The 49,591-nt window shown below is 33.5% G+C and carries 49 protein-coding genes, 1 rRNA gene and 2 other annotated features; of the genes, 45 read left to right on the forward strand and 5 right to left on the reverse strand.

The annotated features are described in order from the left end of the window. Nucleotides 1–277: 277 nt before the first annotated feature. Together BMX09_RS04395 and BMX09_RS04400 are read right to left on the reverse strand one after the other, a co-directional pair. Complete coding sequence (locus BMX09_RS04395; protein ID WP_089746490.1) at nucleotides 278–607, reverse strand: YtxH domain-containing protein; 330 nt, start codon at nucleotides 605–607, stop codon at nucleotides 278–280. Nucleotides 608–613: 6 nt separating this feature from the next. Continuing rightward, nucleotides 614–1,036 (reverse strand): HIT family protein, encoded by a 423-nt coding sequence (locus BMX09_RS04400; protein ID WP_089746491.1) that lies wholly within the window; start codon nucleotides 1,034–1,036, stop codon nucleotides 614–616. 135 nt (nucleotides 1,037–1,171) lie between these two features. On the opposite strand from BMX09_RS04400, the gene BMX09_RS04405 reads away from it, so the two are divergent. The 25 genes from BMX09_RS04405 to cdd all read left to right on the forward strand — a co-directional run bounded on the left by BMX09_RS04405 (nucleotide 1,172) and on the right by cdd (nucleotide 22,155). Next, the gene (locus BMX09_RS04405) at nucleotides 1,172–1,912 is read left to right on the forward strand and encodes an ABC transporter ATP-binding protein (protein WP_089746492.1); all 741 of its coding nucleotides are present in this window, start codon (nucleotides 1,172–1,174) and stop codon (nucleotides 1,910–1,912) included. Next, a complete protein-coding gene (locus BMX09_RS04410; protein WP_177159534.1) occupies nucleotides 1,902–3,122 on the forward strand; it encodes an ABC transporter permease in 1,221 nt (406 codons plus the stop codon). The genes BMX09_RS04405 and BMX09_RS04410 overlap by 11 nt, the downstream gene beginning before the upstream one ends. 93 nt (nucleotides 3,123–3,215) lie before the next feature. Continuing rightward, nucleotides 3,216–3,851, forward strand: a complete 636-nt coding sequence (gene upp, locus BMX09_RS04415) for a uracil phosphoribosyltransferase (RefSeq protein ID WP_089746494.1) — start codon at nucleotides 3,216–3,218, stop codon at nucleotides 3,849–3,851. Between the two features lie 135 nt (nucleotides 3,852–3,986). Beyond that, on the forward strand, nucleotides 3,987–4,703 hold the full coding sequence (gene atpB / locus BMX09_RS04420; protein WP_089746495.1) for a F0F1 ATP synthase subunit A: 717 nt from the start codon (nucleotides 3,987–3,989) through the stop codon (nucleotides 4,701–4,703). 34 nt (nucleotides 4,704–4,737) lie between these two features. Continuing rightward, on the forward strand, nucleotides 4,738–4,953 hold the full coding sequence (gene atpE / locus BMX09_RS04425) for a F0F1 ATP synthase subunit C (RefSeq protein ID WP_089746496.1): 216 nt from the start codon (nucleotides 4,738–4,740) through the stop codon (nucleotides 4,951–4,953). Between the two features lie 46 nt (nucleotides 4,954–4,999). Next, nucleotides 5,000–5,506, forward strand: coding sequence for a F0F1 ATP synthase subunit B (gene atpF / locus BMX09_RS04430; protein WP_089746497.1), 507 nt, complete (start codon nucleotides 5,000–5,002; stop codon nucleotides 5,504–5,506). Continuing rightward, nucleotides 5,506–6,048, forward strand: a complete 543-nt coding sequence (locus tag BMX09_RS04435; protein ID WP_089746498.1) for a F0F1 ATP synthase subunit delta — start codon at nucleotides 5,506–5,508, stop codon at nucleotides 6,046–6,048. Before atpF ends, BMX09_RS04435 begins: the two co-directional genes overlap by 1 nt. Nucleotides 6,049–6,052: 4 nt before the next feature. Further along, on the forward strand, nucleotides 6,053–7,567 hold the full coding sequence (gene atpA, locus BMX09_RS04440; protein ID WP_089746499.1) for a F0F1 ATP synthase subunit alpha: 1,515 nt from the start codon (nucleotides 6,053–6,055) through the stop codon (nucleotides 7,565–7,567). A gap of 31 nt (nucleotides 7,568–7,598) precedes the next feature. Beyond that, nucleotides 7,599–8,540: a F0F1 ATP synthase subunit gamma gene (locus tag BMX09_RS04445; RefSeq protein ID WP_089746500.1), complete on the forward strand. Its 942-nt coding sequence runs from the start codon at nucleotides 7,599–7,601 to the stop codon at nucleotides 8,538–8,540. Nucleotides 8,541–8,561: 21 nt separating this feature from the next. Next, on the forward strand, nucleotides 8,562–9,986 hold the full coding sequence (gene atpD, locus BMX09_RS04450; RefSeq protein WP_089746501.1) for a F0F1 ATP synthase subunit beta: 1,425 nt from the start codon (nucleotides 8,562–8,564) through the stop codon (nucleotides 9,984–9,986). Between the two features lie 3 nt (nucleotides 9,987–9,989). Next, nucleotides 9,990–10,421: a F0F1 ATP synthase subunit epsilon gene (locus BMX09_RS04455; protein WP_089746502.1), complete on the forward strand. Its 432-nt coding sequence runs from the start codon at nucleotides 9,990–9,992 to the stop codon at nucleotides 10,419–10,421. A gap of 89 nt (nucleotides 10,422–10,510) precedes the next feature. After that, entirely contained in the window at nucleotides 10,511–10,741 is a 231-nt protein-coding gene (locus BMX09_RS04460) for a DUF1146 family protein (RefSeq protein ID WP_089746503.1), read from the forward strand. Between the two features lie 32 nt (nucleotides 10,742–10,773). After that, nucleotides 10,774–12,093 (forward strand): UDP-N-acetylglucosamine 1-carboxyvinyltransferase, encoded by a 1,320-nt coding sequence (murA, locus tag BMX09_RS04465; protein WP_089746504.1) that lies wholly within the window; start codon nucleotides 10,774–10,776, stop codon nucleotides 12,091–12,093. Between the two features lie 61 nt (nucleotides 12,094–12,154). Next, nucleotides 12,155–12,282: a sequence feature (ribosomal protein L20 leader region), on the forward strand. Nucleotides 12,283–12,323: 41 nt separating this feature from the next. Further along, complete coding sequence (gene infC / locus BMX09_RS04470) at nucleotides 12,324–12,827, forward strand: translation initiation factor IF-3 (protein ID WP_089746505.1); 504 nt, start codon at nucleotides 12,324–12,326, stop codon at nucleotides 12,825–12,827. Between the two features lie 23 nt (nucleotides 12,828–12,850). Further along, the gene (gene rpmI, locus BMX09_RS04475; protein WP_089746506.1) at nucleotides 12,851–13,051 is read left to right on the forward strand and encodes a 50S ribosomal protein L35; all 201 of its coding nucleotides are present in this window, start codon (nucleotides 12,851–12,853) and stop codon (nucleotides 13,049–13,051) included. Between the two features lie 64 nt (nucleotides 13,052–13,115). After that, nucleotides 13,116–13,475: a 50S ribosomal protein L20 gene (gene rplT / locus BMX09_RS04480; RefSeq protein WP_089746507.1), complete on the forward strand. Its 360-nt coding sequence runs from the start codon at nucleotides 13,116–13,118 to the stop codon at nucleotides 13,473–13,475. A 73-nt stretch (nucleotides 13,476–13,548) separates the two neighbouring features. Continuing rightward, nucleotides 13,549–13,737 (forward strand): 50S ribosomal protein L28, encoded by a 189-nt coding sequence (gene rpmB / locus BMX09_RS04485; protein ID WP_089746508.1) that lies wholly within the window; start codon nucleotides 13,549–13,551, stop codon nucleotides 13,735–13,737. A gap of 428 nt (nucleotides 13,738–14,165) precedes the next feature. After that, complete coding sequence (locus BMX09_RS04490; RefSeq protein ID WP_089746509.1) at nucleotides 14,166–14,528, forward strand: Asp23/Gls24 family envelope stress response protein; 363 nt, start codon at nucleotides 14,166–14,168, stop codon at nucleotides 14,526–14,528. A 30-nt stretch (nucleotides 14,529–14,558) separates the two neighbouring features. Continuing rightward, nucleotides 14,559–16,235, forward strand: a complete 1,677-nt coding sequence (locus BMX09_RS04495; protein ID WP_089746510.1) for a DAK2 domain-containing protein — start codon at nucleotides 14,559–14,561, stop codon at nucleotides 16,233–16,235. A gap of 115 nt (nucleotides 16,236–16,350) precedes the next feature. After that, complete coding sequence (gene recG, locus BMX09_RS04500; RefSeq protein WP_245711127.1) at nucleotides 16,351–18,408, forward strand: ATP-dependent DNA helicase RecG; 2,058 nt, start codon at nucleotides 16,351–16,353, stop codon at nucleotides 18,406–18,408. 6 nt (nucleotides 18,409–18,414) lie between these two features. Continuing rightward, complete coding sequence (gene plsX / locus BMX09_RS04505; protein ID WP_089746511.1) at nucleotides 18,415–19,416, forward strand: phosphate acyltransferase PlsX; 1,002 nt, start codon at nucleotides 18,415–18,417, stop codon at nucleotides 19,414–19,416. Between the two features lie 120 nt (nucleotides 19,417–19,536). Next, nucleotides 19,537–20,418: a ribosome small subunit-dependent GTPase A gene (gene rsgA, locus BMX09_RS04510; RefSeq protein WP_089746512.1), complete on the forward strand. Its 882-nt coding sequence runs from the start codon at nucleotides 19,537–19,539 to the stop codon at nucleotides 20,416–20,418. Nucleotides 20,419–20,431: 13 nt separating this feature from the next. Continuing rightward, on the forward strand, nucleotides 20,432–21,076 hold the full coding sequence (gene rpe / locus BMX09_RS04515; protein WP_089746513.1) for a ribulose-phosphate 3-epimerase: 645 nt from the start codon (nucleotides 20,432–20,434) through the stop codon (nucleotides 21,074–21,076). A gap of 2 nt (nucleotides 21,077–21,078) precedes the next feature. Next, nucleotides 21,079–21,747, forward strand: coding sequence for a thiamine diphosphokinase (locus BMX09_RS04520; protein ID WP_089746514.1), 669 nt, complete (start codon nucleotides 21,079–21,081; stop codon nucleotides 21,745–21,747). Between the two features lie 15 nt (nucleotides 21,748–21,762). Further along, complete coding sequence (gene cdd, locus BMX09_RS04525) at nucleotides 21,763–22,155, forward strand: cytidine deaminase (protein ID WP_089746515.1); 393 nt, start codon at nucleotides 21,763–21,765, stop codon at nucleotides 22,153–22,155. Between the two features lie 38 nt (nucleotides 22,156–22,193). Here cdd and BMX09_RS04530 read toward each other — a convergent pair whose 3' ends face one another. From BMX09_RS04530 to BMX09_RS04540, 3 genes are all read right to left on the reverse strand, one after another. Then, the gene (locus BMX09_RS04530; protein ID WP_089746516.1) at nucleotides 22,194–23,018 is read right to left on the reverse strand and encodes a hypothetical protein; all 825 of its coding nucleotides are present in this window, start codon (nucleotides 23,016–23,018) and stop codon (nucleotides 22,194–22,196) included. A 170-nt stretch (nucleotides 23,019–23,188) separates the two neighbouring features. Then, entirely contained in the window at nucleotides 23,189–24,397 is a 1,209-nt protein-coding gene (gene coaBC, locus BMX09_RS04535; RefSeq protein ID WP_089746517.1) for a bifunctional phosphopantothenoylcysteine decarboxylase/phosphopantothenate--cysteine ligase CoaBC, read from the reverse strand. A 21-nt stretch (nucleotides 24,398–24,418) separates the two neighbouring features. Next, complete coding sequence (locus tag BMX09_RS04540; RefSeq protein ID WP_089746518.1) at nucleotides 24,419–25,012, reverse strand: ECF transporter S component; 594 nt, start codon at nucleotides 25,010–25,012, stop codon at nucleotides 24,419–24,421. Nucleotides 25,013–25,327: 315 nt separating this feature from the next. Here BMX09_RS04540 and nrdD point away from each other — a divergent pair, with 315 nt between their 5' ends. The 20 genes from nrdD to BMX09_RS04640 all read left to right on the forward strand — a co-directional run. Next, entirely contained in the window at nucleotides 25,328–27,508 is a 2,181-nt protein-coding gene (nrdD, locus tag BMX09_RS04545; RefSeq protein ID WP_089746519.1) for an anaerobic ribonucleoside-triphosphate reductase, read from the forward strand. Between the two features lie 109 nt (nucleotides 27,509–27,617). Then, entirely contained in the window at nucleotides 27,618–28,178 is a 561-nt protein-coding gene (gene nrdG / locus BMX09_RS04550) for an anaerobic ribonucleoside-triphosphate reductase activating protein (protein ID WP_089746520.1), read from the forward strand. Between the two features lie 57 nt (nucleotides 28,179–28,235). After that, nucleotides 28,236–29,321, forward strand: coding sequence for a M42 family metallopeptidase (locus tag BMX09_RS04555; protein WP_089746521.1), 1,086 nt, complete (start codon nucleotides 28,236–28,238; stop codon nucleotides 29,319–29,321). A gap of 115 nt (nucleotides 29,322–29,436) precedes the next feature. Continuing rightward, nucleotides 29,437–30,900, forward strand: a complete 1,464-nt coding sequence (locus BMX09_RS04560) for a protoporphyrinogen/coproporphyrinogen oxidase (RefSeq protein ID WP_089746522.1) — start codon at nucleotides 29,437–29,439, stop codon at nucleotides 30,898–30,900. Between the two features lie 95 nt (nucleotides 30,901–30,995). Continuing rightward, nucleotides 30,996–32,018, forward strand: coding sequence for a lipoate--protein ligase (locus BMX09_RS04565; RefSeq protein ID WP_089746523.1), 1,023 nt, complete (start codon nucleotides 30,996–30,998; stop codon nucleotides 32,016–32,018). Nucleotides 32,019–32,085: 67 nt separating this feature from the next. Then, a complete protein-coding gene (locus BMX09_RS04570) occupies nucleotides 32,086–32,727 on the forward strand; it encodes a helix-hairpin-helix domain-containing protein (protein ID WP_089746524.1) in 642 nt (213 codons plus the stop codon). Then, on the forward strand, nucleotides 32,727–34,082 hold the full coding sequence (locus BMX09_RS04575; protein WP_177159535.1) for a ComEC/Rec2 family competence protein: 1,356 nt from the start codon (nucleotides 32,727–32,729) through the stop codon (nucleotides 34,080–34,082). The genes BMX09_RS04570 and BMX09_RS04575 overlap by 1 nt, the downstream gene beginning before the upstream one ends. Beyond that, nucleotides 34,039–35,088 (forward strand): ComEC/Rec2 family competence protein, encoded by a 1,050-nt coding sequence (locus BMX09_RS04580; protein ID WP_089746526.1) that lies wholly within the window; start codon nucleotides 34,039–34,041, stop codon nucleotides 35,086–35,088. Before BMX09_RS04575 ends, BMX09_RS04580 begins: the two co-directional genes overlap by 44 nt. A gap of 56 nt (nucleotides 35,089–35,144) precedes the next feature. Then, a complete protein-coding gene (locus BMX09_RS04585) occupies nucleotides 35,145–36,173 on the forward strand; it encodes a threonine aldolase family protein (protein ID WP_089746527.1) in 1,029 nt (342 codons plus the stop codon). Nucleotides 36,174–36,333: 160 nt separating this feature from the next. Continuing rightward, on the forward strand, nucleotides 36,334–37,563 hold the full coding sequence (locus BMX09_RS04590) for an efflux RND transporter periplasmic adaptor subunit (RefSeq protein WP_089746528.1): 1,230 nt from the start codon (nucleotides 36,334–36,336) through the stop codon (nucleotides 37,561–37,563). Between the two features lies 1 nt (nucleotide 37,564). After that, complete coding sequence (locus BMX09_RS04595; RefSeq protein ID WP_089746529.1) at nucleotides 37,565–38,257, forward strand: ABC transporter ATP-binding protein; 693 nt, start codon at nucleotides 37,565–37,567, stop codon at nucleotides 38,255–38,257. Next, nucleotides 38,247–39,461 (forward strand): ABC transporter permease, encoded by a 1,215-nt coding sequence (locus tag BMX09_RS04600; RefSeq protein WP_089746530.1) that lies wholly within the window; start codon nucleotides 38,247–38,249, stop codon nucleotides 39,459–39,461. The genes BMX09_RS04595 and BMX09_RS04600 overlap by 11 nt, the downstream gene beginning before the upstream one ends. An 18-nt stretch (nucleotides 39,462–39,479) precedes the next feature. Then, complete coding sequence (locus BMX09_RS04605) at nucleotides 39,480–40,397, forward strand: DUF975 family protein (RefSeq protein ID WP_089746531.1); 918 nt, start codon at nucleotides 39,480–39,482, stop codon at nucleotides 40,395–40,397. Between the two features lie 162 nt (nucleotides 40,398–40,559). Beyond that, nucleotides 40,560–40,771, forward strand: a binding site (T-box leader). 140 nt (nucleotides 40,772–40,911) lie between these two features. Further along, entirely contained in the window at nucleotides 40,912–43,557 is a 2,646-nt protein-coding gene (locus BMX09_RS04610; protein ID WP_089746532.1) for a valine--tRNA ligase, read from the forward strand. Between the two features lie 10 nt (nucleotides 43,558–43,567). Further along, the gene (locus BMX09_RS04615) at nucleotides 43,568–44,845 is read left to right on the forward strand and encodes a bifunctional folylpolyglutamate synthase/dihydrofolate synthase (protein WP_177159536.1); all 1,278 of its coding nucleotides are present in this window, start codon (nucleotides 43,568–43,570) and stop codon (nucleotides 44,843–44,845) included. A gap of 66 nt (nucleotides 44,846–44,911) precedes the next feature. Further along, nucleotides 44,912–45,598, forward strand: a complete 687-nt coding sequence (gene radC / locus BMX09_RS04620) for a RadC family protein (RefSeq protein ID WP_089746534.1) — start codon at nucleotides 44,912–44,914, stop codon at nucleotides 45,596–45,598. Between the two features lie 672 nt (nucleotides 45,599–46,270). Further along, nucleotides 46,271–46,471, forward strand: coding sequence for a cold-shock protein (locus tag BMX09_RS04625; protein WP_089746535.1), 201 nt, complete (start codon nucleotides 46,271–46,273; stop codon nucleotides 46,469–46,471). Nucleotides 46,472–46,895: 424 nt separating this feature from the next. Beyond that, on the forward strand, nucleotides 46,896–47,162 hold the full coding sequence (locus BMX09_RS04630; RefSeq protein WP_089746536.1) for a phosphocarrier protein HPr: 267 nt from the start codon (nucleotides 46,896–46,898) through the stop codon (nucleotides 47,160–47,162). A gap of 2 nt (nucleotides 47,163–47,164) precedes the next feature. Continuing rightward, nucleotides 47,165–48,892, forward strand: a complete 1,728-nt coding sequence (gene ptsP, locus BMX09_RS04635; RefSeq protein ID WP_089746538.1) for a phosphoenolpyruvate--protein phosphotransferase — start codon at nucleotides 47,165–47,167, stop codon at nucleotides 48,890–48,892. A gap of 613 nt (nucleotides 48,893–49,505) precedes the next feature. Continuing rightward, nucleotides 49,506–49,591: ribosomal RNA gene (locus BMX09_RS04640) — 16S ribosomal RNA — on the forward strand; the annotation flags it as partial.

A 49,591-nucleotide genomic window follows, 5' to 3' on the forward strand; every position in this document is an offset into this window, starting at 1 on the left:
ATATCGTAACATAATAACTATTTATGCAATTAAAACAACAAAAAACATGCATTACTACACTCAGCTGATAATTATAGGAACTGTACTCACTTGAGCACTAAATTTTTTTAATGATGGATATATACAATAAAAAAGTAAAAAAAGAAATCATACAGATAATACTGTATGATCTCTATTTCCACTCCATCAACCCTATTTGACAAAGAGCCAAAAATACTACGCACATTAATTTGTGCGTAGTATTTTTTTGCTTTTGTAATGTTATCAATGGAAAGTTCTATTGATGATCTAAATCGTTTTGTAAAGTAGTAATTAAGCCCTTTATCTTTTCTAATTGCGGAGACACTTCTTTTTGGAAATGAGCCAAACGATTTGTTACATCTTCAGTAACATCAACAGCTGATTGGAGCCCATCAGTTTTTAAATGAGTAATAGACTGTTGTAAATGAGCGATATCATGCTGTACTTGTTTTTGATTAACTTTTAAATCGATAAAGTATTGTTTTATTCTTAAACGTGTATTTTTACCGGAATCAGGCGCTTTTAATAAGCCGTAACTAGAGCCAATTAAGCTCCCGATAATAACACCTTTTGTATATCTATCCATTTATGTCTAAGCCTCCATTTGTTTTGCAATTGAATTAGTGATTGCAAGAAGTTCATCGTTAGTATGTTCATGTGTTTGCCATTTTAAGCCAAAGCTATCTTGTTCTGAATATCTTGGAATAATATGGATATGCGAATGGAATACTGATTGGAAGGCAACTTCACCATTATTATTTAAAATATTGATTCCTTTAATATCAGGATTGCTGTTTTTAATCGCATTTGCAATTTTTGGGATGCGTTTAAATACATCGCTAGCTAATTCTTCATCATATTCCATAATATTTGGAACATGTTTTTTGGGTAAGACTAGTGTGTGTCCTGGTGTTACTTGGGAAATATCTAAAAATGCCACGACTACCTCATCTTCATAAATCACATATGAAGGGATTTCTTTATTAATAATCTTACAAAAAATACAATCTGTCATATCAAATACCTCTTTTCAATAATTGTTTACAATTAAACTTTACCAAAAAAATGATAAAATTCCAATAAACTAGCAAAAAAATATAAGTGGTAGTATAGTAATAGGTAGATTGATGCGATGGAAAGGAGAGATGCAATGACATTATCAGTAGAACAGATTACAGGAGGATATACAAAAGTACCTGTTATTAAGGAGATTAGTTTTACCGTAAAGCCTGGAGAGATTTGTGGCTTAATTGGTTTGAATGGAGCAGGAAAGAGTACAACAATAAAGCATATAGTTGGTTTATTACATGCATTTGAAGGACGGATTGCGATTAATCATATTTCACTAGCTACGAATCAAGAAGAATATCGACGCTCATTAGCTTTTATTCCCGATTCTCCCATCTTATATGAAGAATTAACCTTTAGAGAACATATTGAACTAACGGCCAAAGCATATGGACAAGATACTGAGGAAACCTATCAAAGAGCATATCATTTAGTAGAACAATTTCATTTAACGAGTAAATTGGATTTTTATCCAGCATATTTTTCAAAAGGAATGAAGCAAAAAGTATTAATAGTGTGTGCTTTAATGTTGGATGTGCCAGTTTATATTATTGATGAACCATTTTTAGGATTAGATCCTTTAGGTATTAGGACACTACTAAGCTGTATTCGTGAAAAAAAAGAATGTGGTGCATCAATTGTTATGTCAACTCATGTATTAGATACTGCTGAACGATTTTGTGATAAATTTGTGATTCTACATGAAGGGAAGATGCTACTTTCAACTACATTAGAAGAACTATTATCTAAAACAGGAGAAGATCGCTTAGAAGAAGCTTATTTTACCCTATTAGAAAATAATGGTGATGGCGATGAATGCTAAAGAATATTGGTTTCGTCGTTCGCAACAGTATCATAAAGAGATGCTAAAGTATAGTCGTTATATCTTTAATGATCATTTGATGATGGTGGGGATTATCTTTTTAGGTTTTTGCGCTGTTCAATATGCTAGCTTTATCAATCAGTTAATAGTTATTAGTCCGTTAATGATTTATGGCTTAGCTGGATGTATGAGTGGGTTACCATTTATTGGCGCATTAGTAACTTTAATAGAAGAAGCGGATGGTTATTTTTTAGGGATGCAAGTTAGAGAGTGGAAGAAATATTTTATCTATTCTTTTGTATATAGTTTATGGCTACCATTCGTTTTAAATATTGTTATTTTATTTATATTATCTCCTTTATTATTGAAATTTTCATTCATAACTAGTGACAAACTAATCCTTTTACTTATCTTAGTAACTATACTAAAATGCTTAGATTTAGAAAAAGAATTGTTTTCTCTTGAAACTGCCAAAATTAAGCATATAATAATGAATATAGTCCAAGCTATTGTTACTTATATCATTATTATAGCAAGCCTTTTGAGTGATGTAAGAGTTTGTTTAGTGCTAGTTGTTTTGCTTAGTGGTTTGATGATAGCTGTTTTCTATCATTGGTATCATAAAGAATCGTTATTTAATTGGCAAAGAATTGCAGTTAGTGAAAAAGTACGCCAAGATAAGTGGTATCGTTTTATTGAATTATTTGTTGATACGAATAATTGTAAAAAGACAAAGATTCATAGTTCCGTTATCACTAAAGTATTTCAACGCTATTTATCTCTTGAAAATGATTCTCCATCAAATTATCTTTTTAGTCGCACACTAACTAGAGTTGATGCCTATAATCGTTTTTTTGGTAAATTTACAGCAATGATTATAATATGTTCGTTTGGTATATCATCTGTATCGCTATATCTACTATTTTTAGCAATCTGTTTAACGATAGAAGCTATTTATATTAGTAGTTTAGCCAATTATCATGAAAACCATCTTTTGATGAAGATATTAAATTTATCAACGACTAAGACAAGCAATACAATTATCAGAATCATTATTCGTTGTTTACTCATTCAAGAAATAATCTGCTTAATAGTAATCGTCAAATATATATTTTCGTGGATTTATCTACTTTATATAGTAGCTTTGAACATATATTTGCTTATTTTTGTTAAGTTTTTTATATTTAAGAGAATGAATAAAAAAAGATAAAAAAACGTTTACAAAAATAAAAAAATGCTAGCTTTATGATGATAGATTTTGTACAATAGATAAAGGTAATAATTTTTGGAAGGAGAGAAAAAAATGAGCAATTTTCATGTTATGGATCATCCGTTAATTCAACATAAATTAACAATGATTAGACAAAAAGACTGTGGGACAAAAGTTTTTCGTGAAGTGGTAAATGAAATTTCAATGTTGATGGCCTATGAAGTGTCACGTGACCTTCCGCTAGAAGATGTTGAGGTAGAAACACCATTAGTAAAAACTACACTAAAAACATTGGCGGGAAAAAAAGTTGCGATAGTTCCAATTTTACGTGCTGGATTAGGCATGGTTGATGGGATTTTACAATTAATTCCAGCAGCCAAAGTAGGGCACGTAGGAATGTACCGTGACCACGATACGCTACAACCTGTAGAATATTTCGTGAAACTACCATCTGATATTTCAGAACGTCAATTGTTTGTTGTTGACCCGATGTTAGCAACAGGTGGATCAGCAGTTGCCGCAATTGATTCTTTAATTAAACGCGGAGCACAACCAAGTTCAATTAAATTCTGTTGCTTAGTAGCAGCCCCAGAGGGAGTTAAAGTTTTACAAGAAGCTCATCCAGATATTCATATTTATACAGCTTCATTAGATGAATGCTTAAATCAAGATGGATATATCCTTCCAGGACTAGGAGACGCCGGAGATCGTCTTTTTGGAACTAAATAATAGAACTATAGTCACACCAAGAGCGGTTGGACTATTGCCATATATTTGACAATAATCATAAACCACTTTTGTGTTTACACACAAAGGTGGTTTTTGTATTTAGTTCTATAAATATTATAGAAGAGGAGGGAGAAAATGGAAGCAGAATCTAAAATTATTGAAATACTTGGGTTGCAGTTTTCAGCACCAATTGTATATTCAACCTTGTTAACATGTACTCTGATTATTATATTTTGTATTGCAGCAACGCGAAGGGCTAATATTCGCCCGGGTAAACTACAAAATATATTAGAGTCCATTATAGATTTTACGCAAGGGATTATTGAAAGTTCACTTGATTGGAAAGAAGGCAAGGCTTATCATTTGTATATTTTTTCATTATTTAGCTTTATTCTAGTTGCGAATATTATCGGCTTAGCGATTTTTATTCATTATGATGAATTTAGTTATTTTAGTAGCCCGACAGCTAGTGTTGTAGTTTGTTTAGCGTTCTCGTTAGTCACTACATTAATTTGTCACTATTCTGGCGTTAGAAAATTTGGCACGAAAAAATATATTCAAAATTCATTTTTAAGTCCAATGTCATTTATGCTACCAATTAAGATTATTGAAGAATTTACAAATACGATTACATTAGCCTTCCGTTTATATGGTAATATTTTTGCAGGCGAAGTGTTACTTGGATTAGTAGTCATGTTTGCATCAAGCTTTGGCTTAATAACAACCGTTTTTGCTTTACCATTAGAAATGATTTGGCAAGCATTCTCCGTTGTAATTGGTGCTATCCAAGCATATGTATTTTGTACATTAACAATGGTATATATTTCACACAAACTTGAATCTGAACATTAAAAAAAATAAAAACAACAGGAAAGAGGAAATTATTATGACAGAATTAGCAGCAGCAATCGCAGTAGTAGGGGCAGCATTAGCAGCAGCCTTTGGTAACCAAGCAGTAATTACAAAAACAATTGAGTCAATGACTCGTCAACCAGAATTATCAAAAGATTTAAAAGCAACAATGTTCGTAGGTATCGCCTTAATCGAAGCTATGCCAATCTTCGCAGTATTAGTAGCGTTAATCTTAGTATTCGTTAAATAATCTAGTTCGAATTATACAAAAATATCGAAATTGAGGAGGGATGATGATGGTTGAAAATATCTTTGCCAATATTGGTGTAACAGCATTAATGGACTCGCTTTTCGTTATTGTGTCATTTATTTTAATGATTGCGATTATTAAACATTTTGCTTGGGATAAGATCGTTCAAACAATGGAAGCTCGTCGTACTAAAATTAGTACAGATTTAGACGTTGCTGAATCGAAACGCAAAGAAGCAGAACAAATTCAAGCACAAGCAAAAGATATTATCCAAAGTGCAGAAAATAAAGCAAGTTCAATTTTAACTGAAAGTCGTTCAGCTAGTGAAAAATTACAAAAAGAAATGTTAAATGAAGCTAAAAATAGTGTTGCCAAAATGAAACAAGATGGTCAACATGAAGTTGAATTGATGAAACAACACAGTTTAGTTCAAATGGAAAATAAAATTGTTGAATTATCAGTCGGCGTTGCTGAACAAATTTTGAAAAAAGAATTGACACCGGAAATACATCAACAAATCATTGAAGAATTTATCGAAGGGTTGGATTGCTAATGGCTAGAATTAATAAAACAATTTTAAGAGAAGCAAGCCTATTCTATACAAAAGTAAAATTTGAAAATAAATTAGATGTAGTGACTAAAGATCTTCAAGAATTATTGGATGGTATTCAAAATAAAGGTGTATTTTGTCAATTATTACATTTAGAACAAATTACATTAGAAGAAAAAGTTAAAATTATGGCGGATATTTTAGTTGATATGTCTGAAGATACCAAAGAATATTTAGCACCATATCTTAACGAAGAGATGATTTTTCATTTAGTGGAAGCTATTGAAGCATTTTTAAATATTTATGAATCTAATAAATTAGAAATTGTGACAGCTGTTCCTTTAACAGATGAACAAATCGAAACAATTGCAATGGCTTTCCAAAAGAAAACTAATAAAGAATATGATGCTTGGCTTAATATTATTGATGACAATATTATTGCCGGTGTCCTAGTAAAATCAAAAGAATATTTATATGATGGTACAGTTATGAATAAATTAAATCAATTTAAAAATAACTTACATCACACGGATTTGAAGGGGTGAAATGATGGAAACAGAAATGAATACGATAACAGATAAAATCCGTAAAAAAATTCAATCATTCGAAACTGAACAAATGATCGAAGAAGTCGGTGAAGTATCATTTATCGGTGACGGTATTGCGCGCGTTATTGGCTTAACAAATGTTATGGCTGGTGAATTAGTACAATTTGAAAACGGCGCATATGGTATGGCTCAAAACTTAGAGCGTAATGATGTTGGTGTTATTATCTTTGGTACATACGAAAACATTCATGAAGGTGAAACTGTAAAAAGAACAGGACGTATTCTGGATGTTCCAGTAGGAGAAGCATTAATTGGACGTGTTGTAGATGCCTTAGGTCGACCAATTGATGGGTTAGGACCAATCGAAACAACTAAACGTCGCCCAGTAGAAAATGAAGCTCCTGGTGTTATGGATCGTAAATCAGTTCACCAATCATTAGCAACAGGATTAAAAGTAGTAGATGCTTTAGTTCCTATTGGTAAAGGTCAACGTGAGTTAATCATTGGAGACAGAAAGACAGGTAAAACAAGTATTGCAATTGATGCAATTATTAACCAAAAAGGTAAAGATACTTTATGTATTTATGTAGCAATTGGTCAAAAAGAATCAACTGTTAAAACATTAGTAGAAACATTAAAGCGTTATGGTGCAATGGATTATACAACGGTTGTATCCGCAAGTGCATCACAACCAGCACCAATGCCATACATTGCTCCTTATTCAGGAACAGCGATGGCTGAAGAGTTTATGTATGCTGGAAGAGACGTATTAATTGTATATGATGATTTATCAAAACAAGCAGCAGCTTATCGTGAAATCTCATTATTATTACGTCGTCCACCAGGTCGTGAAGCTTACCCAGGGGATGTTTTCTATTTACATTCTCGTTTACTAGAACGTTCTGCTAAATTAAATGATGCATTAGGTGGCGGTTCATTAACAGCCCTTCCAATTATTGAAACACAAGCAGGCGATATCTCAGCTTATATTCCAACAAACGTTATTTCAATTACTGATGGACAAATTTTCCTAGAAAGTGACTTATTTAATTCAGGCGTACGCCCTGGTTTATCAGCTGGTTTATCAGTATCTCGTGTCGGTGGATCTGCTCAAATTAAAGCAATGAAAAAAGTATCAGGAACATTACGTATTGACTTAGCAAGTTATCGTGAATTAGAAGCCTTTACACAATTTGGTTCGGATTTAGATATGGCAACACAGAAAAAATTAAATCGTGGTAAACGTACAGTGGAAGTCTTAAAACAAGGAATTCACCAACCATTACCAATTGAGCATCAAGTATCAATTTTATTTGCTTTAACACATGGTGTACTAGACTCAATTCCAATTGAAAAAATTAAAGATTTCGAAAAAGGTTTATACCAACATTTAGAGTATGAACATAGCGACATTTTAACAGCCATCCGTGAACAAGAAGTCATTCCGGATGAAGAAGAATTCTATACTATTCTTGATAAATATAAAACAATCTTTATGTATGAAGGTTCTAAATAGCTAAAAAATAACAACAGAAAAGGTGATTGCAATGGGAGCTTCGTTAAATGATATTAAAAAAAGAATCAGTTCAACGAAAAAAACTAGTCAAATTACAAGTGCTATGCAAATGGTCTCTGCTGCAAAATTAGCGAAATCAGAACAAGCTGTACGTAAATATCAAGATTATGCGGAGAAAATCCGTGAAGTTGTTACTCATTTATTATATGCACACGCCTATGAAGATAATAAGAATTTCACAGAAGAAGAATTAGCTGAACAACGCTTATCAGATAATTTTATTGATTATCATGATTTATTAATCGAGCGTCCAGTTAAAAAGACAGGCTACTTAGTTATTTCTTCTGACCAAGGCTTAGCAGGAGGATATAATAGTTCAATCTTTCAAGCGACAAAAGAAATGTTAGAATTAGATCATGATTCTTCTGATGAGTATGTCATTTTAACAATGGGGGCAACAGCAAGTAATTTCTTTAAAAAGCAAGGAATTGATGTGAGTTTAGAAATTCAAGATATTAGTGATATTCCAACGTTTGAAGAAGTACGTAAAATTGTTACAAGTGCAGTTCAAATGTTCCGAGATGGTGAATTTGATGAATTTTATGTTTGTTATAATCACCACGTTAATGCATTATTATCAAACTACCGTGTAGAAAAAATGTTACCGATTATTGACTTAGAAGAAGAGGAAGCAAAAGAATATGAATTGGACTATATTTTTGAACCCAATAAAGAAATTTTGATGGATACTTTATTACCGCAATATGCAGAGTCTCTAATATATGGTGCCATTATTGATGCAAAAGCAGCTGAACATGCTTCACGTATGACAGCAATGCGTAGTGCAACGGATAATGCCAAAGACTTAATTAATGATTTGACTCAAGAATATAACCAAAGTAGACAAGCGCAAATTACGCAAGAAATATCAGAAATTGTCGGAGGAGCAGTAGCTCTTGAAGAGACATATTAGAAAATGGAAGGAGGAGTTTTTTTGAGAACTGGAAAAATTATCCAAGTAGTTGGGCCAGTTGTAGATGTACTATTTCCATTAGAAGCGGGTGTACCAGATATTCACAATGCTTTAGAAGTGCGAAAAGGCAATAACAACGGAAAAAAACAAACAATTATTTTAGAAACAGCTGTTGAGTTAGGGGATGGTGCTGTACGTACGATCGCTATGGAATCAACAGATGGTTTACAACGTGGTATGGAAGTAGTTGACTTAGGAAGAACAATTACAGTACCAGTAGGGAATGAAACATTAGGTCGTGTATTTAATGTATTAGGAGATACAATTGACTTAGAACCAAAATTCCCAGCAGATTTTCCTAGATCAGAAATTCATAAAAAAGCACCAAGTTTCGATGAATTAAGTAGCCAATACGAAATCCTAGAAACAGGTATTAAAGTAATCGACTTATTAGCACCTTACTTAAAAGGTGGTAAAATCGGATTATTCGGGGGTGCCGGTGTAGGTAAGACTGTTTTAATTCAAGAATTAATTCATAATATTGCAGAAGAACTAGGTGGTATTTCAGTATTTACAGGTGTAGGTGAACGTACTCGTGAAGGTAATGACTTGTATTATGAAATGCAAGAATCAGGAGTATCTTCTAAAACAGCTATGGTATTTGGACAAATGAATGAGCCACCAGGAGCACGTATGCGTGTTGCCTTAACTGGCTTAACAATTGCTGAACATTTCCGTGACGAACAAAAACAAGATGTACTATTATTTATTGATAATATTTACCGTTTCACACAAGCTGGTTCAGAAGTTTCAGCTCTATTAGGACGTATGCCTTCTGCAGTTGGTTACCAACCAACATTAGCAACAGAAATGGGACAATTACAAGAACGTATTAGTTCAACAAAAGATGGATCAATTACATCTATCCAAGCAATCTATGTACCAGCTGATGACTATACTGACCCTGCGCCAGCTACAACATTTGCTCACTTAGATGCTACTACTAACTTGGAACGTCGCTTAACAGAACAAGGGATTTACCCAGCCGTTGACCCATTAGCTTCAACATCAAGTGCTTTATCACCTGAAATTGTAGGAGAAGAACACTATGAAGTTGCTATGAAAGTTCAACAAATGTTACAACGCTACCGTGAATTACAAGATATTATTGCTATCTTAGGTATCGATGAGTTATCTGATCAAGAGAAAATTATTGTTAATCGCGCTCGTCGCATTCAATTCTTCTTATCACAAAACTTCCACGTAGCAGAATCATTTACTGGTCAACCAGGTTCATATGTACCAATTAAAGATACCGTTCGTGGTTTCAAAGGAATTATCGATGGATTATATGATTATATTCCAGAAGATATGTTCCGTAATGTAGGCCCAATTGAAGATGTTATTGCAAAAGCAGAGGCGGCAGGATATAAAGGGGGCAAATAGATTATGGTGAACAAAAAAGAACTGACGGTTATTGTAACAACACCGGAAGGAAAAGTTTATAATCACACATCTTGTGCTCTAACTGCCCAAGCTGTTGATGGTGGTTTAACTATTTTACCTAATCATGCGCCAATTATGGTTCCTTTAAAAATTAGTGCTTTAAAATCAAAACGAGTGGATGATCAATCAGACGATCCATTTGATTATATTGCTATTGGTGGCGGAATTATGGAAGTTAGAGATAATATTATTACTATCCTAGCTAATGTAGCAGAATTAGCCGATGATATTGATGTCACTCGTGCTGAACGTGCCAAAGATAATGCAGAATCTGTTTTGAAAAATAAACAAGCCTCTAAAAAAGATATCGACCGTGCACGAATTTCATTAAATAAAGCTATTAACCGAATTAGTTGTTCGCGTCATAGACATTAAAGGCAATAAGTTAGGAGTGAATACTCCTAGCTTTTTTTTATGTGAATTTTGTGCTATTATTATAATTACTGAACAAATGGAGGAATATCATGAGAATAATCGATATTAGTTTAACGATTCAGTTAATAGTAGAATTGAGTTTTATTTGCTTATCATTTTGGGCACTTGAAGCAATCGATTTTAATAAATTTATAAATAAAAAACAAATAATAAAAAAACAAACAGTCATATTGTTATTAGCATTAGCTTTAGGTCATATAGTGGCGCAATTAGTTTTTTCGCTTACCAATATCATTTCAGCAATGCTTGGCAATATTTAATTAATCGTGAGAAAGTATTCGGAGGGGTTTTAATGGATAAAATAATTGTTCGAGGTGGTAAAAAACTGAATGGAACAGTTAAAGTAGAAGGAGCTAAAAATGCAGTTTTACCGATTTTAGCAGCAAGTATTTTAGCAGAGCAAGGAGTAACAGTTTTAACAAATGTGCCTAATTTATCAGATGTACATATTATGTTAAGTGTATTAAATTGTTTACATGTTACTAGTGAATTTGATGTAGAAAACAAAGAAATTGTATTAAATGCTACAAGAGATGTCCAAACGGTAGCTCCTTTTGAATATGTGAGTCAGATGAGAGCTTCAATTGTTGTTATGGGACCTTTATTAGCACGTTTTGGACATGCACGTGTAGCAATGCCAGGAGGTTGTGCTATCGGTAGTCGCCCAATTGACTTGCACTTAAAAGGATTTGAAGCAATGGGGGCTGAAATTTCTTTAGAAAATGGCTATGTTGAAGCACGCGCCAAAGAACTACATGGTGCTAGAATTTATTTAGATTTCCCATCTGTAGGAGCAACACAAAATATTTTAATGGCTGCAACATTAGCAAAAGGCACAACAATCATTGAAAACGTAGCTCGAGAACCAGAAATTGTTGATTTAGCGAATGTATTAAATAAAATGGGAGCTAAAATAGTAGGTGCTGGAACAGAAGTCATTCGAGTAGAAGGTGTTGAACAATTAGAAGGAACAGCTCATTCAATTATTCCTGATCGCATTGAAGCTGGTACATTTATGGTAGCTAGTGCTATAACAGAAGGTGACGTATTTATTGAAGATGCCATTTCAGAACATAATCAACCATTAATTGCTAAATTACGTGAGATGGGTGCTACTATTGAAGAAAAAGTAAGTGGGTTACGTGTAATTGGACCAAAAGAGTTAAAAGCTACAGCAGTAAAAACACTACCTCATCCAGGTTTCCCGACTGATATGCAATCACAAATGACAATTGCACAATTATTAGCAACTGGCATAAGCACAATGAGTGAAACAGTTTTCGAAAATCGCTTTAATCATTTAGAAGAATTACGAAAAATGAACGCTATTTTCCGTATTGAAGGTGGCGTAGCTATAATGGAAGGACAGTCAACCTTACAAGGAGCTCAAGTAGAAGCAACTGACTTACGAGCAGCAGCAGCCTTAATTATTGCAGGAATGCGTGCAACCGGATATACACGTGTAACAAAATTAGAATATTTAGACCGTGGATATCATAATTTCCATTTAAAATTACGTGCATTAGGTGCAGATATTGAACGAATCAATGAAGATGATAAACATCGCTTCACAGATTATGAATTAGATACTATTTTAGCAAATATAGTGTAATAAAATTATTAAAAAAACTAATTGACATGAAAGACTAATTCATGTATAGTTAAGTAGTTGAGAAAACAAGCAGAAGCATCCCGCTTCTCACCTAAGTCGACAATATGTCCTTGGGTTGATAGATAAATGTTTTACTAAAAACGACATTTAACAGCGGGAGCGTAAATGCTCTCGCTGTTTTGCTTTTTTCTCTCAATTATTTTTGGAGGTGAACAATCATAGCAAAAGATATGATGGTCAATGATGGAATTCGAGCTAGAGAGTTACGTGTCATTGATAATGACGGTGAACAATTAGGTGTTCAAACAAAGCAAAATGCTTTGAAGATTGCAGAACAAGCAGGATTAGACTTAGTGCTAGTTGCTCCGAATGCAAAGCCACCTGTTGCTCGAATTATGGATTACGGTAAATTCCGTTTCGAACAACAGAAAAAAGAAAGAGAAGCTCGTAAAAACCAAAAAGTCATCAGTATCAAAGAGGTGCGTTTAAGCCCAACAATCGATGAGAATGACTTTAATACGAAATTGAGAGCTGCTCGTAAGTTCCTTGGAAAAGGCGATAAAGTAAAAGCTTCAATCCGTTTCAAAGGTCGTGCAATTACGCATAAAGAGATTGGGCAAAAAGTCTTAAACCGCTTAGCTGGAGAATTAGAAGATATTTCTACTATCGAGCAAAGAGCGAAAATGGATGGACGCAGCATGTTCTTGATGTTAGCACCCAAAACTGAAAAGTAAGAAAGTAATAGGAGGAAAGTGTCATGCCAAAACAAAAAACACATCGTGGTTCAGCTAAACGTTTCAAACGTACAGGTGGCGGAGGCTTAAAACGTGCGAAAGCATTCACTAGTCACAGATTCCACGGAAAAACTAAAAAACAACGTCGTCACTTACGTAAACAAACTATGGTTCACGCAACTGACATTAAACGTATCAAACAACAATTAAGCCAAATGCGTTAATTTTAATACGCAAATCAATATGTAAAAGCAGTCGCTAGACTGACTGACCAAGGAGGAATTCAATATGCCACGTGTTAAAGGTGGAACAGTTACTCGTCGTCGTCGTAACCGTGTATTAAAATTAGCAAAAGGTTACTACGGAGGCAAATCAAAATTATTTAAAACAGCTAAACAAGCGGTTATGAAATCATATATGTATGCTTACCGTGACCGTCGTCAGAAAAAACGTGATTTCCGTAAATTATGGATCACTCGTATCAATGCCGCAGCTCGTATGAACGGATTAAGCTATAGTAAAATGATGCACGGATTAAAATTAGCTGGAATCGAAATGAACCGTAAAATGTTAGCTGATTTAGCAGTATCAGATGCAGCAGCATTTACTGTTTTAGCTGAACAAGCTAAAGAAGCATTAGCTAAATAATGATTTAAACTCTACTATCTAGAGAACATCAAAAGATGGGAAAATCATTAGACTTAAAGGAGGAAAAATAACCATGGCAAAAGTATGTTATTTCACTGGACGTCGTTCTAAATCAGGTAATGCTCGTTCACACGCTATGAATGCTAACCGTCGTACATGGAAACCAAACTTACAAAAAGTTCGTGTTTTAGTCGATGGCAAACCTAAAAAAGTATGGGTTTCAACTAGAGCTTTAAAATCTGGTAAAATTGAACGCGTATAATTTATAAACATTCAGGGAGTATTTGGAAACAAATGCTCTTTTTTTATGTAAAAAATTAAAAGATAAAATATTTAAAAACTTATTAACAAGTGGATAATATCCTTTAGAAGAGCAAAAAATTCTGTGGATAAGTAAATATAATAACTTATAAAAATCATTATCAATAGTGATAGTATTTAGATAATTGTGGAAAAGTAATGGTTATAAACAAGTGGTATAATCGTTTTTCTAGAATTATAAAAAAGTGATAGGACTATTGTGGATAAGTGGTAAAAGCTAATAATAAGTAGAGAATTTATAAAAATTTAATCTTTATTTCTTCAAAAAAATTAGGTTAAAAATCTATAGTATGGTATCATATATATGATATAGATATTATAGCTATAAGTTACTAAAATAGTAATGGTATAAAGAGGAGGTTGTTTTTAATGGCTGTAAAAATTCAAACTAAAGATGGTTTAATCGAACTAAGCAATGATGTAATTGCTACAGTTGTTGGTGGTGCGGCTACTGATAATTATGGTGTAGTTGGAATGGCTAGTAGAAACCACATTCGTGACAATGTAAATGATATTTTGAAAAAAGAAAACTTTGCAAAAGGCGTTGTGATTCGTCAAGAAGGCGAAGGTGTTGCTGTTGATGTATATATTATCGTTGGATATGGCACTAAAATTTCAGCAATTTGTCGTAATGTACAAGAACAAGTTAAATATAATCTTGAATCAATGTTGGGATTCTCTGCAAACACCGTCAATGTTTATGTTCAAGGAGTAAGAATCATTGAAGCTTAAGCTTTGATGGATTAATCAAGGAGGATACAAATGGTTACAAAAATGGAAATTACAGCACAAGATTTTCGTGCAATGGTAGAAATAGGGGAAGCTCGTTTAAGTGAGAATGTTGATTTTGTCAATTCACTAAATGTATTCCCGGTTCCAGATGGAGATACTGGTACTAATATGGGCTTAACATTCACATCAGGAGCTGAACGAGTGGCTAATTCAGACGCTACAACTGTTGGTGATTTAGCACAAGATTTAGCAAAAGGATTATTAATGGGAGCTCGAGGAAATTCAGGAGTTATTTTATCACAAATTTTCCGTGGATTTTCTAAAGCAGTAGAAGGAAAAGAGACGCTATCAGGTGAAGATCTATCAGATGCATTTACTCATGGAGTTGAAACTGCTTATAAGGCTGTAATGAATCCTGTTGAGGGGACAATTTTAACAGTAGCAAGAGAATCAGCTAAACGTGGTGTTAAAAAATTAGAAAAATCTGCTGATATTAATGAGGTAATGGGTTCTGTTTTACGTGGATCTGAAAAATCATTAGCTAAAACACCAGATTTATTGCCAGTCTTAAAAGAAGTGGGTGTTGTTGATTCAGGTGGTCAAGGTTTAGTATTTATCTATCAAGGATTTTACGAAGCATTAACTGGACAAGCAGCTCCAACTAAAGCAATGATTAGTACAAAAATTGATTTATCATCAATTGCTCATAAAGAAGTGCATGACTATTCTGAAATTTCAACTAGTGATATTAAATATGGCTATTGTACAGAAATCATGGTTAAAATTGGTGAAGGTGAAACTGTTACTGATGAATTTGACTATGATACATTCCGTCATTATTTAAATGAATTAGGAGACTCATTATTAGTAGTAGCTGATGATGAAATTATTAAAGTTCATGTCCACACTGAACGTCCTGGTGAAGTGATGAATTATGGTCAACGTTTTGGTTCATTAATGAAAGTCAAAGTTGATAATATGCGTATGCAACATGAAGAAGTTATTAATCATGATTATTCAGCTAAAGTTAAAAAAGCTGCAGCACGTAGCAAATATGGTATTGTAGCTGTCTGTGCAGGCGAAGGCATTAAAGATTTATTTACAAGTATGGGTGTGACAACTGTGATTAATGGTGGTCAAACAATGAATCCAAGTACGGAAGATATCTTAGCTGCTGTGAAAGAAGCGAATGCTGAAAATGTTATTATCTTACCAAATAATAAAAATATCTTAATGGCTGCTAATCAAGCTGCGGAAGTATCAGAAGACTGCCAAGTATCTGTAGTACCATCCAAAACAATTCCACAAGGCTTAGCAAGTTTATTATCTTTTGATGAAGCACAAACAATCGAAGAAAATCAAGAAGCGATGACTGAACAATTATTAGTAGTGGCAAGTGGTCAAATTACTAATGCTGTAAGAGATACCTCAATTGATGGTGTTGATATAAAAAAAGATGATTACATGGGAATTATTGATGGCAAAATCTTAGTAAGTACTGCAGATAAAAAAGCAACTACAATTGAAACAATTAGCCAAATGATTAATGAAGATTCTGAAATCGTAACATTAATTTTTGGTGAAGAAGCAACAGAAGAAGAAGCAGAAGAAATTTCTGAAGCAATTGAAGAACAATTTCCTGAAGTAGAAGTAGAAGTGCATAATGGACAACAACCAGTATATGCATACTTAATTTCAGTAGAATAAGAAATCGTCAGAACCATTTATAACATTTTTTCTGAAACATTTTAGATTATGTGCTAAAATGAATCCAAGAGAATTTTGTTATAAGTGGTTTTTTTTACTAAGAAGGAGGATTATAATGGAAAAGCAAATGACTAATTGGAAAAGTTGTTTTCAGCCTATAACGACTTTACCAGGTGTTGGTCCAAAGAGGGCTGAAGCATTAGCAGAATTAGGACTGGCATCTATTTATGATTTAATGAGTCATTTTCCTTTTCGCTATGAAGATATGCAAATACGAGATATCCATTCGATTGCAGATCAAGAAAAAGTAACTTTAAAAGGTATAGTTGTAACCGAACCTATTCTATCTTATTATGGGCATCGCAAAAATCGTTTATATTTTAGACTGGCGATTGGTGAAGCGGTGATTATGGTGTCATTTTTTAATCAGCCATATTTGAAGAATAAAGTGATACTAGGTGAGGAGATAATTCTTTTTGGTAAATGGGATGAAAAGCGTCAAACTTTAATGGGAATCAAGATTGTTGGTAGCCAGTCAAATGATGAAGATCATCAACAATCATTTGAAGCAGTCTATCGAGCAAATAAAGGGATTAAGCAAAAGACCATTTTTCAATTAATTCAGAAAAGTTTTGAATTATATGGTGAATTCATTCCAGATCCACTTCCAAGAATTATGAAAGAAAAGCGTCATTTAATGGGGCATTCTTTGGCAATGAAGTTAATGCATTTCCCAACTAATCCTCAAGCTGTTCAAGAGGCGAGGTATCAATTAATTTATCAAGAATTATTTTTATATCAATTAGGCTTACAAGAATTACGTAAACACCGTCGTTCGACCAAACAGGGGATGGTCTTGCGGTATGATAATCAGCAATTAAGAGGCTTTATTAAGACTTTGCCATTTGAATTAACCGATGGACAAAAGAAAGTGTTAAATGAGATTTGCTATGATTTATTGGCGCCTTATACGATGAATCGTTTACTACAAGGGGATGTAGGTAGTGGTAAGACAGTTGTAGCGACAGTTGCGATGGTAGCGAGTGCTTTAGCGGGAGCGCAATCTTGTTTAATGGTACCGACTGAATTATTAGCTTATCAACATCACCAATCTATTAGTAAGTTAGTTAGCAATCAGAATTTAGTAGTTGCCAAATTAACTGGTAGTACAAAAACAAAGGAACGACGAGAAATATTAAATCAATTAGCCAGTGGTAAGATTGATCTATTAATTGGGACACATGCTGTCTTTCAAGATGATGTCACTTTCCACAATTTAGGCTTAGTGATTATTGATGAACAGCACCGTTTTGGGGTAAAACAACGTCAAAAATTAACGAGTAAGGGAGAAGGAGTTAATATCTTACAAATGACCGCCACTCCTATTCCACGTACCTTAGCAATTACTAGTTTTGGAGAAATGGATACCTCGATTTTAAGCGAAGCACCTAAAGGACGTATTCCCATTAAGACGCATTGGGTAAAAGAACAAGAAATGGATCAAGTCTTTCAATATGTCAAACGAGAAATTGATGCGGGACGTCAAGCTTATGTGATATCGCCCTTGATTGAAGAATCTGAAACTTTAGATGTAAAAAATGCTGAAGAGATTTATCGCATGGTGTCAGAACGTTTCCACAATCAAGTATCAGTTGGATTACTACATGGTCGTATGAAAAATGATGAAAAAGATCAAGTGATGACTGATTTCCAAGAAAATAAAATACAATTATTAGTCTCAACAACTGTCATTGAAGTTGGGGTAGATGTGCCAAATGCAACAGTAATGGTTATTCTAGATGCGGACCGTTTTGGATTAGCGCAACTCCATCAATTGCGTGGACGAGTTGGACGTGGAGCGCATGCTTCAACTTGTGTATTAATCGCTTCTCCCAAGACTGAAAATGGGAAAGAGCGGATGAAAATTATGTGTGATTCAACAGATGGATTTTATTTAAGTCAGAAGGATTTGGAGTTACGTGGTTCGGGAGACATTTTTGGTGTGAAACAATCAGGAATTCCAGAATTTTTACTTGCAGATATTGTTAGAGATTATGATATACTAGAAGAAGCGCGTTATGATGCGATTGAGTTTGTAACGCAAGATTATGAAAAGACAGAATTATTAGAGTATTTTATGAAAAGACAAGCAAAAGATATGACGGAGGTTTAGAAAAAGATGGTTAGAATTGCAATTGATGCGATGGGTGGCGATTTTGCTCCAGAAAAAATAGTTGCTGGGGTCATCAAAACAGCTAAAGAATTAACAGATACAGAATTTCAATTATATGGTGATGAAGCAGCAATCAGAACCTATTTAACAGAAGAATTAGCCAATATTAAAGTGATTCATTGTTCTGAAAAGATTAAGTCAGACGATGAGCCAGTTCGTTCTATTCGTCGTAAAAAAGATGCATCGATGGTTGTAGCAGCTAAAGCAGTTAAAGAAGGTCAAGCGGATGCATTATTTTCAGCCGGTAACACGGGAGCTTTACTAGCAAGTGGCTTATTCATTGTAGGGCGAATTAAAGGAATTGATCGTCCTGGATTAATGCCTGTATTACCAGTTTTTAATGGCGATAAACAACAATTTGTTATGATGGATGTGGGTGCTAATGCTGATTGTAAACCACATCACTTAGAACAATTTGGTATTTTAGGAACATATTATTCTCAATATGTACTAGGTGTCAAAAATCCAACAGTTGGTTTATTAAATAATGGGACCGAATCAACAAAAGGAAATGAATTAACAAAAGAAGTTCACCAATTATTAACAGCCAATGAAGCTATTAACTTTATTGGAAATGTTGAAGCGCGTGAATTATTGCAAGGACCAGCTGATGTTGTTGTAACTGATGGATTTACAGGTAATGCCGTTTTGAAAACAATTGAAGGAACAGCTATTGCTTTACTAAAAACAATGAAAAAAAGTATTTTATCAAGTGGGTTAAAAGCTAAATTAGGAGCAGTATTGTTAAAACCAACTTTTAAAAAGATAAAATCATCAGTCAATTATGAAGAATTTGGTGGGGCAGTCTTATTAGGTGTGAAAGGTCCGGTCGTAAAAGCACATGGAACAGCCGATGAAACAACTGTCTATTATACATTAAAACAAATTCAGACAATCGTAACATCAAATGTGATTACGGATTTAGTTGACTATTTTGAAAATAATTAATCATCTTTTAGGGAGCAGCCAACATAGGCTACTCTCTTTTTATAAAATAAAATTATACGTGCATAAACACACAATTCAGACTATAATAAGGGTAATGAGTCAATTAATGAGGGGGAGAGTATGCCAAAAGGACAAATTGTAAAAGCTTTAAGTGGTTTTTACTATATAGAATCAGAAGGTATTGTCTATCAAACACGAGGACGTGGAGTATTCCGTAAAAAGAAAATCACGCCCTTAGTTGGAGATTATGTTGAATTCGATACAACTTCTTTAACAGATGGTACCGTTACAAAAATTTTACCAAGAAAAAATGATTTGGTGAGACCGCCAGTTGCTAATGTTGATTGTGCTGTCATTGTAATGTCAGCTATTGAACCAGATTTTTCAACTTATTTAGTTGATCGGTTTTTAATATATTTAGAATTAAAAGATATTAGACCGATTATTTATATTTCAAAAATGGATTTGGTTGATGAACAGCAAATGGCAGACATTAAAGCATGTGCAACAGCTTATGAAGCATTAGGATATCGTGTGTATTTATCACATGAATTTGAGCAAGAAGCATTTTTAGCAGATTTAAGTGATGAACTAGTGGTCTTTATGGGACAATCTGGTGTTGGTAAGTCGACATTAATTAATCACTTTATTCCAGAATTATCTTTGGAAACAGCAGAAATTTCTAGTCATTTAGGTCGCGGTAGACATACAACAAGGCATGTCGCTTTGCATAAAGTAAAAGATGTGTTAATTGCAGATACGCCTGGATTTAGTACATTAGATTTGATTGATATTGACAAAGAAAATCTACCCTATCTATTCCCAGAATTTGCCAATAGAGCTCATCTTTGTAAGTTTAGGGAATGTTCTCACCAACATGAACCCAAATGTGCTGTAAAAGATGCTTTAGAAAATGGTGAAATAGCACAATTCCGTTATGATCACTATACAAGCTTCTTAGAAGAAATTGAACAAACTAAGCCAAAATATAATAAAAAATAATGGAGGTATTAAGATGAAAGTAGCACCATCAATTTTAAGTGCAGATTTTGCCAATTTAGAAAGAGATGTTAAATTAGTTGAAGGGTATGGCGCAGATTGGATTCATATTGACGCGATGGATGGGCAATTTGTTCCAAATTTAACATTAGGAGCCAATATTGTTAAAGCTTTACGTCCGGTAACTGATTTAACATTAGATTGCCATTTAATGGTTCAAAATCCAGAACGTTTTATTAAAGATTTTGCAGATGCTGGCGCAGATTATATTATGGTTCATGCTGAGGCAACACCGCATATTCATCGTGCCATTCAACAAATTAAGCAAACGAATACAAAAGCTGGAGTTGTTATTAATCCAGGTACATCAGTTGCGGTGATTAAAGAATTATTACCAATTGTTGATGCTATCTTAGTTATGACGGTTAATCCTGGTTTTGGTGGACAAGTTTTCCTTGAACATACTTTAGGAAAAGTTCGTGAATTAGATGCTTTGCGTAAAGAACATGATTATCACTATTTAATTGAAGTTGATGGTGGTGTTAATGGTGAAACTGCTAAGTTATGTAGTGCTGCTGGAGCGGATGTAGCGGTTGCTGGTTCATATGTTTATAATTCAAAAGATATTAAAGCAGCAATTGAGTCTATTAAAGAGGCTTAAGAATGATGAAGAAGATATTTGTAGTCATTGGTGGGCCTGATGATGATGTATTAGAAGTTTTAACACAATACCATACAACAAGTGACCTTCAAGAAGGGGTTTTTGTAGGGGTTGATGGTGGTTGTCCTAAATTAATAAAAGAGAATTTACCAATTGATTTTGCCATTGGGGATTTTGATTCAGTATCAGTTAATGAACGTCAAAGAATTAAAGAATATGCGCAAGAAATGATTCAATTACCTTGCGAAAAAGATGTGACTGATTTTGAAGCGGCTCTAGCTTGGTGCGTGGAACATTATCCAATGAATTCAATCCATATTTTAGGAGCTTTTGGCGGACGGATTGATCATCAATTATCTATTATATGGATTGCTAATCAAGTTAAATTTCAAAAAATCCTAGCAAATTTGCATTTTGAGAGTTTAACCAATTATTTATCTTTTTTACTTCCAGGACAACATCAATTACAAAAATATCCTAATATGAAGTATTTATCATTTATTACGATGAATAAAGTGACTAATGTAAGTTTAAAGAATGTAAAATATCCTTTAGATGGGGTGAATTATGATACACCGGTAGCTTTAATCAGTAATGAATTTTTAACAGATACAATGACAATTTCATTTGATGAAGGGTTGATGATAACTTGTCAGACAAATGATAAATGAAAAGGGGGAGAGTCCATGACTCCAAAAGATTTATTAGTATATGCTAAAGAAGTATTAAACAATTCTTACTCACCTTATTCAAATTTTCCTGTAGGGTGTGCAATTTTATATAAAGATGGGAAAGTGATTACTGGCGTGAATGTGGAAAACGTATCATTCGGTGCTACTAATTGTGCTGAACGAACAGCTTTATACACAGGTATTACACAAGGATATCATAAAGAAGATATCGAAATGATTGTGATTGCTGGTAAAACCGACTATTTTTTACCACCATGCAGTCTTTGTCGACAAGTATTAGTAGAGTTATGCCCAATGGATACACCAGTCTTTTTATCAAACAATCAAAATGAATTATATGAAACAAGTGTTAAAGAATTAGTGCCATTAGCATTTATAGAAATGTAAATAAAAACATCATTGTGGAATATCCACAATGATGTTTTTTAAATAGTGTAAAAGATAGCATAACAGATAGTAAATAATAAAGCGTACCACTGTAATGCGGTTAAATATTGCTTGGTTGTTAAGTGTTTTTTGGCAGCTACTTTTATGAATAAGAAACAAACGATGGTTAAAATCATAAAAATAATGCCAGTAAGGGTAAAATGATTATGATACATCGCAAATATAATGATATAACTAACCAAAGGCATAATACCAAAAATAAATTGTAAAAAAGTTTGCATAACATAGGTAGATGAATGAGCTTTTAATTCGCTATTATCGCTATGTTTTTTTTGTTTGATATTAGTTAAAGATAAAGCCAATAAGATAAATGGTAAGCTAATAGCAACAAAGCTTGGAATAACAGCCCCAGCCAATAAATAATAAGCAATAAAGTTACCAAGGCCATAATAGCTAATCGTTTTAAAAATAACATGATAGTAATATAATCCATGGGTCGTATCTGTAATGAATAATTGTACATGATTTAATAATAAAATAATAAGAGATAAATAAGTGATCTCATGATTAAAATTATTCCAAAAATAAATCAGTAGTGTTACAGCAAAAATATTTGTTATAAGAATCGTCATCAATGTTACTATTTTTTTCATTTTATTAGCTTTGTAGTAAATAGTTTCTTGAATAAATACTATAGCTAAAAAATAAAATAAAATCGAGATTGGTCGCCATGAAAAGCTAGATGATTTTAAGGCTAATAATGTCCCAAATAATAAACCATTCATCGGTGTTAATAATAGTGCAACCAAGGGATTTGTAATGATAGACGATAGGTGATGCAAATTGTTTTTATAATCAGTCATATCGATATCCTCATTTTCACAGTTTCTTTAATCATAGAAAAATACTAGCATAAAGTCAAGGTGTTGAAGGATTTTATGATATAAAAAATAAATGATGCCATTGAAGAATTTCTTCAATAACATCATTTATTGTAGAACCTACAAAATAAGGTAACTAAAAACTCTTTTTTCTAGTATTTAACAATTTGTAGCATTATTTTTAAGGCTAAGGATTCTTTTGATTGTTGTTGGAAGTGAATTTTTTCTCCGTTGGCATAAAGCATAGTGACTTTATTTTCATTAGAATTAAAGCCAATTGATTGATCAGAAACGTCATTAGCAATAATAATATCAGCTTTTTTACGAGTTAATTTACTTGTGGCATGTTTCATAACATCATTTGTTTCAGCTGCAAATCCAACGATTAATTGTTCTTTAGTTTTGTGTTCTCCTAAGTAAGCAAGGATATCTTGATTTTTAATTAAGGAGAGGGTTAGTTGGTTAGTATTAGCTTCTTTTTTAATTTTTTGTTTGGCTGGATGGTCTACACGAAAATCAGAAACAGCTGCTGCCATAATGACGATATCAGCCTCTTTAAAGTTTTGAGTGATAATGGATTGTAATTCTTGGGCCGTTTCAACTAAGTGGTGTTTTACGCCATGCGGAATAGGTAAATTTGTCACTGTTGATATTAAAATAACTTTGGCACCTAAGATACTAGCAGCTCTTGCTAAGGCATAGCCCATTTTACCAGAAGAGTCATTAGAAATATAGCGAACAGGGTCAATACGTTCTTTAGTCCCCCCAGCAGATATGACGATTTTTTTACCTGAAAGAGGTGTACCAAATTGTTTTTGTAAAGCAAAGAAAAGTGTTTGTTCGAATAATTCTTCAGGTTCTGGAAGTCTCCCTAAACCGTTATAACCTTCCGCTAAGAAACCAAATGATGAATCGATGACTTGCCATCCATCTGCTTGTAGTTGCTTTATATTTCGTTGTGTAGCTGGATTTAAGAGCATTTTTTGATTCATCGCTGGAGCAATAATGCGTAAACAATCTGTAGCTAGTAGAGCACTTGTTACAAAATTGTCAGCTATGCCATTAGCAATTTTGGCGATGGTATTTCCAGTGGCGGGAATAACAATGGCTATATCACTCCAATCAGCTAAGTAAATATGGTTTACTTTGTCGGGATGTGTGTCATCGAAAGTATCTGTATAGACTTCTTGTTTAGTTAATACTTGAAAAGTCATTGGTGTAATGAATTGACAAGCTGATTCAGTCATTGCAACTTTAACAGTGGCGCCTGATGTGATTAATAAACGGACAAAAGAAGCTGCTTTATAAGAAGCAATCCCTCCTGTTACGTATACGGCTATATTTTTACCAGTTAAATTCATAGAAATCTCCTTTATTATCGACTAACGAGTCGTTTTCTTTTGATACATTGGAATTAAGACACTAGCAATGACCGGAACAATAATTCCGGATGCAATAGCTTCAGGAATCCCGTTTGTGACAATAATAGTCATTAAGAATTTTGGTAGGGCATTAATAGAAGTACCCATTCCTTCTGCATAAGCTGGCCCAATTAATAAATAAATTAAGCCAAGTACTAAAATGGTATTCACTAGACTGCCGATAACACCACTAATAGCCATTGCTATTTTTGATGCTTTATTTTTACGTGCAATTACTAAATAGACATAGGCAGCAATAAAGCCAACTAATACACGTGGCACAATAGCAATAATTGGATTAGTAAAGACTAGTTTACTAATAGCTGAACCTGTCGTAAATGCACGAATCATTGAACAAGTTCCCCAAGCTAATCCTAAACCGGCACCGTATTTTGGTCCCATAACAATTCCACCAACAATTACCGTAATATGAATAATGGTGATATCTAGTATAACTAGTGGAATATTTCCAAGAAATGGTATAAAACTTTGTAATAAAATAATTGATACAAATAATGTAAATAAGACAAATTCAAATGTAGAACGTTTTGCCAAGATAAACCCCTCACTTTAAAAATTTTATTGAGTATAGTATACCATAATAAAAAAATAATCCAATGAAGCAAAGAGAAAGATTTTGTGAAAAAATAGTAATAAAAATCTTAGTTTGTGAATCATAAAAAATATTTTGTAGGCAAAACTAGCATAGTAGCAATGGCTGAGATTATTTTATAGCTTTTGTGAAGTACTATATATAGTATTTAAGACTTGTAATACCTCAAAATATAGGCTAATATTGTTCTTAGAAAAAACAGTCAAAATTTAAAAATAAAAAATAAATTTACAAAATAAGAAGGGCGATGGTGCACAGTGACTGAAATTGTAGTAATTAAACGTGATGGTAGAACTGTCGATTTTGATAAAGATAAGATTTTACAAGCTTTATTAAAAGGTGAACAAACACTAACAGATTCGATTTCAACTGATAGAATTAAGCAATTAACTAAGATTATGGAAAAAGTAAATCAAGAAATTTATAGTCGTTTTTCAAAGGATATTAAAATTTATGAAATCCAAAATATTGTGGAACATATGTTAATCGAAGAGCAAGAGATGGAATTAGCAGAAGAGTATATTCAATATCGTGCAAAGCGTGATTTAGAACGTGTGCGTGCAACAGATATTAATTATACCATCCAAAAATTATTGAAAAAAGATAATACAGTTGTCAATGAAAACGCCAATAAAGATAGTGAAGTGTTTAATACGCAACGTGATTTAACAGCAGGAACAGTCGCTAAAGCAATGGGACTAAAGATGATACCAGAACATGTCTCAAATGCGCACTTAAAAGGAGATATTCATTATCATGATTTAGATTACCATCCTTATTCACCAATGACTAATTGCTGCTTAATTGATTTTAAAGGGATGTTTAAAAATGGCTTTAAAATTGGGAACGCAGATGTAGCAAGCCCAAGATCAATTCAAACAGCAACGGCACAAATGGCACAAATTATTGCCAATGTAGCTTCAAGTCAATATGGTGGTTGTTCTGCTAACCGTGTGGATGAAGTCCTAGCACCATATGCTCAAATAAATTACGAAAAACATATGAAAGATGCTAAGGAATGGATTGATGGCGAAGAAAAACAATTAGCCTATGCTAAAAAGAAAACAGAAAAAGATATTTATGACGCCATGCAATCACTAGAATATGAAATCAATACGCTATATTCATCTCAAGGACAAACACCTTTTACAACATTAGGATTTGGGTTAGGGGAAGGTTGGTTTGAGAAAAAAATCCAAGAAGCGATTCTAAATGTTCGTATTAAAGGGATTGGTAAGGAAGAACGTACTGCGATTTTCCCTAAATTAGTATTCTCCTTGAAAAAAGGCTTAAACTTAAATCCAGAAGATCCAAACTATGATGTAAAAGAATTAGCCTTAAAATGTGCCACAAAACGTATGTACCCAGATATCTTAAACTATGATAAATTAGTAGAGTTAACAGGTAGCTTTAAAGTGCCAATGGGTTGTCGCTCATTCTTACAAGGTTGGACAGATGAATCAGGACAAGAAGTGAATGATGGTCGTATGAACTTAGGAGTAGTTACATTAAACTTACCAAGAATCGCGATGGAATCTGGTGGTAATCTAGAAGTATTCTGGAAATTACTAGGCGAGCGTTTAGATATTTGTAAAGATGCTTTAGTATTTCGTGTGGAACGTGTGAAAGAAGCAAAACCTGCTAATGCACCAATTCTATATATGCATGGTGCTTTTGGTGAACGTTTGCAGCGTGAAGATTCTGTTGATGAATTATTTAAAAACAAACGCGCAACAGTATCATTAGGCTATATTGGCTTATATGAAGTTGCTAGCGTCTTTTATGGTGGAGAATGGGAAACTAACCCAGAAGCTAAAGAATTTACCTTAAATATTGTTAAGACATTAAAAGAAAATACAGATGCATGGGGCAATGAATTCGGTTATCATTTTAGTGTGTATTCAACGCCAAGTGAAAGTTTAACAGATAGATTCTGCCGTTTAGATACAGAAAAATTTGGTATTGTAGAAAACATTACAGATAAACAATACTATACAAATAGTTTCCACTATGATGTACGTAAGAATCCAACACCATTTGAGAAATTAGATTTTGAAAAAGATTATCCAAAATATTGTTCAGGTGGCTTTATTCATTATTGTGAGTATCCGGTTATTCGTCAAAATCCAAAAGCATTGGAAGCTGTATGGGATTATGCCTATGATAAGATTGGCTATCTTGGTACCAATACACCGATTGATCACTGCTATAAATGCGATTATGATGGTGACTTCACGCCAACTGCTAAAGGATTTGAATGCCCTTCATGCGGAAATACAGATGCCAAAACTTGCGATGTTGTAAAACGTACTTGTGGTTATTTAGGAAATCCACAAGCCCGCCCAATGGTTCATGGTCGTCACAAAGAAATTTCATCACGTGTAAAACATATGAATTTAAATGATGAAAGAACTATTACCAAACAATCAAATAATTAAAAGTAAACATTATACCTGATGGCTCAATATAAGATATTAGTTAAGAGTCTATCAGAGAGAAAAAAGGGATGTCCTAGTGCATCCTTTTTTGTTAGAAAAGAGGGATGAAGTGAGGAATCCAAAACCAAAAGAATGGACCAGTAAAGAATTATCACAACAAAAGATTGCTAGTTATAAGCCATATAATTTTGTTGATGGTGAAGGCGTAAGGTGTTCATTATATGTGAGTGGTTGTCCATTTGCTTGCGAGGGGTGTTATAATGTGATTGCCCAGAATTTCAATTACGGTATTCCTTATACCCATGAATTAGAAGAACAGATTTTAGCGGATTTATCAGCTAGTTATTGTCAAGGTCTAACACTTCTAGGTGGCGAACCATTTTTAAATACAGAAGTGTGCTTGTCATTAGTGAATGCTATCCGTCAAAGATTTGGAGCAACAAAAGATATTTGGTCATGGTCAGGATATACTTGGGAAGAGTTAATGCTTGATACCCAAGATAAACTCGAATTATTAAGTAAAATAGATATTTTAGTGGATGGACGTTTTGATATTAAGAAAAAAGATTTAACTTTGCAGTTTCGTGGGAGTAGTAATCAACGAATTATTGATGTACAAAAATCACTAAAACAAGGTGAGGTCATCTTATGGGACAAATTAAAAAAATAATATTTGTCATAATGAGTGGAAAAATGGTACACTTAATTAGTTGAAAGGTGGAGAATTATGGATAAATTACAAGAGCAATTATTAATTGATTTAACAAGAGCAAATGGCATTGCTGGAAATGAAGAGCAAGTTCGTCAAGTATTTAAAGAATATACAAAGGATGTTGCAGAAGAATATGTATCTGATGGCTTAGGAAGTTTGTTTGGTGTCAAAACAGGTAATGACGCTGGGCCGACAATTATGTTTGCTGGTCACTTAGATGAAGTTGGCTTTATGGTAACGCAAATTACAGATAAAGGCTTCATTAAATTCCAAACTATTGGTGGATGGTGGAACCAAGTAATGTTAGCACAACAAGTAACGATTACTACACGTGAAGGAAAAGAAATTTCGGGTGTTATTGGTTCAAAACCACCACATATCTTATCAGCTGAAGCACGTAAACATCCAGTAGAAATTAAAGATATGTTTATCGATGTTTGTGCAACATCAAAAGAAGAAGTAGAAAACTGGGGCATCCGTCCAGGAGATATGATTACACCATTTATTGAATACAAACGTATGAATGGTACTAAATATTTAGCAGCTAAAGCATGGGATAACCGTGTGGGTACTGCTGTTTGTGCGCAATTATTACATGAATTACAATCAGAAAAACATGAAAATATTATTTATTCAGGAGCAAATGTTCAAGAAGAAGTTGGTTTGCGTGGAGCAAAAGTATCTACTAGAAAAATTAATCCAGCAATTTCATTTGCGATTGATACAGGTATTCCAGGAGATACTCCAGGAATTGCAGCAACAGAAGCAGATTCAGTATTAGGCGAAGGCCCACAAATCGTTATTTATGATGCATCAATGGTGCCACATCGCGGCTTACGTGATTTCGTAATTGACACAGCTGAAGAATTAAATATCCCATTCCAATTCGCTTCAATTGCAGGTGGCGGAACAGATGCTGGTAGCCAACATATTAGTTTGGATGGTATTCCATCACTAGCTATTTGTATTCCAGTGCGTTATTTACATACTCATGCAACTATTATTCATGAAGATGACTATATGAATACCGTAAAACTTGTTAAAGCATTAGCTACTCGCTTAGATAAAGAAACAGTAGAAAAAATTTATCAAGAAGTATAAATTATGGCGCATTCCATTAGGGGTGCGTTTCTTTATTTAAAAAGCAATGCGACATATTAGCCTTTTTGTCAAAAAATTTGTATACTATAAAAGAATATACGAAGGAGGATGAAAAATGGTAGATAATACAAAAAATCGAATCATTGTGGTTGGTGCAGGGCTAACAGGAATGGTTGCTGCAAATGAATTAAAACGACAAATTGATTTAAATAATCTTCCTTATCAGGTAGTTTTATTGGAAGAAACAAATAAAATTGGGGGACATCATAAAACACTTGAAATGGATGGTCATTATTTTGATATTTGCCCCTCATTTGTTATGAGTAAGAATGAGTATTTTCATAAATTTATTGAAAATCATGGGTTAAGTACATTGGTAGAAGATATATCTGTTAAATCACCAGATTTGTACTTATATAATACATTTTATAAATTAGACTATCCGAATGTTTTTGGGATTCCATTATATGCAAAAGATATTTTTAAATTAAAAATGTTGCGTAAGGGAGAAAAGTTTGATGCCTATTTCAAAATGATATTTGCAAATCGAAATGAAGAATTTGTTCCTTCAACATATAAAGAGTTATTATATGAAAAATTCGGTGAAGTATTAGTTGATTACATTTTAATGAGTGAGATTAGACAATGTGGTATTCATGATATTAGACGTTGTACGAGTGCGCAACTGCAAGAAGTATTAGATAATTGCGGAAAATTAAGTATCCCAATTACCAAAAAACGTAAAAAAGAGGGTATTGAAACCAATCAATATATTCGTTTTAATAAAGGTGTAGCTAGTATTGTCAATACATTATATGATCCCATTAAAGATAATGTGCGTTTTGGTCAGTCAGTTCGAAATCTATCGCCAATTGAGGAAGATGGTACCATTAGAGTAACATTACAAAATGAAGCGGTGATAGCAGCTGGTGGGGTTATTTTAGCTACATCGCCAGAAAATCACCACAAATTATTTGAGTATTCACAAGAAGGTAGTTTAATTAAGAGTGTTAATTTTGTATCGATGGGGGCTGTTATTTTTAAATTTAAAAAAGAAGATGTTCATAAGTTTCCTCATAGTTATGGTTTTGTTATTCCACAAAAGAGTGAGTATTTTATTACTCGTGTGATGGTATTAAATAGATTAGATGATGATTTAGAAGATTCAGAATATATTTATTTAAATGTTCAATTTGGACGTCAAGGTGAAGATCGCTTTACTCAATTGAATAAAAAAGTAATGTATGAATTTATTTATACTGAAATTAAAGAAATTATGGGAATTACTGGAGAACCACTTGAAACAGAGATTAATATTTGGAAAAGTGAAATCCCTTATAATTGTGAAATATTCCATGCTAATATGATTGGTTTTGAACAACATTTATTAGATAATATGGAAAATGTTTTGATTAAAAGTATTGCTTATTATGGCGGAGAAGTGGTTAATGATATCCAAGAAGGTGAACGTTTAGCTAAGAAAATGTTATATAACTTAAAACAACGTGATGGCCTGATTACTGGTTCGGAAGATTTAGATTTTCCACCATATGGATATATTTGTCGCCATATGGATTAATCTGCTAAAAAGGGGGTGTTGCTTACAGTAAAGCTAGTAAAACGTAGGAACTGTCAATAATAGTAGGTGTCGATAATAAAGGTAGGGGGATAAATATGTATTATGTAAAAAATCAACGCAATGGACAAGAGATATATGATGCAACTGTCAACTTAGCAATTGAGTATTATTTATTAAGTGAGAAAAAATTGGATGAACCAATTCTTTTATTTTATATTAATAAAAATGCGATTATTATTGGTAAAAACCAAAACACTTATGAAGAAATTAATCAAGATGCTGTCGATAAATTGGGAGTACAGGTTGTTAGACGTTTTTCAGGTGGGGGAGCAGTATACCAAGATATGGGGAATATTTGTTTTTGCTTCTTAACAGAAGATGATGGCAATAGTTTCCGTGATTTTGGGAAGTTTACTCAGCCGGTTATTGAAGCTCTTCATCAAATGGGGGCAACTGGTGCAGAATTAAAAGGCCGTAATGATTTATTAATTGAGGGTAAAAAGTTTTCTGGTAATGCTATGTATGCGAATATGGGACGTATGACAGCTCATGGTACATTAATGCTAGATTTAAATGTGGATGTATTGCCACAATTATTGCGTCCTAAAGAAGAAAAAATCGCTTCTAAAGGTATTAAATCAGTTCGTTCACGCGTAACCAATATCAAACCATATTTAGCACCAGAATATCAACATATTGATATTTTATCATTTAGAGAAGCTCTTCTTAAAAAGATTTATCAAGTAGATTCAGTTGAAGAAGTAAAAGAATATGTGTTAACAGAAGAAGATTGGGAGAAAATTGAATTATTACGTCAACAATATTTCAATAATCCAGACTGGAACTATGGTAAAAATCCTAAATTCCAATTAAAACAATCAAAACGTACAGCAGTCGGCCAAGTAGAATTTAGTTTAAATATTGAAGATAATCATATTAAAGATATTAAAATTACTGGAGACTTTTTTGGTTTAGGTGAGATTAGCGACGTTGAAGAAGCTTTAAGAGGAGTAGCGTTCGAAAGAAGTGCAGTTACTAACGTTTTTGAAGAAATTAATCTTAAAAAATATTTCGGTAATATTGAAGCTAAGGAATTAGCGGATTTATTATTTAATTAAAAATATAATATATTTTTTACGTATATTATGATGAGAACAATTATCATAATATAAGGACGTGAAAAAGATGACAACAAATAATTTTGTGCAATATGTAAAAGAGAAAGTGCAAGAGCATCCGGTCGTTTATGGTGCTTTTGCGCTTTTTTTTCTAGTCTTAGTAATTGGGGGGACATGGAAACTAATAAGTAAGCCAACTCCACAAGCAAATTTTATGGAAATAGAAGAATTTAATCCTTCTGAAGAAAGGAGTAGTAGTGAAGCATCATTTATTTATGTGGATATTAAGGGGGAAGTACAGTATCCAGGCGTATATCAAGTGGATGTTGATTGCCGTTTATTGGATTTAATTGATAAGGCGGGTGGCTTTACAAATAAGGCAAATGATCAACAGGTAAATTTGGCACAGAAACTAACCGATCAAGCGATGATTGTGATTCCTTCAATAGAACAAGTAACAGATAATAGTAGTATGGCGGTAGAAGAAGTGATGATCAAAACACCGGATAGCCAAAGCGGGAAGATTAATATTAATACAGCTGGAATAGAAGAATTAACAACCTTATCAGGGATAGGCGAAAAGAAAGCACAACAGATTATTGATTATCGTGAAGAAAATGGTTCCTTTAAAGCAGTGGATGATTTGGTCAATGTTTCAGGTATTGGCCAAAAGACTGTTGAGAAGTTGAAGGCGGAGGTATGTATCTAATGAAGGAAAAATGGCCGTATATAGCATTAGTACTAATTTTTTTTGCTAGTTTTTATCAAGAAATGAAGATTATAAAAGGGCTGATAATAGCGGTTATTATTATTAGGATATTTTGGGAACACAATCGATTATTATGGGTATTAACACTTGGGTTTGGGATTAGCTTAGTCCTTCATTTGATGTACTTAGACTCGTATCGTCAACAACTATTACCATTAGCAGGACAAGAACAACCAGCCATGATACAAATGGATGTGAATGATTTGATGATAAATGGCGACTTATTAACAGGTTATGCCACTGTGGAAACAAAAGAGCAACGATTTAAGACAAAAATATATTATAAAATACCATCAAAAAAAGAAAAAGAGTGGATAAGTCAGTTTCAACAAGATATGAAGATGGTAGCCACAGTATCATTTGAAGAGGTAGAAGGCTGTCGTAATCTAAAAACTTTCGATTATGCAAAGTACTTAAAGAGTCGTAAGATATTTTTATCCACAAAAATAAATCAGATAAAAGAAATTGAGCCTATAAAAGGGATGAAGAGTCGCCTTCATTATTGGAGATATCAACTTGTGGATAAAGTTAGAAAGAATCATAATGGAGCGATAACAGAATATGCTTTGGCCTTAATTTTTGGTGAAAAACAAGAATTATCACTAGATGATTTGGCGATGTTTAAGGAATTAGGGATTATGCATTTATTGGCTATTTCTGGTTTGCATATTATGATTCTAGTGAGTTTATTAGAAGGAGTTATGTGGCGAAGTGGCCTAACAAGGGAAGCTAGTCAGTGGGGATTATTCGTATTGTTAGTGGGATATGGTTGTTTGATTCGTTGGAATATTAGTGGGACTCGAGCGATAGGGATAGTCTTATTACAAATACTTTGTTTAAAACTATGGCAAAAGGACTTATCCACAATGGATGCACTATCAGTAATGGCAATTGTGAATTGCATTGTGAATCCATATATTATTAATAGTAGCGCCTTTCAATTAAGTTATGGTATGTGCTTTTTTGTGATATTGGTTGGAAGACTAGAGGTAAGATTTATAAATGATAAAGAAGCAAGCGGTGGGTATGATGATAGTTTAGTAACAAGATTGGTTCATATGGGAATTTTATGCTTGTTAGCGATTCCTTTGATTGCTCGATATTTTTATAGTTATCATTTATTATCGGCACTTATTGGCGCAATTGTTACGTTTATTTTAGCGAAATGGTTGGTTCCTTGTTTAGTGGGATATATTTTTTTGGTAGTTGTAGATAGTCAGATGGTTCTAGCAGTTTTAGTTGGATTATTTAATGGGAGTATTAGTTTATTATTGGCTTTTTTTAGAAGTTATTAGTCAGTGGAAGATTTTTAAAGTGACTTTAGGTGCGGGGAATGAAGTAGTGTGGGTGTGTTATTATTGTGTGGTGATCGTATTATGTTTATTAGTAGAGAGACCAATTAATCGTAAACAAATGATGATGATGGCTATAACGAGTATGAGTATTATCATGATGTTAGCATTAGTTCCTTATCAATTTGAGCGTAAAGTCATTTATTTGGATATTGGTCAAGGAGATAGTAGTTTAATTGTTGATCGAGGGTATAATAATGTAGTATTGATTGATACGGGCGGGCAATTAATGCTTTCTAAAGAACCTTGGCAAATACGAAAAGGAGCTAGTCATGCCGAAAAAACAGTTATCCCAGCCTTACAAGCGCTGGGGATTTCACGAATTAAGACGCTAATTATTACACATGCGGATACCGACCATATGGGGAATCTAAAGGAATTAAGCCAAGTGTTTCCAATTGATCGTGTTGTGATGTCGCAAGGAATGGAAAAGAATCCTAAAATGAAGCAAATGATGGAAAAGTGTCCCCAATTAACATGGCAATTAACAAAAGCTCCTACGACATATCAACAAGGTGGCATTATGATGCATATTCTTTCGCCTACCAATGAATCAACAGGTGATAATCATGATTCTTTAGTAGCAGATGTGCAGTTTTGTGAGGTAGATTGGCTATTTTTAGGAGATATTGACCAAGAAAAAGAATTAGAATTACTAAATGTGTATCCGCAAATGCATACAACTATTTTAAAATTAGCCCACCATGGTAGTAATACTTCCTCGCATCTTCAATTTTTAAAAAAGGTTCATAGTAGATATGCGATTATTTCTTGTGGAAAACATAATCATTATCATCATCCTTCAAAAGAAGTTTTAAAACGACTAGAAGAAGTACATTTGCCGTATGCGAGAACTGATAATGAAGGCGCAATAGAAATAATTCCTAAAAAGAAAGGGATTATAGTGAAAAAAGTTTTAACTAATGAGCAATTTATTATTGTTCCTTAATGAGTTAGATATGCTATACTAAGTTATATAATAAGTGGCTAGGGGCGTGAATCAGTATGTTTAGTAATGATTACTTATCGGGATGTCATCCAATTGTTTTAGATGCGATTGTTCAGTCGAATATGGAACAAACAGCAGGATATGGAAAAGATGACTATTGTGAACGAGCACGATTGAAAATCAAAGAAAAATTACAAAAAAAAGATGCCGATATACATTTTTTAGTAGGAGGCACTCAAACTAATAAAATAGTGATTGAAACATTTTTGCGACCATATCAAGGTGTGATTGCAGTGGAGACAGGACATATTGCTACTCATGAAACAGGAGCAATTGAAGCAACCGGACATAAAGTGTTAACAATTCCAGAAATAAACGGTAAATTAACTGCTAAGCAATTAGAAGCGTATTATGAAGCAGAATGTCATAATCATATGCATGAACATATGGTATCACCGGGAATGGTTTATATATCACATCCAACAGAATTAGGAACCGTCTATACTAGAGAGGAATTAAAAGCTATTTATGAAGTATGTCAAAAAGCAGGATGGCCATTATTTGTAGATGGAGCTCGATTGGGTTATGTCTTAAATGAACGAATTAGTGATATTACTTTAGCAGATTTGGCTAAGTATACTGATGCTTTTTATATTGGTGGAACGAAATGTGGTGCTATGATGGGAGAAGCAGCAGTCATTATGAATCCTCATTATCAAAAAGATTTCCGTTCGATGATTAAGCGTGGTGGTGGCTTATTAGCTAAAGGAAGATTATTAGGGATTCAATTCGATTGCCTTTTTTCAGATCATTTGTATGAAGATATTTGTTATGAAGCAGTGAGGTATGCTTTACAGATTAAAAAAGCTTTTGAAGAAAAAGGAATTCAATTTTTGGTGGACTCTACAACCAATCAACAGTTCCCGATTGTTCCAGATGAATTAGCTAAAGAATTACAGTTAGCATTTGGATTTTCATTATGGGAAAAAGTAGATGAAAAAAATACCGCCCTAAGATATTGTACAAGTTGGGCAACAACACCAAATGAAGTTCTAGAATTAATTGGTTTTATCCACTCATTATAGAAAATAATTTAAAAAATAAAGAAATAATATAAAGGAAGCGGAAATTTCCGCTCCTTTTTTTGTACTCCATTTGTTGTAGGTTTGTAATATTTGATAACAATAAAAAAGGTAATATGCTATAATCAAGATATTCAAATAAATAAAAAAGAGGTGGATATCAGTGAGTAAAAAAGCAAAAGTGAGTATTTTTTCATTATGTGGATTAGGACTAATAGCGATTATTTTTGCTGTATTTAGTTTGAAGAAACAATTAAGTAATACAGAGGAATTAGCAACTAGTTTTCCGGCATATTTAGTAAAAGAACAAGAGCCCTTAGTCTTAGATGGGGTAGTAATTACTAAAGATGAAGAAAGTTATTATGTTGATCCAACTAAAGGTGAAGTCGAAGAAGTCTATGTTAAAGATGGCCAAACAGTGGCAGCAGGAGATAAATTATTTTCATATCATAATGATCAAGCAACACAAGAAATCAGTGATTTAAATCGTCAAAAGAATCGTTTATATGGTCAGATGGATGATTTAAAGCAACAATTAAATAAACAAGAAACTGCTAAACAAACAGCAAAGGCTGAAGCAGAAAAAGCAAAACAGCAAGCCCAAGCAGTAAAAACAACAGAAGACTCTTCTGAACCTATGCAAGATACAAAGCAACCATCGACCGATACAAATGTAGAACTACCAGCATTTGATCCAAGTGTCTTTGATGAGCAAATAGATGCCACTAAAAAAGCCATTAAAGAACTAAATCAATCAATTGAAGATATGGATATTAATATTAACCGTACGTCTGAAAAAACTTCAGCAATGGTTACAGCAATGATAGACGGTGTGATTAGTATTAATCAAAAAGGTAAAACTAATCCCACTGAAGTTTTTATGAAATTATTAGGATCAAGCAATCTTATTCAAACAGCCGTAACGGAATATGATTACTATGCAGTAACAGAAGGTTTAGAAACTGATATTTATGTAAATGCCGAAGATCGTGATGTAAAAGGAACCATTACTTCAGTAGCCAAAGAGCCATTACAAGGAGCCGGTATGGCAGGTGGTACGATGGGGCAAGCTAGTTCTGATTTATCAAAATATCAAGTATTAGTCAAACCAGAAACTAGTTTGCCATTAGGCTTTAATGTACAAGTAAAAGTGCCACTAAAAGGCCTAGTTATTCCAGAAACAGCAATTATTACTGAAGAAGATGGCGAATATGTTTATAAAGTAGAACAAGACACTGCCATTAAAACAAAAATTACTCGTCAAAAAGAAGGTTTACAATTAATTGTGACAGAAGGTGTAGCATTAGGCGATATTATTCTTTCGCAACCAGATGACACCGTAACTGACGGACAATCAGTCGTAACTGAAATCATCAATGAGGACGTTGAGTAATATGATTGAATTAAAAAATATTAATAAATACTATAAAATGGGACAAGAAGACCTTCATGTATTGAATAATATTAATTTATCGATTGATGAAGGTGAATGTGTAGCAATTATGGGGGCATCAGGCTCTGGTAAGTCGACTTTAATTAATGTGATGGGCTTTTTGGACTCGAAGTATCAAGGTGATTATTTATTTAATCAGAAACCAATCACTCATTTAACGGATAATGAAATTTCAAAAGTTCGCAATCAAACAGTTGGCTTTATTTTTCAAGATTTTAACTTAATTGAACATGCAACAGTATTAGAAAACATTCAATTACCTTTATTGTATAATGGGTTCACACCAAAACGTGCCCTACCGCATGTGAAAAATGCTTTGGAAAAAGTTGGTCTAGCAGATAAAATTTACCAATATCCTAGCCAATTATCAGGTGGACAAAAACAACGAATTGCGATTGCTCGTGCATTAGTTAATAAGCCAAAATTTATTATTGCGGATGAACCAACCGGAGCTTTGGATACTAAAAATTCGCGTAGTATTATGGAAATTATCGAAAAATTAAATCGGGAAGATGGCGTAACAATTGTGATGGTTACCCACGATCCAAGTTTAGTAAAATACTGTACGAGGGTTGTGCGCTTAATGGATGGAACGATTATTGAAGATCGTGAGGTGACATCTGATGAAGTTTAGTGTACTACTAAAATCAGCTATTCAATCCTTAAAAGGAAATGCCCGTCGAACTATTTTAACGATGCTTGGGATTATAATTGGGATTGCTTCAGTGATTACGATTATTAGTTTAGGGAAGGGATTCCAAAAGCAAACAATTGACAGCTTAACAGAAGGCGACCAAGACAAAGTAAGTGTTAGTTTTTACTTTAGCCCAAGTAACCCAGAAGATATAGATAAAGGATTAAGCGGATTTAATCAACAAGATATTTTTGCTATTAATGCGATTGATGGGGTATATTTAGCAGAAATTCCAAAAGAAGAAAATAAGCAAAGTGATTATTCAACGATGATTACCATTAAAGGCGAGCAATCTCCACAAAGACTGAGTGTAGTCGATACTTCAGGTGAAGAAGTAGTACTGGGGAAACCAATTGAACAAGTGGATATTGATGCTAGTAAAAAAGTAGCTGTTATTAGTGAAGAAATTGCTGAATCAATGTATGGTACAGCTGAAAATGCACTTGGAAAAGGGGTTACTTTATCAGGAGAAGCCTTTTATATTAAAGGGATTAAAGCAAATCCAGAAAATGAGATGGGCTTTGATTTTGATTTTAAAATGGAGTATCCTATTGATATTCCTAAAACAACTTATGAGTATTATTTTAAAGTAGAAAATCCACAACAGTCATTAATGGTCTATATGGAACCAGGTTATGACACGAAAAAAGTTTCTGAAGCTGTTAAAAAATATTTAGAAGAATCTGGAAGCGAACGTAAGCGGGGTACTTATAGTTATTTTGATATGAGTGAGATGTTAGATGGTATTGGTAAAGTTTTAAATGGTTTAACCTATTTTGTTTCATCAATTGCTGGAATATCTTTATTTATCGCCGGAGTTGGCGTGATGAATATGATGTATATTTCCGTATCAGAAAGAACGAAAGAGATTGGGATTCGTCGTGCGATGGGAGCAACCAAACGCTCGATTCAAATTCAATTCTTAGCAGAAGGGGTTATCATTACAAGTATTGGTGGTGTTATTGGCTATCTCTTAGGGATCGGTCTAGCAAAAGTGATTGCTGGATTTCTACCATTTGATAGTTATATTGATTTATTCTCAATTGGTTTATCAATGGGGATTTCAATTTTAATTGGGATTGTCTTCAGTGTCTTCCCGGCTAAAGCAGCAGCCAATAAAGATGTAATTGATATATTAAGATAAGAAAAGGAGGCAGAAAACGTGGAACGTTATGAAGTGAAAAGAAAAGCCAAAGATTTGGTGACGGAAAATTATTTAACATGGATTTTGCCAGTGTTACTAGGTATCGTATTAAATTATAGCTTTAAACTAGTGAAAAACGAGGATATTAATTTTTATGTATCGATTAGTTCACGACTAGTTACAACTATTCTAGGAATTTTAATTGTGAAATACTATTTAGCAGCCGTTAGAACGCCGGAAAAAGTACATTATCATTTATGGGATGCGATTAAATATGCCTTTACAGATGCGCTTGGGCCACGTTTATTATATGGAATTGGTTTTAGCATCATTAAATTTGTGATGTCAGTCTTAATTGCAGCACCATTTCTTGTATTAGCTTGGCTTAAAATGGCTACAGATATTAATTTAGCAGTACTAACTAAAGCATATCATTTAGCAGTATCGGGCAGCTCAATGGATACGCTATTAACAACTTCTGAAACCTCGCAAATTGAAGAGCTTTTTGGTGTAATATTTACAATTGCTTTAATAGCCTTAGTCTTGTTTGCAATTTGGGGCATCATAGCCTTAATCATTGAAATCTTATTTGCACCATTTGATTATATTATTCAAGATAATTTATCAACTAGTAATCGTGGTCAAAAAATGGGCTTTTTCCAAGCAATTGGTAAATCTTATGAAATGATGAAAGGCCACCGCTTGGAATATATGATGATTTTCGTTTCAATGATTGGTTGGTATATAACTTGTATTATTGTGTTACCACTATTATATGTGATTCCTTATCAATCAGCGATTATTACAATTTGGATGGATGAATTAATTAAAGCAGATGGAACGATTGCCGATTTTGGCATGACGACTGATGAAGCAGTAGAGATTATTGCCGCAGAAGTAGAAGAAGCAACTGGAAATCAAGATTATGAGTTTTAATTAGAATTAGAAGAGTCTCTCACATAAAATGGGAGGCTTTTTTGTTGGAGAAATGCGCTTTTTTATATCATGAGAATTTTTGCAAAGATAGAATCAAAAAAACTAATGAATATATTTGCCAGAAGTGATTCGTCATGTTAAAATAAACAAATAATAATATAGCAATACATTGTGACCAAGAGGAGTATAATTATTACTTGATTGATAAGAGAGGGAAGTGCTGGTGAAAGCTTTCTATTCAAGATAATTAGAAGGTAGCTTGCGAGTGGATTAGGTGAATTGATAGTAATCTAATACGGAGAGAGTCTTCGATAACAAACACTAAGGTGCAAATGCACAAAATTAGGTGGTACCACGATCATTTCGTCCTATGGGTAAGTTCTACTCATAGGCTTTTTTTATTGCCCAAATGTACCAAACAAGCCACTCACTTGGACATGACTATATTACAAGATAGTGTATGCTATCAGACGCAATGTTTCTAATAATTTAAGAAAATAAAAGGAGTGATTCGATGACAGAACAAATGTCAACAAAATATCAACCGCAAGCCGTGGAAGATGGAAAATACAAAAAATGGGTAGAATCAGGTGTCTTTAAACCCAGTGAAGATCCAAAAGCAGAACCTTATTCAATCGTAATACCGCCACCAAATGTAACAGGTAAATTACACTTAGGTCACGCATGGGATGTAACGCTACAAGATATGATTATCCGTTCAAAACGTATGCAAGGCTATGATACTTTATGGTTACCAGGTATGGATCATGCTGGTATCGCAACTCAAGCTAAAGTAGAACAAAAATTACGTGGTGAAGGCTTATCACGTTATGACTTAGGTCGCGAAAAATTCGTACAACAAACATGGGACTGGAAAGAAGAATATGCTGGTCATATCCGTGAACAATGGTCTAAAATGGGGATTTCAGTTGATTACGATCGCGAACGGTTCACATTAGATTCAGGTTTATCAGATGCCGTTAAAAAAGTATTCGTTACTTTATATGAAAAAGATTTAATCTACCGTGGAGAATATATCATCAACTGGGATCCGCAAGCAAAAACTTCATTATCTGATATTGAAGTTATCCACAAAGATTTAGAAGGTGCTTTCTACCACATGAACTATCCATTAGCTGATGGATCAGGTGTATTAGAAGTAGCTACTACTCGTCCAGAAACATTATTAGGAGATACAGCCGTTGCGGTTCACCCAGATGATGAACGCTTCCAAGAATTAATCGGTAAAGAAGTAATCTTACCATTAGTTAACCGTCAAATCCCAATCATTGCTGATGAATATGTTGAGCAAGATTTCGGAACTGGTGTCGTTAAAATTACTCCAGCTCATGACCCTAATGACTTTGAAGTTGGTAACCGTCACGATTTAGAACGTATTAACGTTATGAACGACGATGCAACAATGAATGAATTAGCTGGTAAATATGCTGGCATGGATCGCTTTGAAGCTCGTAAAGCGATTGTTAAAGATTTAGAAGAAGCTGGTTTATTAGTTAAAATCGAAAAACACGTACACAGCGTAGGGCATTCAGAACGTACTGGTGTTGTTGTTGAACCTCGTTTATCAACACAATGGTTCGTTAAAATGGGACCTTTAGCGGAACAAGCAATCAATGCGCAACGTGAAGAAGGCGACAATACTGTTAACTTCTACCCAACACGTTTCAATGATGCTTACTTACGTTGGATGGAAAACATTCACGACTGGGTAATCTCACGTCAATTATGGTGGGGACACCAAATTCCAGCATGGTACCACAAAGAAACAGGTGAAGTATATGTTGGTATGGAAGCTCCAGCTGACTCAGAAAACTGGACACAAGATGGCGATGTGTTAGATACATGGTTCAGTTCAGCATTATGGCCATTCTCTACAATGGGCTGGCCTGATGAAGAAGCAGCAGACTTCAAACGCTACTTCCCAACAAGTACATTAGTTACAGGTTATGATATCTTAACTTTCTGGGTAAGTCGTATGATGTTCCAAAGTTTAGAATTCACAGGCAAAAAACCATTCCAAAACGTATTAATCCACGGGTTAATTCGTGATAGTCAAGGCCGTAAAATGAGTAAATCATTAGGTAATGGTGTTGACCCAATGGAAGTTATTGAACAATATGGTGCCGATGCATTACGTTGGTTCTTAGCAAATGGTTCAGCTCCAGGTCAAGACGTTCGTTATTCAACAGACAAAATGGACGCAGCTTGGAACTTCATCAACAAAATTTGGAACGCTAGCCGTTATGCATTAATGAATATTGGTGATTTAACAATTGAAGAATTAGACATCACTGGTGAGAAAACATTAGCAGACAAATGGATCTTAACTCGTTTAAACCAAACAATTGCTAAAGTTACTGAGTTATTTGAGAAATTCGAATTCGGTGAAGCAGGACGTCTATTGTATCACTTTATCTGGGATGATTTCTGTGACTGGTATATCGAAATGTCTAAAGAAACATTAGCCGGCGAAAATGAAGTAGCTAAGAAAACTACACGTAGCATTTTAGCATATGTATTAGACCAAACATTACGTCTATTACACCCAATCATGCCATTCGTAACAGAAGAAATCTGGCAATCAGTACCACATATTGGTGACTCAATCGTAACAGCTTCATACCCAGTCGTTCACGAAGAACAAATGGATGAACAAGCTGCCGAAGAAATGGAATTCTTAATGGAATTCATCCGTAGCGTGCGTACAGTTCGTAACGATATGAATACACCATTATCAAAACCAATCAACATTATGGCTAAAGTACCAGATGTTAAATTTGAAGCAATCTTAGCAGAAAACGAAAGCTACATCGCACGTTTCTGTAACCCAGAAAACTTTACATTCGGTTTAGAAATCGATGCTCCAAACGATGCTGTTACTTCAGTTATCACAGGTGCAGAAATCTACTTACCATTAGCAGGTTTAATCAACATTGAAGATGAAATCGCTCGTTTAGAACAAGAAGCAGCTAAATTAGCTAAAGAAGTTGAACGTGTTGAGAAAAAATTAGCCAACGAAAAATTCGTAGCAAAAGCTCCAGAAGCAGTTGTTGCAGCTGAACGTCAAAAAGGTGAACAATATCAAGAACAACGCCTTGCAGTATTAGATCGTATCGAAACATTAAAAACAATCGGGTAAGGTGATAATGGTGGAACAATTTGAAACAATTAGTGAATGGATAAAGTCGCGCGAATACCTCAGACACAAAAATGGTTTAAGTCGTTTAAGTGCCTTAATGGATATTCTAGACAATCCACAAAAAACATTTAAAAGTATTCATATTAGTGGTACGAATGGTAAAGGTTCAACTATCAGTTTTATGAACAGCTTAATGACGGCTCATCAGCTAGTAGTTGGTAGATTTGTTTCACCACATCTTAATTCGTATCATGATCGTATCGCAATTGATGGTATACCAATTGCAGATAGTGATTTTGAACGAATTGGCCAAATGATTCGTAGAGCCGAAAAAGAATTACCTACTGAATTTGAGACATTAACCTTCTTTGAAATTATGACAGCTATCATGTTTGTCTATTTTAAAGAACAAAAAGTGGATGTAGCATTAATCGAAGTAGGAATTGGTGGTTTATATGATGTTACTAATATAATAGATTCTGATATTAGTGTCATTACCTCAATTGGATTAGACCATCAAAATCTTTTAGGGAATACAATTGAAGAAATAGCTAGACAAAAAGCAGGCATCTTTAAACAAGGGCAGACTGCTGTTGTAGGACCTGTACCTGCTGAAGCTTTAGCCATTTTTCAAGCAATAGCCGATACAAAAAACGTCACACTATATCAATACGGCAATGATTTTAAGATGGAAAAAACTAGAGACGGCTATCTATATATCCGTTCATCTCAAAATCTTCTGCTTAAAAAAATTGGCTTAATCGGCAATCATCAATTGGAAAATGCTGCACTTGCAGTTACTGCCTTTACTATATTTATGCATAAATACAATTTAATAGTAGAAAATACTCAAATAATCAGTGCTTTAGAGACAACAAAATGGCCAGGACGAATGGAACAAGTTTCGACTAATCCATCAATCTGGTTAGATGGTTGTCATAATCTACCAGCAATTAAACGCTTAGTAGAAACGATTAAAGAACAAACAGCAAACCAACAGCAAATCGTTATTCTTTTCGGTGCATTAGCCAAAAAAGATTATCGAGAAATGCTTTTATTATTAAGAGAATTATTACCGCAAACAGAGATTGTCATTACAACTTTTAATGATAGCCATGCTGCAGGCGAAAAGGAATTTGAAACAATCGTTAAGAGTATCAATGCTATTTATTATGAGGACTACCTTCAATATTTACATCAATTTATATGCGAAAAGAACGATCAGAAAGTGTTATACGCAACAGGGTCCTTATATTTTATTGCAGAAATCAGAAAATTATTACTATAAAAAAATAAACTCCTCCTTTTTACGTAGGTTATAATGACTAACAAAATAAAAGGGGGAGTTTTTTTTATGAAATTAAAAAATAGTATTATGGAAGTTCCAGTAACCATGCTACCAAGAGAACGTCTAGAAAAATATGGTGAAAAGCAATTAGCAACTCATGAATTATTAGCTATTATCTTACGGACAGGAACAAAAGATCATAGTGTACTAGAACTTGCGTTAGATATTTTAGCAACATTTGAAGATTTATATGGTTTGAAGATGGCTAGTTTAGATGAATTAATGACGGTTAAAGGGATTGGACGCGCTAAAGCTATTGAATTACGAGCCGCAATAGAATTAGGAATTCGAATCGCTATCTCTCAAGCAACAAAAGAGTCAGCGATAATATCTTCAGAAGTGGCAGGAAAAATATTCCAATATGAATTATGTGATGCTTATCAAGAACATTTATTAGTCTTATTTTTAAATACAAAAAATGAAATCATAAAAAAAAGAACTGTTTTTAAAGGTGGATTAAATTCAGCGGTTGCTCATCCACGAGAAATTTTTCGTGAAGCAGTTAAATGTTCTGCAGCTAAAATGATTTTAGGGCATAATCATCCAAGTGGTAATTTAGAACCTTCAAATGCAGATATAAATTTCACTAAAAGAATGGTAGAATGCGGTGAGTTAATGGGCATTGAAGTATTAGATCATATTATTGTGAGTAGCAATCACTATTTATCTTTAAAAGAAAAAGGGTATTTTTAAAATAAGTAGTAAAAATATCCTTAGGTTTAGCTTAGCATATAGTTTTCAAATCCCGATCATGTTTCTACCCATTGTAAGACGGAGGAATAATCAATTAGATTAGGAAACGCAGGAGAGGATGAAACAAGAAGCACCTAAGCTTTAGCTTAGTGTGTAGTTCACTAAAAGTATAGACACAAAGCTATCAATTAGAAACAAAAGGTCTAGTAATAAAAGAAAATCATCTTAATAATACGCCAAAAAATATTAATACTAGAAATAAATCGAATAATATATCTATTTTCCTTGCATCACAGAAAAATACATGTTATAGTTAGTTTAATGTTTTTGTTAGGTAAATAAAAAAACTGCAATTTACAGTTATATTTTAGGTAAAAGAGTAAAGTAAATAAATTTATTTCAAATAACCCTTGCATTGATACGATAAAGATGATATAATTAATTTATTGTTTTTGTAAGGTAAAAAAGAAAGTTATTTCATTAAATATTAATTAATAAAGTATAATAGCAATATTAAAATATTTTAATGATAATGCTTGTAAACCTATTCAATGAATGCTATACTAACTATAGTGTTTTTGTTAGGTAAAGAAAAAGTTTTTAAAACTCCTTTCGAGCCGATAGCAAGAATATGAAAATACAATGTGCTAAGGCACAAGGAGGAACAACATAATGGAACAAGGTACAGTAAAATGGTTTAACTCAGAAAAAGGTTTTGGATTTATCGAACGTGAAGGCGGAGACGACGTATTCGTACATTTCTCAGCAATCCAAACTGACGGCTTCAAAACTTTAGAAGAAGGACAAGCTGTAGAATTTGAAGTAGAAGAAGGCGCTCGTGGACCACAAGCTGCTAACGTAGTTAAACTATAATTCTAATATCAAATATACAAGGGATATGACTTAGGTTGTATCTCTTTTTTTGTTTTTTTGGAAATGATAAGTAATGTAAATAGAAAGGTAATTTTATTAATCGTTAAAAGTTTTTTAGGGAGTTTTTGTGAAAAAATCACATTAGCTATAAAAGGATATTATTCACTTGAAATTATTAAAATCCTATTAAAATAATAAAAAACAAGTTTCGTTAACGAGATAGTTCGTAAAAAGGCTATGATATTGTGAATTATAGTGTTTTTAAGCTAACAAATATCGGCGCAAATAGTTGTATATTTTTCCAAAAAATGGTAATCTTATGTGGAAAGGCCTAAGGTTTTCATACTTTAAAAGTAATGAAAGTTACTGAAAGTTAAAAATTATTACGCCTAGATAAAAATTAAAATAAAAGGGGAATTTTACAATGGAAAAACAACAATATCACGTAATCGCAGAAACAGGAATTCACGCTCGTCCAGCAACATTATTAGTACAAACAGCTAGCAAATTTAGCTCAGAAGTACAATTAGAATACAAAGGCAAAACAGTTAATTTAAAATCAATTATGGGTGTAATGTCTTTAGGTGTGGGTCAAGGTGCTGACGTTGTTATTACAGTTGAAGGTGAAGATGAAGTTGATGCAATGGCAGCAATTGCTGAAACAATGAAAAAAGAAGGTTTAGCTGAATAATGATGAATCCAACTTTAAAAGGTATTGCTGCAAGTGATGGAATTGCCATTGCTAAAGTATATACATTAACAGAACCAGATCTATCTTTTACAAAGGTAGCCGTGGAAGATACTGATGCAGAAGTAACACGCTTAGATAATGCCCTAGAAGTTTCAACAAAAGAAGTTGAATTAATTCGTGAAACAGCTTTAAATAATTTAGGAGCAGAAGAAGCACAAGTATTCGATGCTCATTTAATGGTATTAAGCGATCCTGAATTAATTGGTCAAATTAAAGAAGCAATCACTAGTCAAAAAGTTAATGCTGAAGCAGCTCTAAAAGAAGTAACAGATATGTTTATTAATATCTTTGCTTCAATGGAAGATAATCCATATATGCAAGAGCGTGCTGCAGATATCCGCGACGTAGCTGAACGTATTTTGGCTAACTTATTAGGTGTTAAAGTTCCTAGTCCGGCAACAATTAAAGAAGAAGTAATTGTTGTTGCTAAAGACTTAACTCCAAGTGATACAGCTCAATTAAATCGTAAATATGTTAAAGCATTCGTAACTGATATTGGTGGACGTACATCTCACTCTGCTATTATGGCACGTTCTTTAGAAATCCCAGCAATCGTTGGCACTAAAGAAGTAACAGAATTAGCTAAAGATGGCGATATCATTATTATCGATGGTTTAGAAGGTAAAGTATTCTTAAATCCATCAGAAGAATTAATTACAACATATCAACAAAAGGCAGCAGACTTTGCAGCACAACAAGCAGAATGGGAAAAGCTAAAAGATGCTGAAACATTCTCTAAAGATGGCAAACAAGTCGAATTAGCTGCAAATATTGGAACACCTAAAGATTTAGAAGGTGTTATTAACAATGGTGCTGAAGGTATTGGTTTATACCGTACTGAATTTTTATATATGGATTCTGCAGAGATGCCTACAGAAGAAGATCAATTCAATGCATATAAAGCTGTAATCGAAGGAATGAATGGTAAGCCAGTTGTTGTTCGTACAATGGACATTGGTGGTGACAAAGAATTACCATACTTACCTTTACCACATGAAATGAACCCGTTCTTAGGATATCGTGCAATTCGTATTTCGTTAAATGAACCAGCAATGTTCCGTACACAATTACGTGCATTATTACGTGCCTCTGTATATGGACCATTACGTATTATGTTCCCAATGATCGCAACATTAAACGACTTCCGTGGCGCTAAAGCCATTTTAGAAGAAGAAAAAGCTAAATTAATTGCAGAAGGTGTTGAAGTAAGTGATAGTATCCAAGTAGGTATTATGATCGAAATCCCAGCTGCTGCAGTATTAGCTCACCAATTTGCTAAAGAAGTTGATTTCTTCAGTATTGGTACAAATGATTTAATCCAATACACAATGGCTGCTGACCGTATGAATGAACAAGTTTCATATTTATATCAACCATATAATCCATCAATCTTAACATTAATTAAACATGTTATTGATTCAGCACACAAAGAAGGTAAATGGGCTGGAATGTGTGGAGAAATGGCTGGAGACCAAACGGCTGTACCATTATTATTAGGTTTAGGATTAGATGAATTCTCAATGTCTGCATCTAGCGTACTAAAAACAAGAAGCTTAATTAGTAAATTAAATATTTCTGATATGCAAAAATTAGCAGAAAAAGCTATCAATGAATGTGCAACTGTAGAAGAAGTTGAAGCATTAGTAGAAGAAGCTGTTGCATCAATTTAATTTTAAAAAATCGGCAGAAATCCCGTCCTTTTAGCTATGGGGTTTCTGCTATCATTTTATTAGAACAGATAATCACTAAGTCTATCTAAAAAACTAATATAGTAACAAAAACTAAAAAGGCCTTTTGACAACTGGAAGACTCAAAAGACTTGAGCCAGTAGATTGTTTATTACTTGAGATATCTAAGTAAATTGTGACTGATATATCCTAGTATGTATTACTCACAGGCCGCGTTTTTTAAAGTGTGCGTAGTTGATAACCAAGTAGATAGCTACTTGGTTTTTATCTATACAATAATTAAAATCTAACTTTAAAGGAGAAAAAGAGTTGATAAAAAATGAGTAATATGGTATTATATATATTGCTTGAGAAAAGATAGTTTAAAAATATTTTTTTGAAAAGTGTTGACAGAATAAAACAAGCATGCTATTATTAAATAGTTGTCAACGAGACAATGAATTGAACTTTGAAAATTGAACAAAGAAGACGAACCAAATGTGTAGGGGCTTCATTTTAAATGAAGCAAACTATCAATTTCTTTTTATAATAGAAATAAAACAAATATAAGTCAGCAACAAAACAATAATGAGCTTTCAAAAGTTCATGAAATATTTTTCATGAGAGTTTGATCCTGGCTCAGGACGAACGCTGGCGGCGTGCCTAATACATGCAAGTCGAGCGAAGAAACAACAGGTGCTT

The sequence above is a fragment of the Granulicatella balaenopterae genome, from assembly GCF_900111135.1.
In the GTDB taxonomy this organism is placed as follows: domain Bacteria; phylum Bacillota; class Bacilli; order Lactobacillales; family Aerococcaceae; genus Granulicatella; species Granulicatella balaenopterae.

Coding starts and splice junctions, on each gene's coding strand:
- BMX09_RS04395 (WP_089746490.1), bottom strand. CDS start 607: ATGGATAGATATACAAAAGGTGTTATTATCGGGAGCTTAATTGGCTCT.
- BMX09_RS04400 (WP_089746491.1), bottom strand. CDS start 1,036: ATGACAGATTGTATTTTTTGTAAGATTATTAATAAAGAAATCCCTTCA.
- BMX09_RS04405 (WP_089746492.1), top strand. CDS start 1,172: ATGACATTATCAGTAGAACAGATTACAGGAGGATATACAAAAGTACCT.
- BMX09_RS04410 (WP_177159534.1), top strand. CDS start 1,902: ATGAATGCTAAAGAATATTGGTTTCGTCGTTCGCAACAGTATCATAAA.
- upp (WP_089746494.1), top strand. CDS start 3,216: ATGAGCAATTTTCATGTTATGGATCATCCGTTAATTCAACATAAATTA.
- atpB (WP_089746495.1), top strand. CDS start 3,987: ATGGAAGCAGAATCTAAAATTATTGAAATACTTGGGTTGCAGTTTTCA.
- atpE (WP_089746496.1), top strand. CDS start 4,738: ATGACAGAATTAGCAGCAGCAATCGCAGTAGTAGGGGCAGCATTAGCA.
- atpF (WP_089746497.1), top strand. CDS start 5,000: ATGGTTGAAAATATCTTTGCCAATATTGGTGTAACAGCATTAATGGAC.
- BMX09_RS04435 (WP_089746498.1), top strand. CDS start 5,506: ATGGCTAGAATTAATAAAACAATTTTAAGAGAAGCAAGCCTATTCTAT.
- atpA (WP_089746499.1), top strand. CDS start 6,053: ATGGAAACAGAAATGAATACGATAACAGATAAAATCCGTAAAAAAATT.
- BMX09_RS04445 (WP_089746500.1), top strand. CDS start 7,599: ATGGGAGCTTCGTTAAATGATATTAAAAAAAGAATCAGTTCAACGAAA.
- BMX09_RS04455 (WP_089746502.1), top strand. CDS start 9,990: ATGGTGAACAAAAAAGAACTGACGGTTATTGTAACAACACCGGAAGGA.
- BMX09_RS04460 (WP_089746503.1), top strand. CDS start 10,511: ATGAGAATAATCGATATTAGTTTAACGATTCAGTTAATAGTAGAATTG.
- murA (WP_089746504.1), top strand. CDS start 10,774: ATGGATAAAATAATTGTTCGAGGTGGTAAAAAACTGAATGGAACAGTT.
- infC (WP_089746505.1), top strand. CDS start 12,324: ATGATGGTCAATGATGGAATTCGAGCTAGAGAGTTACGTGTCATTGAT.
- rpmI (WP_089746506.1), top strand. CDS start 12,851: ATGCCAAAACAAAAAACACATCGTGGTTCAGCTAAACGTTTCAAACGT.
- rplT (WP_089746507.1), top strand. CDS start 13,116: ATGCCACGTGTTAAAGGTGGAACAGTTACTCGTCGTCGTCGTAACCGT.
- rpmB (WP_089746508.1), top strand. CDS start 13,549: ATGGCAAAAGTATGTTATTTCACTGGACGTCGTTCTAAATCAGGTAAT.
- BMX09_RS04490 (WP_089746509.1), top strand. CDS start 14,166: ATGGCTGTAAAAATTCAAACTAAAGATGGTTTAATCGAACTAAGCAAT.
- BMX09_RS04495 (WP_089746510.1), top strand. CDS start 14,559: ATGGTTACAAAAATGGAAATTACAGCACAAGATTTTCGTGCAATGGTA.
- recG (WP_245711127.1), top strand. CDS start 16,351: ATGGAAAAGCAAATGACTAATTGGAAAAGTTGTTTTCAGCCTATAACG.
- plsX (WP_089746511.1), top strand. CDS start 18,415: ATGGTTAGAATTGCAATTGATGCGATGGGTGGCGATTTTGCTCCAGAA.
- rsgA (WP_089746512.1), top strand. CDS start 19,537: ATGCCAAAAGGACAAATTGTAAAAGCTTTAAGTGGTTTTTACTATATA.
- rpe (WP_089746513.1), top strand. CDS start 20,432: ATGAAAGTAGCACCATCAATTTTAAGTGCAGATTTTGCCAATTTAGAA.
- BMX09_RS04520 (WP_089746514.1), top strand. CDS start 21,079: ATGATGAAGAAGATATTTGTAGTCATTGGTGGGCCTGATGATGATGTA.
- cdd (WP_089746515.1), top strand. CDS start 21,763: ATGACTCCAAAAGATTTATTAGTATATGCTAAAGAAGTATTAAACAAT.
- BMX09_RS04530 (WP_089746516.1), bottom strand. CDS start 23,018: ATGACTGATTATAAAAACAATTTGCATCACCTATCGTCTATCATTACA.
- coaBC (WP_089746517.1), bottom strand. CDS start 24,397: ATGAATTTAACTGGTAAAAATATAGCCGTATACGTAACAGGAGGGATT.
- BMX09_RS04555 (WP_089746521.1), top strand. CDS start 28,236: ATGGATAAATTACAAGAGCAATTATTAATTGATTTAACAAGAGCAAAT.
- BMX09_RS04560 (WP_089746522.1), top strand. CDS start 29,437: ATGGTAGATAATACAAAAAATCGAATCATTGTGGTTGGTGCAGGGCTA.
- BMX09_RS04565 (WP_089746523.1), top strand. CDS start 30,996: ATGTATTATGTAAAAAATCAACGCAATGGACAAGAGATATATGATGCA.
- BMX09_RS04570 (WP_089746524.1), top strand. CDS start 32,086: ATGACAACAAATAATTTTGTGCAATATGTAAAAGAGAAAGTGCAAGAG.
- BMX09_RS04575 (WP_177159535.1), top strand. CDS start 32,727: ATGAAGGAAAAATGGCCGTATATAGCATTAGTACTAATTTTTTTTGCT.
- BMX09_RS04580 (WP_089746526.1), top strand. CDS start 34,039: ATGGGAGTATTAGTTTATTATTGGCTTTTTTTAGAAGTTATTAGTCAG.
- BMX09_RS04585 (WP_089746527.1), top strand. CDS start 35,145: ATGTTTAGTAATGATTACTTATCGGGATGTCATCCAATTGTTTTAGAT.
- BMX09_RS04595 (WP_089746529.1), top strand. CDS start 37,565: ATGATTGAATTAAAAAATATTAATAAATACTATAAAATGGGACAAGAA.
- BMX09_RS04600 (WP_089746530.1), top strand. CDS start 38,247: ATGAAGTTTAGTGTACTACTAAAATCAGCTATTCAATCCTTAAAAGGA.
- BMX09_RS04610 (WP_089746532.1), top strand. CDS start 40,912: ATGACAGAACAAATGTCAACAAAATATCAACCGCAAGCCGTGGAAGAT.
- radC (WP_089746534.1), top strand. CDS start 44,912: ATGAAATTAAAAAATAGTATTATGGAAGTTCCAGTAACCATGCTACCA.
- BMX09_RS04625 (WP_089746535.1), top strand. CDS start 46,271: ATGGAACAAGGTACAGTAAAATGGTTTAACTCAGAAAAAGGTTTTGGA.
- BMX09_RS04630 (WP_089746536.1), top strand. CDS start 46,896: ATGGAAAAACAACAATATCACGTAATCGCAGAAACAGGAATTCACGCT.
- ptsP (WP_089746538.1), top strand. CDS start 47,165: ATGAATCCAACTTTAAAAGGTATTGCTGCAAGTGATGGAATTGCCATT.